Source organism: Aquipseudomonas guryensis, from assembly GCF_014164785.1.
In the GTDB taxonomy this organism is placed as follows: domain Bacteria; phylum Pseudomonadota; class Gammaproteobacteria; order Pseudomonadales; family Pseudomonadaceae; genus Aquipseudomonas; species Aquipseudomonas guryensis.
The window spans coordinates 733,693-790,855 of record NZ_JACJFN010000002.1 but is presented as its reverse complement, the minus strand read 5'-3'; the positions used below and the strand labels follow the sequence as shown (position 1 = coordinate 790,855).

Genomic DNA, 57,163 nt, shown 5'->3' with positions numbered 1-57,163 from the left:
ATCGAGTCGGAACATGGACAATCCTTGGCGAGCCTGGCTATACCGAAGCCGGCGACTTTAGCCAAAATGATAATCCCTTGCAAACGCAATTAGTTCCTGACGAGATGGCGCCGACTCAGCGCTTCTGCAGATCGCCCTGCATCTGTTTGATGGCAGCAGTCAGAGCCTGCTGGCGTTCCTCCAGCTCCTGTTTACGTCGCTCGTTGAGCGTGCCGATTTCCTTCGCCAGGTCGCGCAGCGGCCGTTCCTTGGCGATCACCCGGTTCAGTTCCGGCTCCGCCAGGACGGCGGCGTTTTGCGCCACCGCTTCCTGCGCAGCGGCGAAGCGCGGGCCCAGGAGGCGGGCGAAGGCCTGCAGCTCGTTGCTCAGGTGGTCGGCCACCTGGTCGTCCGGCTTGCCGCCGGCGCGATTGGCCTTGGCGCGCAGCTCCGGCAGGTCCGGCACCTTGAGCAGGGTGCCGGCACGCAGGCTGGTCATCTTCTCCAGCTGCGGGTTGGCCTGCAGCAGCGCGCCTTCGACCTTCTCGCGCTGGCGCGGAGTGAGGCGCAGGAACAGCTTGTCGGCCAGCTCGCCGAGGTTCTTTTCGCCGCGAAAGGTGGTGACGGCCATGTCCTGCTCTCCTAGAAGCCAATGATGTTGGTCAGCGCCATGTCGTTGGGGATGGGCGCGCCGCTGATGACCCGGATATTGCCGGTGCTGGTGTTGCCGATGACGATGGCCCGTTTGACCTGCGGGTCCGGGTGCAAGTGCAGCGTGTCGTGGTCGCCCTGGCCACGCAGACGGTTGTTGCTGGCGTTGAGGGTACGAGCCTGCAACTCGCCGGATTGCGCGCCGTCATTGGCGGCGCCCAGCGTCTCGCAATGGTTGCCGGCGAACAGGCAATGCTCGAGGCTGGCGCAAAGGTTGAGCGGCACACTGCTCAGGTGCGCGCGCAGGCGATTGTTCTGGATCGCCAGGTCGGCCGGATGGCGCGCGAGTGCATAGGCGCGGTTGGCGCTGAGCAGGTAGGCGCTTTCCGGCGCGGGCACCATGTAGGCGACGCTGAAATTGGCCGGGCCGCCGATCACTGCTGGAGCGATCTGAATCGCACGCCAGATGGCGTTGACCGGTTTCTGCTGCTCGTCGTCGCCGACCCGGTCGACATGGTTGCCTTCGACCACGCAGCGCTCGAAGGGTGGCAGAACCTGGATGGCGACCATCTCGCCGCTGCTGCGATCGGGGCCGATGCCGAGGAAGCGATTGCCCACCACCCGCAGCTGGCCGACCGCCGCCGCGCGCAGGCCGGCGATGGCCGGTGAGATCACGGCGTCGCGCGCCACCTCGGCGATCAGGTTGTCGCAGAAGTCGCCGCGCTGTACGCGGATCAGCTGCACCGCGGCAAAGGCGCTGCCATCGACATTGGCTGCCAGGCCCAACTGGCGGCAGCGATTGCCGGTCACGCCCAGGGTGGTGGCCGAGCCGCCTTCGCCCATCACCAGAGCGCCTATGCCGATGTTCTCGATCAGGTTGCCGGCGATGCTGGCGTTGTCCAGATGCTGGTGGATGAGGATGGCGTTGCCCTGCAGTTGGCTCAGACGATTGCCCTCGATACGCACGTCGCTCACGCCCTGCGGGTCGAGGCCTTCCTCCAGCACGATGCCGTCGCCGCTGCCTTCGCCCGCGCCGCTGATCTCGTTATCGCGGATGCGCAGGCCATCTACCCCGGCGCGGATGCCGTCGCCCTGGGTGTAGATGACGTTGTCGGCGATGGTGAACGGCGAGCCCGGCAGCACCGCGCCGGTCGCCACCAGCGCCGTTTGCCCACCGGTGATCATCAGGTTGCCGTCGATCCGCGTGTTGCCGTAGTGCAGGCTGATGCCGTCCAGATTGATGGCGCGCTGGCTGCAGAAGAACAGGTTGCGCGTCACCCGCAGTTCGGCGCTGAGCAGGTACTCGCCGGTGCGGACGATGCCACGCTCGGCCACCAGGGCGCAGTCGTCGATGCTCACGCCGAGCATGTTGCTGCCCAGGCTGATGGCTGCGCTGGTGCCTTCGCCCGTGGCCAGGCACAGCACGTTGATGTGCTCGGCGCGCAGGTCGACCGTGTTGCGCGCACGCAGCGCCGCCGTGGTGCTGGACGTGCTGGTCGAGGCGATCAGGCTGAGGTTCTCCAGGGCCACGCCATTGCTGGCACTGATGTCGATCACGCTGCCGGGCTGGCTGCCGACCAGCAGGCTGCCCCAGCCCTGGCCGCGAATGCGCAGGGAGTTGGCGTCGTCCACGGTCAGCGTTTCGCGCAGGTTGTAAGTGCCGATGCCGAGGCAGATGGTGCCGCCGACATCCTTGATCGCGTCGATGGCCTGCTGGATGGTGGCCACGCCGCTGTTGTGCCCCTCAGCGCTGACGCATACGGTGCAGTCGCAGCCTTCGCCCTCGGCAATTGGCGGCCACAGCACGCGGCAGTCGGTCTCGGTGTCGGGAAAGTTGACCATCGCCAGGCGCGCGTAATGGTGGTGGATGCCCAGCGGCGGGGCCAGGTTCAGCTCCTCGATGCTGGCATCCACGGTGCGCGCGGCGAATACCCAGTAGTCGCCCGTCGTGAACTGGCCACCAGCCGGGTCCAGGGCGAACTCGACCAGGATGCCGTGTTCGAGGAACAGGCGGGTGCCCACGGCGGGAATGACGATGTCGCCCGCGGCGCCCGGGGCGTTGAGGTCCAGTACCTGGGTGCCGTTTTCGCGGCGCACCAGGCCGGCCTGGTCCCAGCGGCGCACGCGGGTGTTGCGCGCGGCCTGGGTGGCTTGCTGGGCGTTGGTGGGGAACATGCCGGCGGGCAGCGCCAGGTCGAACTGCAGGGTCCGCGCGCTTTCGTCCACGCCGCCGGCGACCCGGATGCGCCGCAGTTCGCCGGGCAGGCCGTGCAGCTCGCGCCAGTCGTCAGTCACCTCGACCCAGTCGCCGTCATGGAAGCGCAGCACGTCATCGCGGCCGATGCTCTCGACGGTGATGCGGTCGCGCGCCGGGTTGATATGGCTGACCCGCGAGGCCACCGTGGCGTTGTCCCGCGACCATTTGAAGGTGGCCGTACCGAGTGTGCCGCCGCGGTGCACCTCGACCCGATACAGCTGGTTTTCCAGCCCGCGATAGCCGGCTGCCGGTGGCACCTGGCACGGGTCGGGCTCGAAATTCGGCACGCCGGTACGGGTCGACAGGCGCGCCGCCGAGGGCGCTATGAGGGCCTGCCAGCCCGGCACATCCTCATCCTCGGTGGCGCAGGTGCTGTTGCCGACATTGGCCAGCACCTTGACTTGCCACACCGTCTGCAGGCGCCCGGTGCTGTCCACACCGACCGCCTTCTCGATCAGATCGGGGGCCTCTACTGCGGTGACGTCGCGCTGCCAGACATCGACATACACCAGGTGCGGCCCGCCCTGGGGCAGTACCGGCGGATTGGGGTAGTAGGGCTGGTTGGCGTAACCCAGCGCGGCGCTGCCGGTCAGCTCGGCCAGGCGCGGCTCCCAGACGTTGGGCGCGGCGCCGTGGTTCTCTGCCAGCAGGCCGTCCACGTAGATGCGTCCGGCGCCGATGGTGAAGCTGCCGCCGCCGGCCTCGATACGGAAGCCTTCCGGGGTGATGCGTGGCACCACGTTGCCGCCGAAGGTATCCAGCGCGCCGGCCTGGATGCGCCGGGCCAGCTGCGCCACCCATTCATTCCAGTCCGCGTCCAGCTGGACCCGACCCTGTTGCATGACCACGCCGAGGAAGTCACGGCGGGCGTCGAAGCGGACTCGACTCAGATCGAAGCTCATGATGTTCCCTCAGGATTCGTGAAAGATGCCGGCACGCAGCCCGACTCGCAGGTATTCCGCGAGACGGATGCGCAGGTTGGTGACCCGCTGTGCGCCATACAGCTGGTGGAATACGCCCATCTCGCTCTCGTCGTCGGCGCCCAGGAGAATTTCTGCCGCCGTGGAAGTGGCGAGCTGGCCGTAGGCCGGGGTGCCATAGCGCAATGAGGTGAAGCGTGGTGCGATGTGTCGCGCGGCCGCACTGGAATCTGGCTGGCAGCGATGGCGGCGGGGCAGTATCGAGTTAAACGGCAGCCAGCTGAAACGCACACAACCGACCTGCTTGCGCTCGGCGCGTACCGGCACTGCCCAGCTGTCGGCTGGTGCCAGTGCGGCGAAAAGGATGCTGTTGGAGATCAGCCCAACCTCGCTGGTATGCAGCTTGCCGATCAACGTGCAGGCATCCAGCGACAGCGCGGCGCCCGGTGCTTCGCCATCCATGGCGGCAAAGGCCACGCCGTCGCGGGCGGTGGCGTCGATCAGGCTGTCGCTGGCCTGCACCACGGCGTGTTCATGCGCGCGAATGGCGCCGACCAGGCTGCGCGAGATACGCGTCTGCAGACTGGCGATCTCCAGCAGCAGGCTGGGACTGGTGGGCTGCAGCGGTTGGCCGCTGGCATCCAGCGCGATTCCGGGCACCAGGGTGCAGTGGTCCAGCTCCAGGCGGGCCAGTAGGTTGCCGGCACCGGCCGCTACCTGCAGTGGCGCGCCGCTGATCAGCAGACCGTTGAGCAGGCAGGCGCTGTCTGCCGCACCGCTGATGCTCAGCTGGCTGAGTGCCAGGATCGGACGGCGGCCGTTGCGCGCGCGGATTTCCACGGCTCCATCGGCCGCCACCTGGATATCCAGCGCTTCCTCATAGCGGCCGTTGTCGGTGATTTCCACCACACCGTCGCCGGCAATCTCGGTCAACGCCGCCACCAACGTCGGCTGATCATCCGGCACTCGCACCAGCAGACGATCAGCCGGCGGGGTGGGCAGGTCGGCGCCGCGCTCGTATTCGCCGCCGCCGATATCGGCTGAGAAGCCTTCGTGCCAGGTCAGCTGCACCTCGGCCGGGTCTGGGGCGTCGCCGGGCAGGGCGATGCGCCCCAGCAGCGGGTCGATGGAATAGGTGCCGTCCGCTGGTGGCGTGTGCGCCCAGCCAGCACCGTCGTCGCCGAGGTGGCAGATGCAGATCTGCTCGCGTTCGATCAGCGTGTCGTCGACCCACAGCTGCAGGCTCGGCGCCGGGTTATCCAGCGGCGCGCCCGCGTTGGCGCGCACCCCGTAATGGCGCGCCAGGTGCGCCTCCAGGCGCCGGCGCGACAGTGGCCAGGGCACGTTGTCCGGCTCGGCCAGATGGCCGATGTCGTCTTCCACCCGCGATTTGTTGTACAGCACCAGGTCGTGGCCCAGCGGGCTGGCCCGGTAGCGCCGCGGGCCGGCGCGCAGACAGGGCGCCTGGCTGCGCGAGTAGGCCTGGATGCGCCACAGGTGCAGGCCGACATTGGGGATATTGTGACGGCCGCGACCAGTCTCGATGCGGCGCACGTCCACGCTGCGGTTGGCCGTCTCGAAGGCTGTGCCCAGCCACTCCAGTGCCTGTTCCTGACGCAGGTCGGGGGCCTGTAACGCCTGCGGGCGCGGGTGGTTCATGTACTGGGTGGCGCACAGGCGCTGGAAGTACTCCACCGCGCGGGCGTCCCAGCCGGTGACGTCGCGGGCCAATTGCTCCAGCACGGTGGCGGTGCCTTTGCGTCGACGCAGGGCGATGGTGTGGGCGACTTCAGCGCGTGGGCTGGCGACCTTGGGCACCACCTGGTGCAGGCCCTGGTAGCCGATCAGGTCGCCGATGTAGGGCACTACCCAGTCGGCGCAGGTCTCGATGAACAGGTCGTCGTAGAGCTGTTCCAGGCCTTCCTCGGCGATGCCCAACTGTTCGGCCAGCAGGGCCACCAACTCTTCCAACGGGCCGCGCTCGAAGCCTTCGGCCTCCGCCAGTTCCGCGTCGCGGATGCGATGAATGGCCGGCAGCAAGGCGAACAATGATTGGGCGTCCAGGCTCATGGCAGCACCTCCAGTTCCAGCGGTGCAGCATCGAGGGTCAGCAGCTCTGCCGCCTGCGGCAGGCCGCTGAGCGAGGCCACCGGCAGCGCGGCATACAGGCGTGGAGCCAGGCCCGGCGGCTGGCCCTGGCGATACAGGCGGCTGACCTGCACCGCCTGCACACCGGCGACGGCGTGGGCCACGGCGGCCAGTTCGTCGACCGACACGGTCTGGCCGAAATCGCGCTTGGCGAAGCCGAAATGCTCGCGCAGCGCGGCCTCAACCTGGCCCAGGACCAGCTCGGCGTCGTATTCCGCCAGCACCTTGACCGCGAGGCGGCAACGGAAACGCGCATCGGCATAACCGACCATGCGCAGCGGCACCAGTGGGTCGCCATAGGCCAGCAGCGCGGCGCGCAGCGAGGCATACACCGCGTCGCCCTCGGCCACCGTCGCGCCTTGCGCGCCGGCCAGGCTGAGAAACACGCCGCGCGCCGGGCCACTGGGAATCCACAGGGCATGGGCCTTGTCGATGCCGGCAAAGGCGCGGGCGAAGTTGGCGTAGTCGGTAATGGACACCGCGCGGTCCAGGGTCAGTACCGTCAACGGTGCATTGTCGCGGGCCTGGGCCAGCGACTCGCCATCCTCGCCGCCACTGGCCGGCACCGGATTAACCACCTCGCCGACACCCAGCGGGCGCGAGAGCAGGGTGGTGAGTTTGCCGGCGGCCAGGTTGCCGGCACCGCCGAGGCCCTTGCGGTAGCGCACACGCACGTTGCTGTGGCCGCTGGGCAGACGCGCGCCTTCGTTGCCGTCGCCAAACTGCAGGGTGGTGTAGCCGGCCTCATCCTGGCTGGTCTCGTAGCTGCGCGCATTGGCCGCCACGCGGTACAGGGTCGGCGCCTCGCTCCACAGCACGTCGTTGATCCGCAGCTCCAGGGTCGAGGCGCGCCCGCTGGGCGTACTCGCGCTGAGGTAGGTCAGTGGCGCCTGGTTGAGCGCGAAGCGCTGGTTGGCCTGAGCTGCGTTGCCGTCGCCGAGAATCGCCTCAACCGTCTCGCCATGGCTGGCCGGAGCGACGTTGGCGTTGATGCGCAGGCTGGCGCGCTCGAACACATGCTGCAGCGACGTCTGCAGCTTGAGGCTGGTGCGGTCGCGGTCGTGACTGAGCGAGTCCTCGGTGTCGCCGATAAAGGCGATCTGGTGCACCAGCACATCGTCCTTGTGACCCACGGCCAGGCGAATCTGGCTGGCCTTGGCCTGTAAGCGGCCGCTGCGCCCGTCGCGGTCCAGCACCTGCAAGCGCAGGTTGACCGAAGTGCTGCCGAGCAGCCCGGCGAACTCCTCGGCGCCGAGTGCCACCGGGGTGCTGCCGAACAGGCGGTCGGCCGGGGCCAGCATGAACAGCTGGTCGTCCTGTTCCAACGCCACGCTACCGCCTTCATCGAGCTGCAGGGCCAGACCGCTGGCCAGCAGGGCGATGCGCTGGCGTCGGCCGGACAGCGCCAGGGCCTGACCCGGCTGCAGGCCGTCGACACGCAGATCCAGTTCGAGGAGATCGCCATACGCCGGGTGGAACAGCGGCGTGGCAAGCGTCTCCAGCGCCTCGCTCTGGGCCAGCACCAGGGTCTGGCGCAGCGGGAAAGTCGTGGCGCTGAGGTTTTCGTTGGTGTCCGGGGTGATGCGAGTGATCTTGCCGGACAGGGCAAAGGCGCTGCGGGTGCGATGGATCACTCGCGTGGCGCGGTACAGCTCGACATAGCCGGGCAGGTCGGCGCTGCCATAGGCCGGGTTGTTGGACACCAGGGCGAACCAGCTGCCGGCGACGATCTTGGCGTTGTCGGTGTCCAGATCGACGGCTGCCGGATCGACTGTGAAGTTAGCCCAGCGCCAGTTGTTGCTGGTGCTCTTGTCGATCTGATGGCCGATCTGCGGGTTGTCCGGGCCAAACAGATTCGGGTCCGGCGCGTTGTGGCCGAACAGCGCGGTGCGCTGGCGCAGGGCGAACACCCGGGCGCCGCTGCCGCTCGGGCTCATGGCCGGGAAACCGCTGCCCAGCGGGTGATTCCACAGCAGCCGGGTGCGGCCGTTCGCGCTGTCCGCCTCGACCTTGGCCAGTACGCGCACATCCCAGCGTTCGCTGCCAGGGTCGCTGAGACGCTCGTCACCGACGATGAGAATGGCGTCGCCCGCCTGCAACTGGTGAAGAACCCCGGCCAGCCACAGCTCGGTATCGCCCTTGCGCGGTCGCCAGGCGCGGCTGGCCTGGGCCGGGATGGCGTTCCAGGCGGCGCGGGCCGGCGCCGGGGCAATGGTCTCGAAGGTCTGTGCCTGCTCGTCCTGGCCGGGCACGCTCTGCACCTTGCTGCCGCGCGGAATGACGATTGGCTCGCTGGGCATGCCCGGCGCGCTCTGCAGGGTGAAGGCCAGGTGGGTGGAGGCGGCCACACCCGGCGCCGGCCGGTAGCCAATCAGGCGCGCCATTTGCCGCACCGAGAGCTGCTCGGTGGCGGTGCGCAGATAGTGCTCCTGGGCGTAGCGCTCGGTGTAGAAGCCGAGCACGTCCAGCGAGCAGGCCAGGGCGTCGGACAGCGCCAGGGTGAAGTCGCTGGTTTCGCGGCTGGTGAACGCGGCCAGGGCCGGATGTTCGGCGCTGGACAGGCGCGCCTGCAGGCTGTCCATGAAGTCGCCATGGCGGCCGATGCGATAGTCGATCGCTGGCAGCCCCGGTGGGTTGTCGATGCGCTGCGGGGTGTCGGCGTCCAAGCCGGTGCAGCAGTCACACTCGGGTTTGCTGACCATCACTTGCCTCCATGCAGGTTGAGCCGCAGCACGCCGTGCTCCGGAAAATTGGGATCGTTGTCGAGGCGCACGATTTCCAGGCGGCCGAGCGCCATGAAACCATCGGCCAGCGGTTTGGGATCGGCCTGGCCCTGGCGTTGGAAGCGCGTCACCTGCACCGCAGCCACGCCGGGCACGGTGCGCGCCGCTGCGTACAGCGGGCTGAGGAAGAAGGTCTGGCCGAAGCTGAAGTTGTCCGGGTGGAACAGACCGCGCGTGCCGTCGCTGCGCTGGCGACTACCTAGCACCTCGAGCAGGCCGTGGCGTACATCGCTGCGGAAGTAGCCGGCCTTGACGCAGACCAGCAGGTCGATCTCCAGCGACACATTCAACGGCTCGTTGACGCGCAGGTCATGGCCGGCCATGCGGTAGCGGTCGAGGTGCTCGACCACGTTCTCGGCGAACGGTGCATCGACCGGCTCGCCGCCCTTGCGATCGACCGTGACGAACACCGTGTGCCAGCTGCCGGTCCAGCGCAGCCCGGCGGCGGCGCGCTGTACACCGTCCAGGCGCTCGGTGACTTCGGCGTAGTCGGCCGGGGTGACTGCCCGTTCCTGGGTACGGAACGCCTGCGGTGCCGCACGGCGCAGCTCGGCCTGGTTCTCCGCGGCGATGCCGCCGTGGGCCGGCAGCGGGTTGCTCACCGCCTCGATGCGCGCCTCGGCGCTGACCACATGGGCGATGCTGGCCGCGCCGACATTACCGGCCGGGCCGTTGCCGACCCGGTAATAGGCACGAAAATCGATTCCACTGTCCGGACGCCGGCCGTGACGGTCGTCGCCAAAGCGCAGGTGAGTGTTGCCGTCGTTCTCGGCCTCGACGACGAAGTGGCGGTCCTCGGCCTTGCTGTCCAGCAGGTTGCGCTGCACGTTCCAGTGTTCAGGGCTGATCTCGAGGCCGCTTTCCAGGCGCAGGTCGGGGATGGCGTCGGCGGCGCGCCAGTGCAGGGCGCTGCTGGCCGAGGCCTGTGGGTCGAACAGCACCCACTCGCGGCGCAGCAGACCGCCATCCAGCACCCGCCGCACGACGCGGCCGCGGTGGGTCACCGGGCCCTCGGCCAGCAACGGGCGATAGCGTGGCGGCAGTGGTTCCGGCGCCACGCGCTGGCAGGCACCGCCGCTGGCCGGGTACTGCATCCGTGGCGCCGGTACGCTGCCCAATGCTTCGCCGATCACGCTGCGGCCGTGATCGACCAGGACGATATTGCCCAACGCCACGCTGACATCTTCCAGCTGCAGGCTGCCGTGGGCCTCGTCAATTTCGCTGGAGATGCACAGGGCAAAAGGCAGGGCGTCGTCGGCGTGCCAGGCGATCTCGGTAATTTCGCTGTCGTCCAGCGGGTCGAGCAGTGGGTCCGTGCCGTCGAAGGCTCGCACCTGGGTCAAACGCACCGCATGGCGCCGCGCGGGATCGGCGTCGGCCGCCTCGCCGGTGAGTGGGCCGAGCACTTCTTGCAACACCAGCACGTCGCCCACTGCCAGATCCGGTAGATGGCCACGCAGGGTGGCCCGGGTGGCGCCGCTCGCCAGGCAGCAGCGGGAGTCGCTCCAGGTGTGGAAGAACAGGCGGTTGTGCGCCTCGTTGAGGGTGCTTTGCTGCATCGGCTCGAACACCAGCGGCGTGCTCTGCAGCGCCTGGCGTTCCTCCGGCGAGTCGCTGAGGATGCGCGGCGGTACGCCTGGCACGCGGGTGTAAAAACGCAGCCCGTCCGGCATCGGGAAGGGCCCGCCGCTGACCTGCAGATGCAGCCAGGCGCGGGCGTTGCAGCCCTCGTGCAGTTGGTAGTCCACCAGCAGGGCATGGCGGCGCAGGCTGCTGCGTTTACGCGCGGTATGCAGGTAGGCCTCGGTGGTGACGGCGTCGAGCTGGTAGTGCTGCAGGTCGCCGACATAGGCGATCAGCTCGCCCAGGGTGGTAGCCAGGTCGGCCGGGCTGCGGTCGCGCCAGCCGGGCATCTGCCGGGCCAACCGATCCATGACCAGGCGGCGCAGGCTGGCATAGTCGCGGGCCAGATAGTTGATGTCCGGCGCTGGCGTGACGGGCTCGGCGCAGTCCTGTTGTGGGCGGCAGTCGAAATCGCTGGGGCACTCGACCTTGAAGGCGAAGTCCACGCTCGACAGGCGCGGGTCGAAATCCACCAGCGGCGTGTCGAGGGAGCCGGCCTGGCCTAGCTGCAGGTGGTAGGTGGAGTGATCGCCATCGGTGTCGGTGCGCAGCACCAGCACATGGTCGGGCTCCACCAGGGCGAGGAACAGCGCCTGCTCGGCGGCGTTGGCCTGGGCCGGTGGCGCGCTGGCGATGCCGAGCCACTCGATGCCCACCCGGCGCACACGCTCGCCGCCGCTGATGTGCAGGTTGTCTACGCTCAACCCGGCGGGCACCGGCTTGAGCAGACGGACCAGCAGGGTACGCTGGCGCGGGCTGCCGGGCGGCGCGTCGAGGTCGAGCACCTCCAGGTAGTCGATGCCGTTGAGGCTGGGGTGAGCATCCACCAGTGCCCGACGGTTCTCTTCGCAGCAGTGGTAGATCATGGCGTCGCTCCCTGGACGAAGTTGTCCTCACGCCGCTGGTTGGTACGGCGGATGCGGTACTGCACCTGCACCGCCAGGCGCGCCTCGACGGCGCTGACTTCCACCGATTCGACCTGGATCAGGTCGGCCAGCCATTGCTGCAGCGCGCCTTGCACGAGGAACTGCACGGTGGCGGCCAGCTCCGGGCTGTTGGGCGCAAACACCAGCTCGCGCAGGCCGCTGCCGAAGTCCGGGCGCATCACCCGTTCGCCGGGCGCGGTGAACAGCACCTGCTCGATCAGGCCACGGATCCAGTTGGCTTCATCGGCCTCGCGGCTGCGGCCGTGGCCATCGAAGGCGTAGGGAAAATGCAGACGCTGGGTCATGGTCAGCTCCCGATCACGCGTGTCTGTGCTGCCACCGGCAGCAGCGGTGTGCCGTTGGGTGCGCAGACCGCCTGGCTGTCCATCAGCACCAGCGGCTGGCCGTTGGAAAGCACGCGGGTCGCGGCCACTACCCATTGCCCGGTGACACAAGGCACCGGGCTGCCGGAGACGTTGAATGGGCAGCCGGCAATCACGTAGGGGCCGCTCATCAGCACGGTCGGCTGGCCGCTGACCAGCACGCGCGGGTTAGGTACGGTTGGATTGGCGGTGCCGCCATGGGCGCAGAGCACACTGGCGCCGACATGCAGGAGAGGGCCGGGCATCTCAGCAACCCTCCGGACGCCACAGGGCGCGTGGCCGAGCACTGCTCGGGCGGCGCTGCTGCGTTGCGTGTCTGTCCATACCTGCCTCCTTGTTCCGCATCCCACGGGAACTGCCTGCGACCGCCCGCGCGGGCGACCCTAGATCACCGTCAACGCGCCGTTATTGATGGTTACCGCCGGGCCCACCAGGGTGAGCATGGCGCCCTTGCCGTTCTGGATATAAATGCCGGTGTCGTTGACGATCAGGGTCGCCCCGGTGGCGCTCTTGAGCATGATTCCGCCGGTAGGGCCGGGCAGGTCGGAGATGGTCAGGCCGTTCTGCAAGGGCGTTTGCAGGGTGATGGCCTGCATGCCGGGCGGGGTGGCTAGGGCCAGCGCGGGGATCTCCGCCGCGCTGCCCCAGAAGCAGCCGACCCAGATCGGGTGGTCCGGGTTGCCCTGCTCGAACTCCACCCAGACCCCGGAGCCGATCATCGGCAGCGCCACCATGCCGTTCTGGATGCCGGCAATCGGCACGCAGGGCATGGCCCAGCTAGCCGGAATCAGCCCGGCCACGTCGGGCACCTGCACCTGCAGGCGGCCCTGCTGCATGGGGTCGATGTTGTTCAACACCATGCCGCGGTATTTACCGTAGTAGCGCTGGCTCATGCGGGCACCGTTGGCGTGATGGAGATCAACCCGTTGCGGCTGAGGTTGAAGCTCTGGGTGAACTTGCCGCGACCCAGGGTGCTGGTGACGCTGCTGACGTAGTAAAGGCCGTCGTAGGCGACGCCGGCGCCACGCACGCCGACCAGCTTGCGTGGGCGCAGGATGCGGCCATAACGCAGCACATCGAGGCTGCCGCTGGCGCTCACCGCGTCCTGGGATTTCTTCGCCTCGGCCAGGCCGGCGCAGATGGCCTGCATCGGGCTCATTTTGGCCGTCTCCTTCATCATCTTGAGGTTGGCCAGCGGCGTGGACAGCACGCCCAGCGGCGGCTGCAGCGGGTTGAGGTTGGGGATCGGAATGGGGATCGGCGCGCGGGTCATCTGGTTCTGGATGAACACGATCGGCAGCACGCCCTTGGTCGGATCGAAGCTGAAGTTCAGCGATTCGACATTGGTGTGTGCGTCCATGTCGATGTTCAGCGCCGGCTGCGGCGGGCCGACTTTGATCTCCGGGCCGAAGTAGGCGATGTTGGTCAGCGGCACCTCGCCCGGCTCGATGTAGAACACATGGCCGACTTCCTCGGCCAGTTGGCGGATATAGGCCAGGTCCGTGCCCTGCTGGGCGGGGATACGTTCGATGGGGATCGGTACATCCGGGAAGAACGACGGGATCGGCAGCGGGATGATGCCGAACGCCGCGTACTTGGCGCAGATCAGCGCCACGCGGGCCTCGACCGGCATGGCCGGGTAGGGCATGCCGGAGAAGTCGATCAGGTCCATCACCTTGGTCAGGTCTTCGCCGGTGATGGTGATGCTGCCGGGCTGGCGATTCTGCCCGGCCTGCACCTCGACATTGGTCAGCACGCCATCGAACAGCGGCTGGGCGCGCCCGCCGAGGGTGACGATCAGCACCACCCGCAGCGGCGGTGTGCCCAGGCTGGCGTTGTTGCCCACGGCAATCAGGAACAGGGTGTTCAGTTCGGACTTGCTGTTGACCTTGAAGCGCAGCTGGAAGCCGCTGGCGCCCTCGCTGGCACTGGTTACCGTGACCTCTTCGAGGGCGTCGATCAGCATCGCCGGCACCGGCAACGGAATGATCGGGCCGATCAGCAGACTGAGATGGACGGCATTGCTCATAAGTCGTCTCCCGGCACGCCTTCCGGCAGGGTGATGCGCAGACGCCGGCCTACCGTCTCGGTCAGCTCATCCGGGCGCAGTGCGCCGTTGCCGTCGCACAGCCGCCAATACTGCTGCGGGTCGCCCAGATGGCGCGCGGCCAGGTTGTCGAGGCGGTCACCGACTTCCACCCGGTGTTCGCCCAGGGTGGCGAAGTTCTCCGGCGGCGGCACGAAACGCCGGCGTACATAACTCAGTACTTCGCCATCGGCGCGCACCCACTGGGCGATGTCCAGGCCGTGGTAGCGGCTGTCCTGGGCGAAGGCCGGCGCGGTGATGGCGTTGGCCTGCAAAAAGGCCTTGAGCGGATCGGTCATGGCAGGCCTCCAATGCCCAGTGCGTCGAAGCCGAAGGTGGCGGCCTTGCCGGCCAGCTTCTCGCGTGATTGCAGGTAGGCCATGAACAGCCCGCCGCCCTTGTGATCAAAACCGAGGTCGTCCACCGAGAGCACGCGCAGGCCGAGGTTGCAGGTGGCGTTGATCGGGTTGAGCTGCGGGTCGAACGCCTCTTCGGCTATGGAGAAATCGGTTACCCGCACCGGCACGATGCGTTTGGCGCCCCAGACGAACAGCACCAGGGCCGACTCCATCGGCGCGATCTCCAGGGTGCCCGCCGCAGCCAGCGCCTTGCCGGCCAGCAGATCGGCTGCCGCCGGGTTGATCAGCGACTCCAGCACCGCCAGCTGCGGGGCGATGCCGGCATCCACCACGGCCTGATGTTGTTCCGGATACTGCAACTGGTCGGCGGCATCGATCTCCACCTCCAGTTGGAAGGTCTCCACGGCCGGCCCCTTCAAGCGCAGCGCCTCGGAACGTTCGGCACCATCGCCGGAGCCCTGTACCTGCAGGCTGCGGGTGAGTTTTTCCGGGTTGTACTGCAGCGCAATCACCCGGCGCACCTGGGCCGACTGCGGGTCGATCATGACCAGGCCGGCTTTGATCAGGCGGGGGGAATTACTGATGGTCATGTCAGGCTCCGCTCAGTTGTTCACGGGGGTGATGGTTGTCGCCATGTCAGCGATAGGCTGTGTCTCGACGTATTGCCCGGACTGGTTGTACCAGCGCGTCGGATGGATGGTTGCGGTCCATACGCCGGTGTCTTGTCGTGCTATCGGGGTGAAAGACACGAAGCCGCCTACCAGGTAACGACCGTACATGCGGGCGACGAAGACACTCATCCGTGTTCCCGCAACGATGTCGGCGGTGCGGATAAGCGTCTGCGCACTGGCTGTCGCGCCCTGCAAGCGCGCCGCCACGCGCGCACCCTCATCGGACGTCGGTGTCGCGGTGGGGGCTGTGGTTTCTGTGGGGGGCGCCGCAGGTGTGCTCGGCGGGGCAGTAGGACTCACCTCGGCAACAGGCGCTGAGCCTTCGCCGCGTAGGGTGCCGACCGCGCCTTGCAGGCTGGCGAGGATTTCATCGACCGTTTGCGCGGCGACCGCCTGGAGATTTGTGATGAGACGGATGCTCTCATCCCGATTGAGGTCTGCCGGCACTATCGCCAGGAAACGCTCCACCACTTCTTCGGTGACGGCCGGTCCATCGCCTTGGCCGGTCATGGCATCAAACAGCCGACGTATCTCGGGATTGCTCGATAGCCGCTGGTTGAGCTCATCGGATATGCCTGGTAGGGGTTCGGCAGCTGTCTCACCTGCGTCTGTCCCAGGCTCTGTCTCCGTACCGCCATCGGTCTCGGCAGCCGCACCGCCACCGGTGCCTGTGCCGGAACCACCGACGATGTCGTCGATCGACTCGCCCCGGCGCCTGGCGTCTATCGCTGCACGCAATGTCTCTACCGTTGGTTGCACGGCCGCATCGCCAGCGCTGGCGGCTTCGGTGGCGGCGGCCAGGATGCGCAGGTCTTCTTCGCTGAAGTCATCCGGGTTGTCGGCGATAACCTGCATCATCTGCGAGGTGATCTGCTGCTGCGCCGCAGACAGGTCGCCGGTCTGTGCGGCTTGCTCCAGCGTCGCACGCAAGGCCGGATCGTTTTCGATGCGCTCGCGCAGCTCCGGGGGTATCTCGATGCCATCGTTGCGCATTGCCTCGAACAGCGTTTCCAATGGCGACTCGCCAGGGCCGACGCGCGCCTCAACCCGACTGGAATAGAGCACGATCAAGGCCACCGCGGCGACGGCTTGGACATAGCCCAGGGCGCGGTTGGCGGCCGCTCGTGGCGCATTGCGCAGTGCAGTGCGGGCCATCAGCGCCGTGGCAGTCAGTGCGGCGCCAAGCAGCGAAATGCGTGCGGCAGCGGGAATCCATTCCGGCTCGCCTTCCGGTGCGGCCTCCGGGCTTTCCTCGGTGCCCGGCCGTGGTCGCCCGGGAAACGGAATCACATTGTCAGGATTCGGCTCTGTTTCAGGAAAGATTTCCGGCGAACCCTCTGGAGTCGGCGCAGTGACAGGTGGGCTATGTGGCTCCCGGCCGCCTACAGGTGGCGACTCGGGTACGCCAACACCTTGCGGCGGGGCGTTTGGCACCCTGACCGGCGGCGAGACCGGTACCGGAACGGGAACATCCAGAGGCTCACGCCTCGGTTCGGGTGGGCGACAGGAGCAGAGTCGTCGGGCTTCGGAAAACGGCGGGTCGCAAAAGTAGCCATATAACCCGGGACGCATCATCACCACGCCCAGACGCTGCACGACACAGCCAGCGAGTGTGGCGATTGGATCCGGCATGGGCAGGCCCCGACCAACCGGAATGCTGGTGACCAGACGTTCAACCTCTACATCAGGGTTCTGCAGGGAGAAGAACTCACGGACCGCCGTTTCATAAAAGTCCAGATCGTCCATTCCCTGTTGTTCGCCATGGGGCGTTGCAGGTTTTATTTCGCCGATCTGCACGCGGGTCGGTAGGCCGTTCTCTTGGGTGACTATCGCTAGGTCGAGTCGTCCGTTGTCATCGCCGGGACTGCTGAATGGCAGCTCCACTCGCCCGCGCGGCAGGTGGGCAAGGAAGGCCAGCTGAACAATGGCGTGGGCTGCGTTGCCGGCTTCGGCCGGGCCAAGGCCGCCATAAACAGCGCCATAACAGACGCCACAACCACCGGCAGCTTCCTCCGTGACGGAGAAACGCTGGAGACGCTGGCGCTGCACAACGCCCGCGACCCCAGCCGGCTGTCCCGACAGCACCCGATTAGCCGCGCCATGTGCGTCACGCTCAAAGCCGTCGCCACTGGCGCCTACTTCGAGCGTTTCCTCTGGCTGATACTCGGGGGCCTGGCGCTGCTGCACCACATGCGCCAATTCGTGCGCCAGCAGCGCGCGGCCGCCAGCGCTGGACGGCTCATAACGGCCGTGGGCGAAGACCAGATGCCGGCCGACCGTATAGGCATGGGCAGCAACCTCCTGGGCAGAGGCTGCCGCCGTACTGTCACGATGCACACGCACTCGGCCAAAGTCGTGGCCGAAGCGCGGCTCGAAGAAGGCCCTCGTCTCGGCGGAAAGCGGTTCACCGCTGCTGTTCAACGTCTGTGTCACGCTGTCTGGTGCAGATTGAGCGGATGCCGATCCTGTCGAGAGGCGACTCAGGTGTGGAGCCGAACATGATCTGAGGTGCCCCGAGTCGCTGGCCGTACTCAGCACTTGCGCCGCGGCGCGGTCAGCTTCTACTTCAAGTGGATCGTCGCTGGCGCCTATCGCAAGCTGTGGCTGCAACCCCAATGCCTGGGCACGCTGGCAATCCTCACAGTCGTCACTCAATGCTGAGGTTCCCTTGCCGCAGGCGCACTTGCGCTGCAGCAATGAGGCTGCTGGCAGTGCCGTGGCCACAGGCGCCTGACTGGTACGAGCATTCATGGCGCGCTGCTCTCGCTGACGCTAGTACGCAACAGACTCATGCCGACTCTCCTTGCGTATCCACCCGGTGCATGAGTACGGCTGTTGCGTGTGGTCGCGCGGCTTGACCGAGGTTCGCGGCAATCCACTCGTGATTGAGCAAGCGGCCCTCGAAGTCACTCCAGATTCGCTGGTCCTTGGCGCAGCTGTAGCGCCGGCAGACGCCGGGGCGGTGGTCGTAGTCTGATGAACGCAGCATCCATCGGGTTGCTTGCGAATGTGATAGGGCTGCCCTAGGTCCCAGCGCGCGTGGCCGTCTTCTATTTCCGCGACGCTGAGGGCGAAGTTGAGACGGCAGCACACGGCCTTGCAGATGTGCAGGCGACTCTCGCAGTCGACCGTGGCCGTTGGCGGCTGGTCCTCGATGGTTTCGACTCGGATCAAGGTGCCGGGGCCAAGTTGTTCGCCGCGCTGGCGCAACTCTTCATCCACCCGTTGCATGGCCTGGCCCAGCTCGCTGCTGTCTACAACGCCCTTGGCAATCAGCAGATCTGCCAAGCCATGCACCACCGCCTGCAGCTGGTTCAGGCGCAGGGCGTTCTCGCCCAAAGCGGTATGGGCGAACAGCGTGCCGCGTTCTAGCTGGTTGTTGAGCTCCGCAACCTGGTTAATGCGCTTGCGCTCAGTCATGGCCATGCTCCTTGAGCCAGCCCCGCCAGGCTTCGACCGCCAAGTTGCGCCGGGCCTGGCTGGCGTCATGGGCGTAGCCACCTTGAGTGGCCCAGAGTTCGCGAAAGCGGTTCTCATCGTCACGGTTGACAAAGCCACGGCCACGGACAAAACCGCAGTCGTGCATGAGAATGCCCTCGAAGGCGCGCTGGGCATGCAGGCGCGTATCCGCCGACGCGGCCAGCATGTGATCGAGCAGGGCAGGGGCAGCCACCCAGCCCAGGTCGGCCAGCGCCAAGACTGCTGGCGTGATATCGCCATGCAGCTCATCCGGCGCGTTATCAAGCGCGGCGAGTAGTTCGGCCAGGCGAGCATCGGCAGACATTGGGCGTCTGCTCCTACTTGGTCGGCGCGCTGGAAGCGCCGGGGTTTTTGTAGAACTCGTTGAATGCCTTGAGCGCGGAGTTAAATGTGGCGGACTGCACGTAGTGCGCCGCTGCGTGTTCGGTCGTGACCGTTCCTTTGGCTGGATCGCTGATGGTGAAGCCCCAGGTCAGGGTGGCGTAGACGTAGCCGGTGTCTGCTGCCTTGGCGGCCGTCTCGAAGCTGAAGCGACATTTCTGGCTCCATCCTGGATAGTCCCACAGCGATGCATCGGTGACAGTCTTACCTGCCTTGCTACCGTCCTGGCTGCTACTCGCATTGGGCCAATAGTCCCGATAATAGGGCGATACGGCCGAGTCTGCTTTGGCCGTACGTGGCGATGCTGCTGCCGCTGAGTGGTCAACAAAGAATCCAGCTTCGGCACCGGTTCCGCTATCGGCGGTGCTCTGTACCTTGTTGCGATCGGCCTCAGCCCCGGACCAAACGTAGTCTTTCCCTGTACTGAGATCTTCCAGCCTGACGACCTGTAGCAAACGTATGTTTGTCGAGTCGGGAGCGGTATCGCTGGCCGTGAACTTGATCGTGCCGCTCATGCCATTCTTGGCCCCAGCATGACTCTCAGTCTTGAGGTTGGTCTTGAAGGTGCCGTCGGTAGATTTGTATTCCTTTTTCAAGTCGCGCTGCACATGGGGCGCCACATTGCGCTGCACCCTACGCAGCACCTGGTCGCGTGCCGCCAGAGACGGCGAGGGTATGTGACCGATCAGGTCAGCCAATTCATGGGCCTCGTGTTCGGCCGAGTCGCTCGGATGGCTCACGGCTAGATGCTCGCCAGGAGCGACTGCGCGCCCACCCTGTTGCACCGTATGAATGGCTTCATGTGCCAACAGGTGCTGGCGCTCGCTGGCGGTAAGTCGGAAGGCCTCGCTGCCCAGGTGAATATCCCGACCCAGGGTGTAGGCCCGCGCGTCCAGTTGATCTGCTGCGGCCATGGATGCGCGCCCGCTATGGACGCGAACCTGGCTAAAGTCGTGCTCCAGGTGAGCGCCGAGTTGCTGCATCAACGGCTGTGGGAGTGGCGTTGCCGATTCCTGGGCGGCTTGAGACAGGGTATCTGCCGGAGAATGTCGGCCAGCACTGTCCAGTGTCGTACTCGCAGGCTTGCCGCTGGTTATCGCTGGACTACTTTCTCTTCTGATCTGTTTCACTGTGCTGCTCCCTGTATCAAAAGAAACAACCGGTGCTGTGTTAAAAGTCCCCATGACAGCTGGGGCTAGATGGCATGCCCCGGGTACAGTCCGCTCGCAATACTTTGGGCAACTGCTTGCCCCAGTCCTTCGTGACCTGATTTGGCGCTACGCACTTCGCCAACCTTGATTCGAGCTGGCTGACCGATGCCGCGTAACATCTCTGCCATGCCAGTCATTGCCAGCTGGCGCTGCAACTCAGCTTGCAAGGCTGTGGAGAAGGCGTCGGTATCATCGGGCTCGATGCCACGCAGCACCAAACGGTCGATATGCAGCACGATGCGGCTCATACCCACCCCCGTGTTTCTGCATCGGAAATTGGCTTGTCGCGTTTGCCGGCCTCGATGTGCGCGGCTCGCAGCAAATGCGCCATACCTACTGCGGTGCCGGCCTCGGCGGCCAGGAAAGCAGCGGCCAGGGCGATATTGCTGATGGTGCCGCCAGGCACACTCAGGTTCGCCAGCTTGCGATAATCCAAGTGCTGCAGCGGCGTTGCCGGTGGGAACACGCCATGCCAAAGCGCCTCGCGCTGGGCCTGGTCGGGGAACGGGAAATGCACCACGAAGCGCAGGCGACGGGCGAAGGCAGCGTCCAGCGCAGCCTTGTGGTTGGTGGTGAGGATCGCCAGGCCGCGATAGGCCTCCATGCGCTGCAACAGGTAGCTGACTTCGATATTGGCGTAGCGGTCGTGGCTGTCCTTGACCTCGCTACGCTTGCCGAACAGCGCATCGGCTTCGTCGAACAGCAGGATGGCGCCGAGCTCTTCGGCGCAGTCGAAGACTTTGCGCAGGTTCTTCTCGGTTTCACCGATGTATTTGCTGACCACCGCCGACAGGTCGATGCGATAAAGCGGCAGGCCCAGGGTGTTGGCCAATACCTCGGCGGCCAGGGTCTTGCCGGTGCCGGAGTCGCCCCAGAATAGAGTGGAGATGCCCAGGCCGCGTGAGCTCTTGTCAGCAAAGCCCCAGTCGTGATGCACGGTAAGGCGGTGGCGGGTATGCACGGCGATTTGCTGCAGAACCCGGCGCTGCGCCTCGGGCAGCACCAGGTCGTCCCATTCGGCACGCGGTGCTATGAGTTGTGCCAGCTCGCTCATGCCGGGGGCATCGGCTCTGCAGGCACGGTGCAGTGCGGCCAGGTCAATCTGCGTACCGAGTCGCTTAGCGATACTGGCGATACGTCTGGCGCCGAGTCGGTACTGCCCGGCTAGGCTATCAATGATCGGCGCCAGCTCCGCGCACCGGGGGCCCATGGCCTCATGCCAGAGTCGACGCTGCTCGGGCACATCGGGACGCTCCACAGTGAGGTTTTCCCCATCCAGTGGGGTGGGTGCACGCGAGGCGATTATCAGTAGCCCGCCGAGCCGCTCGGTAAAGCGTTCGAGCGTCTTGCCGTCATCATCGCGCAGTTCTATCAGCAGGCCGCTGCCCAGTAGTGCGGCTTCGCGCTGCCAGAGTGTGGCCAGCGCGGCTTGTTCATGGGCGGTCGTGGGAATGTCCGCAGCACGCAGGCAATACAGGGCAACGCCCAGACGCCGGGCAATGTCGGCAGCGACATCCAACTGGCCCTGGGCGTCATCGCCACTCAGCAGGATGACGCGTGGCTTGGCACCATCGCCCTGCAAACTGGCGCTGGCGGCCTCGCTGATTGCTGCATGCGCACGACACATGAGGCCCGCAGGCGGAAGGGGTTGCAGAAATGGTTGCAGGCGTTGATCCAGATAATTGAGGCCGGCCAGGTAGTGCAGCACTCGCTCGTCCATACGCAGACGGCCGACCGTCAAACCGGCGCTTTCGTCGATTTCCAGCAGGCGCCAGCGGCGCAGCGGTTCCGACGGGACCATGGCATCCCAGTGGGCGGAGGGCAGCAGGCTCATGGCCAGACCGAAGGTCGCCCAGGGGCGGCCTGCCTGGCCATTGGCCTGGGCGCAGAGCGGGCCCAGCCGGGCGTCCATCTCGACGCCGGCGACGAGCAGCAGGAGATCGCGTTCGAAGTCGCTCAGTTCGAACATCCGTGCCAGGGTATCGATGGCCGGCGGCGCACTCATTGCCACACGCAGCTCAGCGCCTCGCGTCCGCTCATCCAAGGCATCGCTGCCGTCGAGCAAGGCACGCAGACGGGCGAACTCGGCCGCCAGCAGTTGCTGGTTGGCGCTCGACCAGTCCATGGCTGCCGGGGCGTTCATGTGATGGTCAACCGCAGATTGAGGAAGGTCGGTGGCGTGGTGGCGTGATCGACGATGGGGCTGTCGACCCCATCGATGCGCAGGCGCACCAGGTGCTCGCCAACTTCGGCTTGCTCGATCAGGAAATCCAGCGTGTCGGTCGGCGCCGCGAAGCTTTGCGGCGGCACCTCGCGCTGGCCGACCAGCAGGGTGGCGCGCTGACCGGTGCGCAATTCGGGGGTGAACTCGATGGTTACCAGGGCATCGCCGTCGCCGTCACGTGCCACGTTCTGCGGCAAGTTGGTGATGTCCGGGGCAAGGGTGAATGCCAGGCGATTGCTCTCTCTGGCGAGGCTTTCGCCGGGACGGATCAGCCGCGCATTCGCCTCATAAACCCCCACGGGGAAGTCATCTGCTCGGGCTACCGGGATCAGCAGCTCCATCTGCCCGGCCTGATCCGCCCCACTGGCTGCCAGGATCTCGCTTACCTCGTAGCGGGGGTTGCCGATGCGTATTTCACGGTCGCTGCCATTCAGATGGTGGCCGCGCAGCACGATGCTCTGGCCGAGTCGGGCCACCGGCTGGGCTCCGCTGGGCAGGATGGCTTCCAGGGTCGGCAGGGCCGGTATCAGGCTTGGCGAAACCACCACGCCGCGCTCGCGTCCCGAGAGTGGATCGACCTCTCCGCGCGTCAGCACCGGCAAGGGGGCGAGGGCAGGGCGGGTAGCCTCGATCAGCACCACGGATATCTGGTAAGCCGCGGTGGGCCGCAGGCTGGACTGGGTGGCCGACCACAGCTTGGAGCTTTCCTCGGTGTTGAGCGTCTGCGGCGTTATGCGTAGCAACTCGAACTGGTCGGCAAGGCCGCATTCGGCCAGCGCCCGCAGGGCCGGCGGCAACACCACGCCGAGGTCGGGTGAGGGGGTGAGGGCGGTGCGGATCATTTCGCGGGTGATGATGGGAAACTCATGCATCAACTGCATGGCATAGCCGAGCAGGATTTCGGCATGCAGGTCGCCGCCGCTGTAGGCGGAAATCAGGTAGTAAAGGTCCAGGGCCAGCGGCTGGTTGGTCAGGCGCTGGCGGCCAGCAGAGTCGTGGGAGGGCAACGCCTGATTGCGCCAGCTGGCGTTGGGGATTGCCTGATAAAGGAATAGGTTGAGCTGGCTGGATTCGGTGCCATCGGCCGGCACGACGCGGTCTGGCGGCAGCACGCTGACGGTCACTGTACTGCCAAGGATGCCGGCGACATTGTGGTTGACCAGACCATCGTTGAGCCGGTCGCGCAGCACGGCGGTGACGCCGGCCAGGGCCAGGGCGGTGCTCATCGGATGTCTCCCTTGCGCTTGGCCAGGTAGTCATCCAGCGACAGTGGTGCCGTACCTTTGCGTGAGGCGCGTTTGCTCGGCGCGCTTTCCTGGATGGCGGTGACCTCGATGCGGCCGATATGGATGTGTACTTCGTCCGGCTGCGGACTGGGTGTGGGGGATGCCGATGTGGGCGGGACGGCAGCAACCGCCTGCTTTGGCGCAACCGGGCGCGGCGAGAGCAGGGCGGCCGGTAGGGGCAGGGGGCCGCTGTCATCGCGCGAGAAAGGCTCGGTCACTGCTGAATCTTTACGTGCCGGGCCAGACAGCGCGCTTGGCGCATGCCCTTCAGTTGTTTGCCTCGGGTTCTGCGGGGAAGTGGCATCCGCTTGCTGCGCAGAGAAGCTCACCGTTGTCGTTCTCATCGGCTGCGTTATCAAACCGGGTGGCACAGCCAGCGCGAAGGGAGCATGCGTATCCGTTGGCTCCCGGTTGGGCAGGGGTGACGCCGTCGCTGGTTCGTCATGTGCCTGAAAAGCACGGGGGGCGACGGCGGGCGTCTGCTGTTCAGGCACCTGCGGACTAGACGGCCCATGCCGCTGGCGGGCGGGCAGCCTCGCTGCGGTTTCGCGCCCTGGGGTAATGACTGGCTGCTCTGTCGCACTAGCGCTCTCCATCGGTAAATCCGGCCGGTCCGCAGCCGACTCAAGCGGCTCCACGCGCTGCTGAACAGCCTGATAGGGCAATGCAGCAGGCGAACGCAGGGTTGCGCCGCGCAGGCCGCTGGCCTGTGCGGCCAGCCGCAGGAACAGGCCACTCATGGGGCCACCCTGGTCAGATAGGCGCTGCGCCGCATGGCGCTAAGTTCCAGGATCTGTTGCTCGCTCCACCCGTAAGTCTGGGCGAGCAGGTGAATTTCGTTCAGTAACTGGCGGGCGCTGACATCGACTTCCTCCCACAGATAGCCCGCCACATCGAAACAGGCCTCGCCACCCTGACCACAGGCCGGGCACTGGAAGGCCAGCGCTAGATCAGCCCAGGGGTCGGCATCCTCCAGCGCGGCCTCAACCAGCTCGCGGCGGATGTCCGAAGCACATGCATCTTCGGCGCAGCCCCGTAGCAGTTGTTGCGCGGCCGTCTCCCGGTCGGTGAGGTTGGCAACAGCTGCCAGATCGCGACTGGTGGGGCAACGAAAGCGCTGGCCGGCCACTTCAATGGAGTCGGGAGGTGGCTGCATGGGCGGCAGCTGATCCGGCAGCAGCTCGAACTCCATACGCTCGCCACAGGCGGGACAATCCAACCACAACGGCATGCAGCTGCCGAAGCTGCGCCAGCGCAAGCGCATCAGGGCTGCGTGGCACTCGCCCAGCGGCCGGTCCGCCAGACTCTCGGCTGGCAACTCCGGAGCGGCCTGGGCGAAGAGCAGCATCGCGCGGTCGAGCGGATGCCGCGCCGCGCCATGCTCCCAGAGCGCCAGCAGCTGTGCTGAAGTCAGCGGCAACATGCTGCTCAGGCCGGCTCGGTGTAGCTGGGTTCGCTGGGTTCGCTAACGTCGTAATCGCGCTCCCAACCTTCGTTTTCCAGCTTGATGGTCTGGATAGCCACCGCATTGGCATTGGCGTCCAGGTCTGGCAGCGCCTGGAACTCCGACACCCAGCAGCGGAACAGCTTGTAGGCGAGGGCGAGCTGACCGGCCTCGTTGTACACCTCGATGATCAGGTCCTTGCGGAAGTCCTTGAGCGATACCTCGGCGCCCAGCCCGGCACCGAAATTCCATACTTTGTTGGCCCACTTTTCGAACTCGGTGTCATGGGTGACGCCGCGCTCCAGGGTGATGGCTTCGAACTTGGTGCGCCCAGGCGATTTGCGCGAGGTGGACGGATCGCCCCCTTCGCGGTGCTCGACCAGCTCGGTGCTGCGCTTGAGGGCGCCGACCTTGCTGATGCCGGCGACATAGCGGCCATCCCACTTCACCCGGAATTTGAAGTTCTTGTACGGATCGAAACGCTGTGCGTTGACGCTGAACTGAGCCATGGTCTGGTTCTCCTAGACGTCGATCTGGCCGGCCATCTGCTGCAGCTTGATGACCACGAACTCGGCGGGTTTGAGCGGGGCGAAGCCAACGAGAATGTTCACCACACCTCGATTGATATCGCTCTGCGTGGTGGTTTCGCGGTCGCATTTGACGAAGTAGGCATCGCGCGGACTGGAGCCCTGGAATGCGCCCTGGCGGAACAGGTCCTGCATGAAGGCGCCGATGTTCAGGCGGATCTGCGCCCACAGCGGCTCGTCATTGGGTTCGAACACGACCCACTGGGTGCCGCGGAACAGGCTTTCCTCGAGGAACAGTGCCAGGCGGCGGATCGGTACGTACTTCCACTCGGATGCCAGCAAGTCAGCACCCGCCAGCGTGCGCGCGCCCCAGACCAGATGCCCAGCTACGGGGAAGCTGCGCAGGCAGTTCAGACCAACCGGGTTGAGCACACCGTTCTGCCGGTCGGTCATGGTGTAGCTGAAGCCCTGCACCCCGGAAAACGAGGCAGCCAGACCGGCCGGGGCCTTCCATACGCCGCGCTGTACATCGGTGCGCGCCATGATCCCGGCTACCGCACCGCAGGGCGCGAACTCGGCCAGGCGATTCTCCGACAGCGGATCGGCCATGCGCAGACGCGGGTAGTACACCGCGGCGTTGATCGCATCATCGTTGCCGATCGTGGCACGCAGTGTGTTAACCCCATCCTCGGCGTCGGCTATGGCTGTGCTCGGGCTGGCAGTCCAGGCCGCTGGGGCATCGATGATGAGTAAGGCGCGGCGTGTCTGGCAGTAGCTCGCGGCAGCCGCCAGGGTGGCGGGATCGAGGTCGGCGTCGCGGGTGAGGGGAGGGATGCACAGCAGATTGAACAGGTCGGCGGCATCCAGCGCGAAGATGCCGGTACGCTGGTCTTCGTCACCAGTGATTTCGGCATCTTCGATGGGGTCGCCATCCTCGCCGAGAACGCCTGCTGCCGTAGCTGTGCCGTCGTCATTGGCTACGGCTAAGGTGCCGTCGGTGGGACTTTCGTCAACCGGCGCCGAGGCCTGGACGTTGACCAGCGCGGATTGCTCGTTGAGTACCGTGTCAACAAAACGCGGGCTGAGCGGATCGACCGAGAGGTTGCGAAACACCTCGGAGGCAACAGTCACAGTGCCTCCAGGCCGGTCGAGTTCTTCGATCAACAGATTGAACAGCAGCGGATCTGCAGTATCGCGCGTCAGGTGATCGACCGTGGCCTGCAGGCGGCTGCCCCAAACACCGGGACTGGAGGCTTCAAGCAGCAGCGAGCCGCTGGCGGTCGGTAGTTCCAGCGTCGCGCTAACAGCCGCGTTGGCTACCCGAACTATCAAGGCGTCGCTGCCGCCATGCTGGAAGAACTGCAGCACCGCATAACTCAGGGTACTCGGCTGCCAGAGACCGCCAAACAGCCTGGAATACTCTGCGAAACTCTGAACTCGCACAGGATCGTTGACCGGCCCGCGTAGCGCGCGACCGATGAAAGCCGTGATCGAGGTAGCGACGCCGGTGATGCTGCGCACGCCGCTGGGTACTTCTTCGATATAGACGCCGGGATAACTCAGGTTGGAAGGCATGAGCTGAACTCCTCAGAGGTAATCTGATGCCCGGCCTAATGCATAGATGGCGCGCAGACCGGGCATGGAACTACTCGGTGCACAATTGGATCGATGCGGACAATGCGATGCGCACAATCAGGAAAGACGAGCGTCCAGGCCCAAATGCTGCGGAGAGGAAAAGATGCTTCCGTCCATGAAAACTAGGCGTCAAACGCGGACTACAAGAGCCCGATTGGCCATACGGCCGATAAATCTATAAAAGACCATAGGTCAGCGAAGCCGAGCCGCAATGCTGTCACTTTGCCAGACTGACGAGAGGTAGCTGTGCTGGCCTATATCATGCTTCGCATAATGTATATTATGTTAAATTAGATATATGGAGCAGAATCAGGATAAAGTCTCTGCCATGCCCTCTGCTCAATCCTGAGCCTTGCCGTTGTGCAACTCGGCGCTGTCGTCCTCCTCATTCTCCATATCGGTGTTGTCCCAGATCAGCCGAGGATCGAACGTTACTGCAGCCAGCATGGTCAGGATCACCACGCTACAGAATGCGATCGCACCGCTATCAGCCTGGATGCTAGCGATGTTGCCGAAATTGACCAGCGCAACCAGGATCGCAATAACGAAGATGTCGAGCATTGACCAACGTCCGATCCACTCGATGAAACGGTACATCAAGATGCGCTGCCGTGCCGACATAGGCTGATGACGCTGTACTGAGTACAGCAGCAAGGCGATACCCACCAGTTTGAAGGTCGGCACCAAGATGCTGGCGACGAACACTACCAAGGCGATTGGCAGCATGTCGGCATGGATCAGCTCCAGTACGCCACCCATGATGGTCGAGGGCGCACCATTGCCGAAGAAGTTGATGGTCATGATCGGCAGCATATTCGCCGGGATATAGAGCACTGCTGCCGTGATCAGCAAAGCCCAGGTGCGAGCAATGCTATTCGGCCGGCGCATATGCAGCCGGGAACCGCAACGCGAACAGTGCTGGACTTCGCCTTCGCACAGGTATTCCAGTCGATGGCATTCGCCGCAGACCAGAATTCCGGCATCAAGTGCGCGCATGGTTATCTTCCTCTTCACTGAGTGCATCCCACACCTGGTGCGGAGACATGGTCACCTCGAGCCACACCTGAGCCAGCATCAAGGCGATGAAACAGGCCATGCCGACGCCAAGATGCAGGTCGGCCAGGTCAATCAATTTGACGATCGAGACCAGGATGCCGAACAGATAGACCTCCAGCATGCCCCACTCACGCAGGTGGTGATAAGTCCGGTATAGCTGCGTGCCCAGCGGGCGCCAACTGGGAAATGGCAGGCTCAGTAGCACCAGAAGCTGGCACAGCAGCTTGACCAATGGAATCAGCATGCTGCAGAGAAAGACCACCACTGCCACGATTTCCATGTTGGAGTGATACAGCCCCACTACCCCGCTCCACACCGTGTCGACGGCGTTTTGGCCCAGCAGGTTAAGGCTCATGATCGGCAGGAAGTTGGCCGGGATAAACAGCAGCAATGCCGTCAGCACCAGGGCCAGGGCGCGGCGCTGCATCTGCGCACGGTGTACCACCAGCTCGTAGCCACAACGCGGGCAGCTGGCTTTCTGCTCTTCACCAACATGCGGATGATGCATCAGTAGATCGCACTCATGACAGGCAATCAGATCCTTCAGCGGCGGTAGCGCTTGCCGGGTATGCACGGGTTGCCCCGAATCCTGAATCATTGAATTGCTCCGTACTCATCGCAGGCCGGCTTGGCTGATGCTGGCTTGCAGATAATACCTGCACAGCTGCAGGTTTAACCCGCTTGAACATCCGTATTCTGAATAATCTGTGCTGCTTTGCCACAGCCTATGGCGGCTGGCTTCATGCTAGGGTTGGCCAACTGACAATCAGGAGACACTTCCACGATGCGCCTGAAACTGGCCGCCCTTGCCATGCTGACCCTGTTCGGTAACTCCGCGCAGGCTCATGAGTTCACCGTAGGCGATCTGCATATCGAGCACCCTTGGTCGCGCGCCCTGCCCCCCAATGCCCCTAACGGCGGCGCCTATTTCATCGTGCATAATCAAGCGCAAAGTGCAGATCGGCTGCTTGCCGTCAGTACGCTGCGGGCAGCCAAAGCCGAGCTGCATACCCATCTGATGCTAGGCGATGTGATGAAGATGCAGAAGGTCGACTCAGTGAGCATCCCGGCTGGTGGCGAAGTACGCTTCGCCCCAGGCGGCAATCACGTGATGCTGTTCGGCCTGACTCAACCACTGGTGGCCGGCGAGCGTTTTGCACTGACCCTGGAATTCGAGAAGGCTGGCAAGGTCGATGTAGAGGTGGCTATCGAAGCCGAAGCGCCTGCCGATGCCCACGCCCACCACTGAGCAAGGCGGCGCCTGGGCTCAGTCGCGATCCAGCAAATGGAACTGCGGCAGGCCCAGGTGCCACTGGATGGCCGCCAGGCGCACACCCAGCACAGTTAGCATGGCTATCCCGGTGTCCAGCCAATGCGGCGTCTGCAGCTCACGCAGGGCAATGAACACCAGCGAACCGAGAATGCAGGCGGTGGCGTAGATCTCTTTCTTGAAGATCAGCGGAATCTCGTTGCAGATCACATCGCGCATGACACCACCGGCCACGCCGGTCATCACGCCCATGATCACCGCAGTGCTGTAGGGCACATTGTGCTGCAGGGCGACTTCTGTGCCGATCACGGTGAACACCGCCAGACCAAAGGCATCCGCAATCAGCAGGCCGCGCTCATGGATCGGCCGGGTCAGGCGTACCCACAGCACGGTGCCGATGGCTGCCAGCGAGGCAACCAGGATGTAGGTATCGTTGCGGATCCAGCTGACCGGATGGTTATCCAGGATCACATCTCGCAGGGTCCCACCGCCTAGCGCGGTGACGATGGCGATCACCAGCACACCGAACAGATCCATGGATTTGCGTCCGGCCATCAGCGCGCCGGTAATGGCAAATACGGCGACGCCAAACAGGTCGGCCAGGTAGAAAAGCTGTTGCATGGGAACTCAGGCGCTTACAGGGGTGCGCATGGTAACAAACTCCTCGGCGGCTGTTGGATGGATGCCCAGCGTCTCGTCGAAGATCTGCTTGGTCGCGCCAGCCTTGAGTGCCACGGCCAGACCCTGAATGATCTCACCCGAGTCCGGGCCGACCATGTGGCAGCCAAGCACGCGATCATTCTCGGCATCCACCACCAGCTTCATCAAGGTTCGCTCCTGGCATTCGGTTAGGCTCAGCTGCATCGGCCGGAAGCGACTCTCGAACACCTTGACCACATGCCCTGCCGCCCTCGCCTGCTCTTCGCTCAGGCCTACGGTGGCAATATTCGGCAAGCTGAATACGGCGGTCGGGATCAGGTTGTAATCCACTTTGCGGTACTCCTGCGGACGGAACAACCGACGGGCTACGGCCATGCCTTCAGCCAGAGCCACCGGCGTCAGCTGCACACGACCGATCACATCACCGAGGGCGAGAATCGAAGGTTCGCTACTCACGTAATGCTCGTCGACCTTGATGAAGCCTCGCTCATCCAGCTCGACGGCGGTATTTTCCAGGCCGAGATTGTCCAGCATCGGCCTACGCCCAGTGGCGTAGAACACGCAATCGGCCGGCAACTGGCGACCATTCTGCAGCGTGGCAAGCAGGCTGCCGTCCTCTTGTCGCTCAATCCGGGTGATATCACAGTTGAATTGCAGGTCCAGTCCCTTGCGGGTCAGCTCGTCTTTCAGGTGCTGGCGTACCGCACTATCGAAACCGCGCAGGAACAACTCACCGCGGTACAGCAGCGAGGTCTGCGCACCGAGGCCATGGAAGATCGAGGCGAACTCGACGGCGATATAGCCGCCCCCGACCACCAGCACACGCTTGGGCAGTGTCTTGAGAAAGAACGCCTCGTTGGAGGTGATAGCCAGTTCCTTGCCGGGAATGTCCGGCACTTGCGGCCAGCCACCGGTGGCGATGAGGATATTGGCCGCGCTGTAACGCTGGCCGTTGACCTCGACGCTGTGCTTGTCGAGCAGGCGAGCGTGTCCCTCCAGCAGCTCTACACCGCTGTTGACCAGCAGATTGCGGTAGATGCCATTGAGACGCTGAATCTCGCGATTCTTGTTGTTGATCAGGGTCGGCCAGTCGAAGCTAGGCTGTTCACTGCTCCAGCCGAAGCCCTGCGCCTGCTCGAAGGTCTCGGCCAAATGGGCGCCGTAGACCAGCAGTTTCTTCGGCACGCAGCCTACATTGACGCAGGTGCCGCCCAGGTAACGGCTTTCCGCTACCGCCACCTTGGCGCCATAGCCCGCTGCGAAACGTGCGGCACGTACACCGCCGGAACCGGCACCAATGACGAAAAGATCGAAGTCGTAGGGCATGGGTTGTGATCTCCTTAACAGGCTGCCAGCATACCCCAACGTCCTCGTCGAGCGTTCGCCAGGAGTGCCTGAGATGCGCCCTAGCCTGACCCATATCGCCCTGCATGTTCCCGACTTGCAGGCCTGCATCGACTTCTACGAGCAATTCTGCGGCATGCGCATCATCCATGAGCGGGCCGGCAAGGGTTCGAAAATCGTGTGGATGGCCGAGCCAGGCAAAGAGCACCAGTTCATTTTCGTGATCATGCCCGGTGGGGCTGAACGCTACCTCGCCGCGGACGATTACAGCCATTTCGGCTTCGCCCTGGACAGTCGTCAGCAGGTCGACACAGTCGCCCAGCAAGCAGAACTGGCAGGCTGCCTGATCTGGGCACCGCGTGAGGAGCCCTACCCTGTCGGCTACTACTGCGGATTACGCGACCCCGCGGGCAACTATGTCGAGTTCAGCTATGGCCAACCGCTCGGGCCTGGCTCCGAGCACCTGCCAATCCCCTGAAATGCAAAAGCCACCCGCAGGTGGCTTTGCTGGCATGGCGCCTGGAATCAGTAGGCCCGGCCGGTCTTGTACAGGTGTTCGAAGCAGAAGTTGGTCGCGTCAATGTAGCCCTCCGCGCCACCACAGTCGAAACGCTTACCTTTGAACTTGTAGGCGATCACGCAACCATCCTGAGCCTGTTTCATCAGCGCATCGGTGATCTGGATCTCGCCACCCTTGCCCGGTTCGGTCTTCTCGATCAGTTCGAAAATATCCGGGGTAAGGATGTAACGGCCGATGATCGCCAGATTGGACGGTGCGTCTTCCGGCTTCGGCTTCTCGACCATGGTGTTCACCCGGTAGATGTCATCGCGGATCATCTCGCCGGAAATCACGCCATATTTCGAAGTTTCTTCCGGCGGCACTTCCTGGATCGCCACGATGGAGCAGCGGAACTGGTTGTACAGCTTGACCATCTGCTGCAGCACGCCATCGCCTTCGAGGTTCAAACACAGGTCGTCGGCCAGGACTACCGCGAACGGCTCGTCACCAATCAGCGGGCGGCCACTGAGAATCGCATGCCCCAGGCCCTTCATTTCGACCTGACGGGTGTAGGCAAAGCTGCACTCATCGATCAGGCGACGGATGCCGACCAGGTACTTCTCCTTGTCGGTGCCCTGGATCTGATGTTCCAGCTCGTAGCTGATGTCGAAGTGGTCTTCCAGAGCGCGCTTGCCGCGCCCGGTGACCATGGCAATTTCGGTCAGTCCTGCTTCCAGAGCCTCCTCAACGCCGTACTGGATCAGTGGTTTGTTGACCACTGGCAGCATTTCCTTGGGCATGGCCTTGGTTGCGGGAAGAAAGCGGGTGCCATAACCGGCAGCCGGGAAGAGACATTTCTTGATCATGGGAGTCCTGGATACAACTATGAATAAACTGTCGCGCAGTCTAATCAGGCGGCGCGGGCCTTACAATGGCGCGGATGAGGACACTATCGGGGCCAGCTAAATAAGATTATGTTGGGTACAAAAAACCCGGCCGAGGCCGGGTTTTTTGTGAAGCTACAGGGGCAATTACTTGGCCTGAGCTTCTACTTCAGCTTCTACGCGACGGTTAACAGCGCGGCCAGCTTCGCTAGCGTTGTCTGCAACCGGGCGGGACTCGCCGTAACCGACCGAGTTAACGCGCTCGGCGCCGACGCTGTACTGGTTGACCAGAACATCACGAACGGCGTTGGCACGACGCTCGGACAGCTTCTGGTTGTAAGCGTCGGTACCCACGGAGTCAGTGTGACCTTCCACGGTGGTAGCGGTTTGCGGGTACTGGTTCATGAAGTCAGCCAGGTTCTTGATGTCACCGTAGCTTTCTTCTTTGACCTGGGCCTTGTCGAAGTCGAACTTCACGTCCAGCTCAACACGAACCACTTCAGCAACAGCCGGGCAGCCATCGGCGTCAACGGTGGTATTGGCCGGGGTGTCCGGGCACTTGTCGACGTTGTCGCAAACGCCGTCGTTGTCGCTGTCGCTGCACACGTCAGCAACCGGCTCAGCGGCCGGGGCAGCAGGCTTGGAGCCGCCACCGAAGTTCAGGCCGATACCAACGCTCGGGGCCCACTCAGTGTCGCCCTGGTCGATGTTGTACTGAGCTTCAACGCCAGCGCGGGCATAGAAGTTCTCGGTGAAGTACATCTTGGCACCGCCGCCCAGGTTGGCGAAGGTGGAGCCGTTACGGCCGCCGTTGCCATTCTGGCCGATGCTCTGGTCAGAGAAGCCAGCGGATACGTACGGACGCAGGGTGTCGCCCGGGGCGTTGAAGTGGTACAGGGCATCCAGAGCGGTGTTGGAGCCTTTGATGTTACGGCCGTCGTCGCTACGGGCGTTGTGTACTTCGTCGTAACCCAGACGCAGTTCCACGTCGTCGGTCAGGAAGTAGCCAACGGAGGCACCGAACAGGTTGCCGTTGTTGTCAAAGTCGCGGGCGCTATCAAAGAACTCTTTCTTGGCGAAGCCTTCGATTTCAACAGCGCCTTGGCCTTGTGCCAGTGCATTCAGCGAAGAAGCAGCGATCAGCGAGCCGATGACTACGCCCAAGGTGTTTTTCAGTTTCATCCGTAAATCCCCATCATGATATTGCAGTGAGTTGCCCCAACGGTCATGCGGAGCAACTTGGTGGCGGAGTCTACCAGAATGACCGGGCAGCGTGCTTGAGATAATTTGCCGCAGATTAAGTTTCGTCGACGCCGGCAAATTTTTCGCGCAAACGGTCAAGTGCCCGTTTGTAGCGCATTTTCGTAGCACTGAGACCCATGTGCATGATGTCGGCAATTTCCTGGAATTCCAGCTCAGCGACAAAACGCAAAACCAGGATTTCCCGGTCTATTGGATTGACATGCACCAGCCAGCGATCAAGACCTCCACGCTCTTCAGCTTTGGGGGTCTTTTCTTCGGACGCTTCTTCCAGCGGATCGAGACTTAGTGCATCAAGCAAACGACGTTTGCGGCGCTCTTTGCGATATTGGGTAATGCATTCGTTATAAGTGATGCTATATAGCCATGTTTTAAACTTGGACTTGCCTTCAAAGTTCTTCAGGCCATACAAGACCTTGAGCATGACTTCCTGACAAACATCATCCGCATCACGTTCATTACCCAAATAACGGGCACATACATTGAACAGGGTGCGCTGGTAGCGCCGCATGAGTTCTTCATATGCGCGAGTGACGTGAAACAGTTCGACATGCGCCCGCTGCACCAACTCCTCATCCGAGAGTTCGCGCGGATCGTAACGCATGGATAGCGATTGGCCTGTATTCAAAACGGGTCGTGCCGACAAAGAGGTCAGGTGGCAGCCAACGCCCACAGGTGTGGGCACTGGCGGCATACATTAGCAGGGATTGATTGTCAGCGACTGCTGACGTGCTGCTCGAGCAAAGTGCGATTGGCCAGCGAAACCAGCTCGCCCTCCTCGGTCAGGAGTACGGTTTTTACCGTCCCGATCTCCTCGATCTGCCCTTCGACCTCACCCACCTTCACTTGTTGCCCGACTTCATACAGTTCGCGCACATAAATACCAGCGAGGATCTGCCCGGCAATATCGCGACTGCCCAACCCCAGAGCCAAGGCAATCGCCAGACCAATGGAGATCAGCACGATGGCGATCACGTTGTTGAGCAGTTCGGTTTTTACTTCCAACTGACCGATGGCTACCGAGATGCTGATGATGATCACCAGCCCCTGGGCAACACGCCCCAGGCCGGCGGCATAGTCCAGACCGACACCTTCCGCAGCGCCGCGGACAATGCCGCTGAGCAGCTGGGCCAACAACACACCAGCCAGCATGATTGCTGCCGCGCCCAGCACTTTCGGCAGGTACAGCGCGAGTACGTCGAGGGTGGCGGATACGCGATCCAGGCCTAGGGACTCGGCGGCGGAAACCAGGAAGATCAACAGGATGAACCAGTAGACGATCTTGCCAATCAAGGTGGAAACCGGCACCTGAATGCCTACGCGGGAGAGCATTTTGGTCAGCCCGGTACCCGACATCAGGCGATCCAGGCCAACCTTGGCCAGGAGTTTGGAGAGCAAAGTATCCAGCAGCTTCGCCACCACGAAACCGAGCAGCACGACCACCAGCGCACCGAACAGACGCGGGATGAAGCCGGCGATAGGAGCCCACACCGAGCTCATGGCGTTAACGAGACTTTGAGTCCAGGGGTCGAATTCCATATTCAATCAGCCTTGTCTGCGGAGCGCGGGGATGAGGTGCGGGAAACCGGGGTTACATGGGCCGAGCCGTTGTTCAGCGCAATCATCAGGGCCTCGATACAGTGCCCCATGAGACTGAACAGATCGCCCACGCCAACCTGACGGTTGGCCGTTTTCAGGACGCGACCGAGTGTGGCGTCGTCGTCGTGTGTGGTCGTGTGCGACTTGAGCAAGTCGCGCAAGGATTCTTCGAACGGATCGTGCATGCGCACCTCGCGTGGATATGTTGCCTAGACGTGCCCCTGTCCGGCGGGGTCACATCTACAGCCAGCGTAATCGGCGAAACAGCCACCATTGGAATGTGGCCATCGCGCCGATCAGCACACAGGCAATCAGGAAACCATACGTACTGTCCGCACCAGGGATGCCGCCGACATTGATCCCGAGCAGGCCGGTGATGCAGCTGATCGGCAGGAAGAAACCGGTAATGATGCCGAGCCAGTACATGGTGCGCCCCATGTGCTCGCTCATGCGCCGGTGTTCGGACTCCAGCACCAGCCCTACCCGCTCACGGACCAGCTCCAGCTCTTCCAGATAGCGAGTCAAGCGATTGTGCAGCTCGTTCCAGTAGCTGGTGTCGCTGGCAGCAAACCAGCTGAAACCATTGCGCAGCAACTGCGCATAGATATCGCGCTGCGGTGCGAGAAAGCGTCGTAACCCGGCGGCGCGCCGGCGAATCTGCAGCATCAGGCTGTGATCAGGTAGATAGCGTTCGTTGCTGTCCAGGCGCTCTTCCTGCTCGTCAAGCTGCTCGGATAGATCGCTGACCAGGGTGTCGACACGATCCGTGAGGTTTTCCGCAAGGAACAGGATCAGCTCGGCCGAGCTCTTCGGGCCCTGGCCTTTCGCCAATTGCGCGATCAGCTCTTCGGTTGCGCGCAGAGGGCGCAAGCGCAGGGAAAGCACTCGCTGCGCATCGGCAAAGATGCGCACGGAGACCATGTCTTCCGGTTCTGCGCCGGGGTTGAGGTTGACCCCGCGCAGGAACAGCAACAACTCATCGGCAGGCAACGCAAGCACCCGTGGGCGGGTGTTTTCTTCCAGCAGCAGATTGCAACTGAACTCGTCGAGCCCACTCTGGCTTCGCAGCCAGGCCTGCGCCTGCGGATGACTGCGATCCCAATGCAACCACAGGCTTTCCTCAGCCTTGAGCTGCAAGCCATCCAGTTCTGCACGGGCAATGCCACGCGCCCCGCCTCGCCCATCGAGAACGAAGGCATGCACCAGGCCCCACTGCAGGTTGTCCTGCTCAATCATCCGTAATCACTCTGTCTGGTGGCGAGCAAGCCCGCAGCTGGCCGGGCTTGGCAGCTCTTACTCAGGCATCTTCAGGGCTTGCGGGGAAACGATGATGCCGTTGTTGTCGGCATACACGAACTCGCCCGGGCGGAAAGTCACGCCGCCGAAGGTGACGACTACGTTGAGATCACCGATGCCGCGCTTATCGGTCTTCATCGGGTGGCTGGCCAGGGCCTGCACACCGAGATTGGTTTGCGCCAGGACATCGACGTCGCGCACGCAACCGTAGATGACCATGCCTTCCCAGCCGTTTTTCGCGGCTTTCTCGGCAATCATGTCACCCAGCAGGGCACGGCGCAGCGAGCCGCCGCCATCAACCACCAGGACTTTGCCCGCACCTGGCAGGTCAGCCTGGGACTTGACCAGGGAATTGTCTTCGAAGCACTTCACCGTGACGATCTCGCCACCGAAGGAGTCGCGCCCGCCGAAGTTGGCGAACATCGGCTCAACCACTTGCACCAGTTCCGGGTAGGCGTCGCACAGGTCGGGAGTGATGTATTGCATGGGAAAGCTCCTTTTAGTGAAGAACAGCGTCAGAGGTCGATGCCTATGTGATCACCCGCATAGGCCAGTTTCAAGCAATACAGGGCGGCGCAAGCGGTATTCAAGTGCAGAGCGATCAGGCGCTTAGTACGAATCATACCTGTCTTCAAACCACCATCTTAGTCGCAAGCTTGAGCGCTCGGCAGCTCAGTCGTGGGCCTGCTCGGCCGGCAATTGACCTTCGCGCAACCAGTGTTCAACCAGCGGCCAGACCTCCTGTTGCGCCTCCTTGCTGACCAGCATTTCAACGTGACCATAGTCGCTGTTGAAACCCTTCTTTTGGGCCAGTTCGAGGAACGCCCGTGGGGCCGAAACGAATTGCTCATACAGCTTGCGGCACGCCCAGGTCGGATCCTGCATATCACCGGCGGCGCTCACCGCCAGCAGCGGCATGCGCACATCGGCCATGCCGGCCCACCAGTCGCGCTGCCTATCACCAAAGCGGCCGAATAAACGGTGCCAGCGCAGGCTCTCGCGCACCAGACCAATCGGCTCGTCTTCAGGGCCGCGTTTCAGGCGCGAACCGGAGACATGGCGGAAGCCCTTGAGCAGCAGACGACTGCCCCACTCCACCGGCGGCACTTTGAGCGGCCAGTAGATGCGACTGATCTGGCTACCAAACAGTGCTGCGGAAGCGACATCCTCCTCGCCCAGATAATGCCCGCCCAAGGCCGCCGCCAGGGTAATGCCGCCCAACGAGTGACCGACCCAGTGTGGCGCCTGGCCATTCTGCTCACGGACAAAGGCGGCAATGGCCGGCAGATCGTAACGGGCATAGTCGGCCACGGTGTTGCGGCTGTAAGCCTGATTACGCGGCGACAGGCCGTGACCACGCATTTCCGCGATCCACACATCGAAACCGGCACGCGCCAGATAAGGGCCCAGGCCGATGCATTTGGGCGAATACCAGAAACGTCGATTGGAGAAGCTACCGTGCAGCAGAATCACCGGCACGCCGCGATTTTCCTGGTTGGCATGACCGAGCCGAGTCAGCGCCAGTTCGACGGAATAGTCGGGGCTGTTACCCGGCTTGAGACGGTAGACATCCTCGCTCAGATCGCCGCGCAACTCGGCGCTGATCAGGGCGACGGGGAATAACTCGCTACTGCTTTGCATAGTCGTTCTTGCACAAAAAAAGTTGCCGGGAGCAATTGCTGGCGTTGCCCGCGGGGCCGGCCCAGACGGTGTCCGCCCTGGATGGCAGGACACAAAAAAGGGCGGAATTGCTCCCGCCCTTCAGTTTTGGAGACATGAACTCAGACAGGCTGGCTTTCCGCGAGGAAGAACCAGGTATCCAGCACCGAGTCAGGGTTCAGCGACACGCTCTCGATGCCCTGTTCCATCAGCCACTTGGCCAAGTCTGGGTGGTCCGAGGGGCCCTGACCGCAGATGCCGATGTACTTGCCAGCCTTGTTGCAGGCCTGGATGGCATTGGCCAGAAGTTTTTTGACGGCCGGATTACGCTCGTCGAACAGGTGCGCGACGATGCCGGAGTCACGATCCAGGCCCAGGGTCAGCTGGGTCAGGTCGTTGGAGCCGATGGAGAAACCGTCGAAGAACTCGAGGAATTCTTCGGCCAGGATGGCGTTGGACGGCAGCTCGCACATCATGATGACCTTCAGGCCATTCTGCCCGCGGGCCAGGCCATTGGCGGCCAGCAGGTCAACCACTTGGCTGGCTTCGCCGAGGGTACGCACGAACGGCACCATGATCTCGACGTTGGTCAGGCCCATCTCGTTGCGCACCTTCTTCAGGGCGCGGCACTCCAGCTCGAAGCAGTCGCGGAACGACTCGCTGATGTAGCGCGAGGCGCCACGGAAGCCGAGCATCGGGTTCTCTTCTTCCGGCTCGTACAGCTTGCCGCCGATCAGGTTGGCGTATTCGTTGGACTTGAAATCCGACAGGCGCACGATGACCTTTTTCGGCCAGAACGCTGCAGCCAGGGTACTGATGCCCTCGACCAGTTTCTCGACGTAAAAGCCTACCGGGTCGTTGTAGCCGGCGATGCGCTTCTCGACGCTTTCCTTGATCTCCGCCGGCAGGCTGGCGAAGTTCAGCAGGGCTTTCGGGTGCACGCCGATCATGCGGTTGATGATGAATTCCAGGCGGGCCAGGCCCACACCTTCGTTCGGCAGTTGAGCGAAGTCGAAGGCACGGTCCGGGTTGCCGACGTTCATCATGATCTTGAACGGCAGATCCGGCATGGCGTCTACGGAGTTCTTGCGGATATCGAAGCCCAGTTCGCCTTCGAAGATGAAGCCGGTGTCGCCTTCGGCGCAGGATACGGTCACGCCCATGCCGTCTTGCAGCACCTGGGTGGCGTTGCCGCAGCCGACTACCGCCGGGATGCCCAGCTCACGGGCGATGATCGCCGCGTGGCAGGTACGCCCGCCGCGGTTGGTGACGATGGCGCTGGCGCGCTTCATCACCGGCTCCCAGTCCGGGTCAGTCATGTCGGAGACCAGTACGTCGCCCGGCTGAACCTTGTCCATCTCGGAAACGTCGTGGATTACCTTGACCTTGCCAGCACCGATGCGCTGGCCGATGGCACGGCCTTCGACCAAGACGGTGCCCTTCTCTTTCAGCAGGTAACGCTCCATGACATTGGCGCTGCTGCGGCTCTTCACGGTTTCCGGACGGGCCTGGACGATATACAGCTGCTGGTCGTCGCCATCTTTGGCCCATTCGATGTCCATCGGACGGCCGTAGTGTTTCTCGATAATCAGCGCCTGCTTGGCCAGCTCGGTGACTTCGGCATCGCTGAGGGCGAAACGGGCGCGCTCGGCACGGTCGACTTCGACGGTTTTCACCGACTTGCCGGCCTTGGCCTCGTCGCCGTAGACCATCTTGATCGCCTTGCTGCCCAGGTTGCGGCGCAGGATGGCCGGACGACCAGCCTCCAGGGTCGGTTTGTGTACGTAGAACTCGTCAGGGTTCACCGCGCCCTGCACCACAGTTTCGCCGAGGCCATAGGCACCAGTGATGAACACTACGTCGCGGAAACCGGATTCGGTGTCCAGAGTGAACATCACCCCGGCAGTACCGGTTTCCGAGCGCACCATGCGTTGCACGCCGGCAGACAGGGCGACCAGCTTGTGGTCGAAGCCCTGGTGTACGCGGTAGGCAATGGCGCGGTCGTTGAACAGGGAAGCGAACACTTCCTTGGCCGCGCGGATCACGTTGTCCACGCCACGAATGTTGAGAAAGGTTTCCTGCTGGCCGGCGAAGGAGGCATCCGGCAGGTCTTCGGCGGTCGCCGAGGAGCGCACGGCAACCGCCATGTTGGCGTTGTCACCAGCCATGGCGGCGAAGGCAGTACGGATTTCGCTGTCGAGACGCTCGGGGAACGGCGCGTCCATCACCCACTGACGAATCTGCGCACCAGTCTTGGCCAGGGCGTTGACGTCGTCCACGTCCAGCGCATCAAGGGCGGCATGGATGCGGTCGTTCAGGCCACTTTGATCGAGGAAGTCACGGTAGGCCTGGGCTGTGGTGGCAAAGCCGCCGGGGACCGAGACACCAGCACCGGCCAGGTTGCTGATCATTTCGCCCAGGGATGCGTTTTTGCCCCCTACGTGCTCCACATCGTGGACGCCGAGCTTATCGAGGGAAACTACGTACTCAACCAAGGTGAACTCTCCACTGTGTTCGGCCCAGCCGTGCAGCAGCGCTGCATCCTGGCTTTGCCTCAAGGAAATAAGTCACAATGCCGGCCAGTACGGGCCCGACAAAGGGGGCCTATGATAGCCAAGAATCGCTCCTGACTTAAGGCCTTTGGCGCAAATGAAACGAACCGCTTTCTTTATCTCCGACGGCACCGGCATCACTGCCGAAACCCTGGGCCAGAGCTTGCTGGCGCAGTTCGAAACCATCAGTTTCACCAAGCTCACGCGCCCCTATATCGACAGCGTGGACAAGGCGCGAGCGATGGTACAGCAAATCAATAATGCTGCCGAGAAAGACGGCGCCCGGCCGATCATCTTCGATACCGTGGTCAACCAGGATATTCGCGACATTCTGGCCCAGTCCAACGGCTTCATGATCGACATTTTCTCCACCTTCCTCTCCCCGCTAGAACAGGAGCTGACTTCGCACTCCTCCTACTCGGTCGGTAAGTCGCACTCCATCGCCAGCAGCAGCAACTACATGGAGCGCATCGAGGCGGTCAACTTCGCCCTCGACAACGACGATGGCGCCCGCACCCACTACTACGACAAGGCCGACCTGATCTTGGTCGGCGTGTCACGCTGCGGCAAGACCCCGACCTGCCTGTACATGGCCATGCAGTTCGGCATCCGCGCCGCCAACTACCCGCTGACCGAAGAAGACATGGAACGCCTGCAACTGCCGGCCGCCCTCAAGCCTTACAAGCACAAGCTGTTCGGTCTGACCATCGACCCGGACCGGCTCACCGCCATCCGTCACGAGCGCAAGCCCAACAGCCGCTACGCCAGCTTCGCCCAGTGCGAGTTCGAAGTCCGCGAGGTGGAAAACCTGTTCCGCCGCGAGAACATCGCCTTCATCAACTCCACGCATTTCTCGGTGGAAGAGATTTCCGCCAAGATCCTGGTGGAAAAAGGTGTCGAGCGACGCCTTAAATAAACACAGCAACTAGCTGATATGAAAAGAAAGGGCTCGCCAACTTCGAGCCCTTTCTAGTTTTCGGCAATCAGAACGAATCGCCCGGCACCCGCACCCAGCCTTCCATCAGGATCCGCGCGCTGCGGCTCATGATGGCCTTCTTCACCACCCATTCGCCGTCAACCTGACTGGCTTCGGCACCGACCCGCAAAGTGCCGGACGGGTGACCGAAGCGCACCGCTTCGCGCTCGCCGCCACCGGCCGCCAGATTGACCAGGGTACCGGGAACCGCAGCCGCCGTACCGATGGCCACCGCGCAGGTGCCCATCATGGCGTGGTGCAGCTTGCCCATGGACAACGCGCGCACCAGCAGATCGACCTCGCGAGCCTCGACCGTTTTGCCGCTGGAAGCCTTGTAGCTCTTGGGCTTGCTGACGAAAGCGATCTTCGGTGTGTGCTGGCGAGTAGCAGCCTCTTCCGCGGTCTTGATCAGGCCCATGCGCAGGGCGCCGGCCACGCGAATCTGCTCGAAACGCGCCAGTTGCTGTGGATCACCGTTGATGGTTTCGCGCAGCTCGGTGCCCTGGTAGCCGATGTCCTCGGCATTGACGAACACCGTGGGGATGCCGGCGCTGATCATGGTCGCCTTGAAAGTGCCGACGCCGGGCACTTCCAGGTCATCGACCAGGTTGCCGGTAGGGAACATCGAGCCACCCTCTTCGCCATCATCGGATGGATCGAGGAACTCCAGCACGATCTCGGCGGCCGGGAAGGTCACGCCGTCCAGCTCGAAATCGCCGGTTTCCTGCACCTGGCCATGGCTGACCGGCACATGGGCGATGATGGTTTTCTGGATATTGGCCTGCCAGATACGCACCACGCACATACCATTCTCGGGAATGCGCGCCGGATCGACCAGCCCGGCCTGCAGGGCAAATGCCCCGGCAGCGGTGGACAGGTTGCCGCAGTTGCCGCTCCAGTCTACGAAAGCCTTGTCGATGGAGACCTGGCCGTAGAGGTAGTCGACGTCGTGGTCCGGCTGGCTGCTCTTGGACAGGATCACGCACTTGGAAGTCGAGGAAGTGGCGCCGCCCATGCCGTCGATGTGCGCAGAGTACGGATCAGGGCTGCCGATTACGCGCATGAACAGCTTATCGCGCGCCGCGCCCGGCACCTGGCAGCGCTCGGGCAGGTCCTGCAGGCGGAAGAACACGCCCTTGCTGGTGCCGCCACGCATGTAGGTGGCGGGAATCTTGATCTGGGCTGCATGAGCCATAAAGCACTCTCCTGAAAGAAGACCGGGGCGTTGCCGCCCCGGTGGTACATCAGCCCTTGGACGACTCGAGGAAGTCCTGGGCGAAGCGCTGCAGCACGCCGCCCGCCTTGTACACATGGACTTCAGCGGCGGTATCCAGGCGGCAGATCACCGGCACCTTGACCACTTCACCGTTACGGCGATTGATCACCAGGGTCAGCTCGCAGCGCGGCGACACATCGCCCTGGATGTCGTAGGTTTCGGTGCCGTCGAGGCCGAGAGTCAGGCGGGTGGTGCCCGGCTTGAACTCCACCGGCAGCACGCCCATGCCCACCAGGTTGGTGCGGTGGATGCGCTCGAAGCCTTCGGCCACGATCACTTCCACGCCAGCCAGGCGCACGCCCTTGGCTGCCCAGTCACGGGACGAGCCCTGGCCGTAGTCGGCACCGGCGACGATGATCAGGTTCTGCTTGCGTTCCATGTAGGTTTCAATCGCTTCCCACATGCGCATCACCTTGCCTTCCGGCTCGACGCGGGCCAGCGAACCCTTCTTCACTGCACCATCGACCACGGCCATCTCGTTGACCAGCTGCGGGTTGGCGAAAGTGGCGCGCTGTGCGGTCAGGTGATCGCCGCGGTGGGTGGCGTAGGAGTTGAAGTCCTCTTCCGGCAGGCCCATTTTCGCCAGGTATTCGCCGGCAGCCGAGTCCAGCAGGATGGCGTTGGACGGCGACAGATGATCGGTGGTGATGTTGTCCGGCAGGATCGCCAGCGGCAGCATGCCCTTGAGCGTGCGCTCGCCTGCCAGGGCACCCTCCCAGTATGGCGGACGGCGGATGTAGGTGGACTGCGGACGCCAGTCGTACAGCGGGCTTTCCGCTTCCTTGACCGTACCCAGATCGAACATCGGGATGTAGATCTGCTTGAACTGCTCCGGCTTGACCGAGGCGGCGACGATGGCGTCGATCTCCTCGTCGCTCGGCCACAAGTCCTTCAGGGTGATCGGATTGCCCTGGGCATCATGACCCAGTACATCCTGCTCGATATCGAAGCGCACGGTACCGGCGATGGCGTAGGCCACCACCAGCGGCGGCGAGGCCAGGAAGGCCTGCTTGGCGTAGGGGTGAATACGCCCGTCGAAGTTGCGGTTGCCGGACAGTACGGCGGTGGCATACAGGTCGCGGTCGATGATTTCCTGCTGGATCACCGGGTCCAGCGCGCCGGACATGCCATTACAGGTGGTGCAGGCATAGGCGACGATGCCGAAGCCGAGCTGTTCCAGCTCACTCAGCAGGCCGGCGTCCTCCAGATACAGCTTGGCGACTTTCGAGCCGGGCGCGAACGAGGTCTTGACCCAGGGCTTGCGCAGCAGGCCGAGGGCGTTGGCCTTCTTCGCCAGCAGGCCGGCGGCGACCACGTTGCGCGGGTTGGAGGTGTTGGTGCAGCTGGTGATGGCGGCGATGATCACCGCGCCATCCGGCAGCAGGCCTTCGGCCTCTTCTACCTTGCCGGCAGCCAGCTTGGCTTCGTCGGCAATGCCGCGCTCATGCAACGCCGAAGTCGGCAGTCGCTTGTGCGGGTTGGATGGGCCGGCCATGTTGCGTACCACGGTCGACAAGTCGAAGCTCAGTACCCGCTCGTACTCGGCGGTCACCAGCGCATCGGCCCACAGGCCGGAGGTCTTGGCGTAGTGCTCGACCAGAGCCACCTGCTCCGGCTCACGACCGGTGAGTTTGAGGTAATCAATGGTCTGCTGGTCGATGTAGAACATCGAAGCGGTGGCGCCGTATTCCGGGCACATGTTGGAAATGGTCGCACGGTCGCCGATCGACAGGCTGTCCGCACCCGCACCGAAGAACTCGACCCAGGCGCCGACCACGCGCTCCTTGCGCAGGAACTCGGTGATGGCCAGAACGATATCGGTGGCGGTGATGCCGGGCTGGCGCTTGCCGGTCAGCTCGACGCCGACTATGTCGGGCAGGCGCATCATCGACGGCAGGCCCAACATTACGGTCTCGGCTTCCAGGCCACCGACGCCGATGGCGATCACGCCCAGTGCATCGACGTGCGGGGTGTGCGAATCGGTGCCCACACAGGTATCCGGGAACGCAATGCCGCCACGCGCCTGGATCACCGGACTCATTTTCTCCAGGTTGATCTGGTGCATGATGCCGTTGCCGGCCGGGATCACGTCGACGTTCTTGAACGCGGTCTTGGTCCACTCGATAAAGTGGAAACGGTCCTCGTTGCGACGCTCTTCGACTGCGCGGTTCTTCTCGAACGCATCCGGATCGAAGCCGGCGAACTCCACGGCCAGCGAGTGGTCGACGATCAGCTGGGTTGGCACCACCGGATTGACCTTGGCCGGCTCGCCGCCCTTCTCGGCGATGGCATCGCGCAGGCCGGCCAGGTCGACCAGTGCGGTCTGGCCGAGAATGTCGTGACACACCACACGAGCCGGATACCAGGGGAAGTCGAGGTCGCGTTTGCGCTCGATCAGCTGCTTGAGCGAATCGGTCAGCGCCTCCGGCTCGCAGCGACGCACCAACTGCTCGGCCAGTACGCGGGAGGTATAGGGCAGTTTGGCGTAGGCGCCAGCTTCGATGGCATCGACCGCTTCGCGGGTGTCGAAGTAGTCCAATGCTGTACCGGGCAAGTGCTTGCGGTACTGAGTGTTCAGCAGGCTGTTCATGATTATTTGCGATCCTTGAGCGGCACGAACTTGAGGTCTTCGGGGCCTGTGTAGTTGGCGCTCGGGCGAATGATCTTGCCGTCGATGCGTTGTTCGATGACGTGGCTGGACCAGCCGGAAGTGCGGGCGATGACGAACAGCGGGGTGAACATGGCTGTGGGCACGCCCATCATGTGGTAGCTGACGGCGCTGAACCAGTCGAGGTTGGGGAACATCTTCTTGATCTCCCACATGATGGTTTCCAGGCGCTCGGCGATGTCGAACATTTTCGTGTTGCCCTGCTCGGCGGACAGCTCGCGCGCCACTTCCTTGATCACCTTGTTGCGCGGATCACTCACGGTGTAGACCGGGTGGCCGAAGCCGATCACCACTTCCTTCTTCTCGACGCGGGCGCGGATGTCGGCCTCGGCCTCGTCCGGGTTGTCGTAGCGCTTCTGGATCTCGAAGGCCACTTCGTTGGCACCGCCATGCTTCGGCCCGCGCAGCGCGCCAATGGCGCCGGCGATGCAGGAATGCATGTCGGAGCCGGTGCCAGCGATCACCCGCGAAGTGAAGGTGGAGGCATTGAATTCGTGCTCGGCGTACAGGTTGAGCGAGGTGTGCATGGCGCGCACCCAGGACTCGCGCGGCTTCTCACCATGCAGCAGATGCAGGAAATGGCCGCCGATGGAGTCGTCGTCGGTCTCCACATCGATGCGCTTGCCGTTGTGGCTGAAGTGGTACCAGTACAGCAGCGCCGAACCCAGCGAAGCCATCAGTTTGTCGGCGATGTCACGGGCACCCGGGTGGTTGTGGTCATCCTTCTCCGGCGACACGCAACCGAGCACGGACACCGCAGTGCGCATCACGTCCATCGGGTGGGCCGACGGCGGCAGCTGCTCCAGGGACGTCTTGAGCGCCGCCGGAATGCCGCGCAGGGCCTTGAGCTTGGTCTTGTAGGCGGTCAGCTCGGCAACATTCGGCAGCTTGCCGTGCACCAGCAGGTGGGCGATTTCCTCGAACTCGCAGCGGTTGGCGAAGTCGAGCACGTCATAGCCACGGTAGTGCAGGTCGTTACCGGTACGGCCGACGGTGCACAGGGCGGTGTTGCCGGCGGCGGTGCCGCTCAGGGCTACAGACTTTTTCGGCTTGAAGCCGGGAGTGGTGGTTTCGGCGCTCATCGCGGGTATCTCCTCAATCTAATCCGGTTGTTTCTTGTTCTGCGCAGGCCGTCAGGCGGCCTGCTGCCGGTCATTTCTTGGCGGCGAACAGCGCGTCGAGGCTCTGCTCGAAGGCGTGGTAGTTGATGCGCTCATACAGCTCCATGCGGGTCTGCATGGTGTCGACCACGTTTTTCTGCGTGCCGTCGCGGCGCACGGCCATGTAGACGTTCTCGGCCGCCTTGTTCATGGCGCGGAAGGCCGACAGCGGGTAGAGCACCAGGGATACATCGACGCTGGCTAGCTCTTCGGTGGTGTACAGCGGCGTGGCGCCGAATTCGGTGATATTGGCCAGGATCGGCGCTTTCACCCGGTCGGCGAAGGTCTTGTACATCGCCAGCTCGGTGATCGCTTCCGGGAAGATCATGTCGGCGCCGGCTTCGATGCAGGCGGCGGCACGGTCCAGTGCCGAGTTCAGGCCTTCCACGGCCAGGGCATCGGTGCGCGCCATGATCACGAAGCTGTCGTCGGTACGCGCATCCACCGCCGCCTTGATGCGGTCGACCATCTCCTGCTGGGACACGATCTCTTTATTCGGGCGATGGCCGCAGCGCTTGGCGCCGACCTGGTCTTCGATATGGATGGCGGCGGCGCCGAATTTGATCATCGACTTGACGGTGCGTGCCACGTTGAAGGCCGAGGCACCGAAGCCGGTGTCGACATCCACCAGCAGCGGCAGGTCGCACACATCGGTGATGCGGCGCACGTCGGTGAGCACGTCATCCAGGCCGGTAATGCCCAGATCCGGCAGCCCCAGGGAGCCGGCAGCCACCCCGCCACCGGACAGGTAGATGGCCTTGAAGCCAGCGCGCTTGGCCAGCAGGGCATGATTGGCGTTTATCGCGCCGATCACTTGCAGGGGATGTTCGCTGGCAACGGCATCGCGAAAGCGTTGGCCGGGGCTGCTCTTGATGGTGGAGGACAAGCTCATGATTCACCTCGTGCGGTTGAAGGAGCGGCGCCCTGCCCCGTCTGGGCAGTGAAATGGCGCTCGATATTGCGTTTGGACGCGGCGATATGGCGGCGCATCAGCAGCTCGGCCAGTTCGCCATCGCGATCGGAAATCGCATCGAGGATGCGATGGTGTTCATTGAAGGCATGCCGTGGGCGATTGGGCGTGGCGGAAAACTGCAGCCGGTACATGCGCACCAGTTGGTACAGCTCGCCGCAGAGCATCTGCACCAGGGTCTGGTTGCCGCTGCCCTGGATGATCCGGTAGTGGAAGTCGAAGTCGCCTTCCTGCTGGTAGTAGCCGACACCGGCCTTGAAGGCGGCATCCTGCTCATGCAGGTCGAGTACCCGGCGCAGCTCGTCGATCTCCGCCTGGGTCATGCGTTCGGCGGCCAGACGACAGGCCATGCCTTCGAGGGATTCGCGAATCTCATACAGCTCGATCAGCTCGGCATGACTGAGTGACACCACCCGCGCCCCCACATGGGGGACGCGCACCAGCAGGCGCTGACCTTCCAGGCGGTGGATCGCCTCACGCAGCGGGCCACGGCTGATGCCGTAGGTGCGCGCCAGCTCCGGCTCGGAGATCTTGCTGCCCGGGGCAATCTCACCTTTGACGATGGCCGCCTGGATACGGCGGAAGACATGCTCGGAAAGCGTGCCTGTGTCCTCGCCAGAAGCAGCACCAAGCCCAGAAGCGTCCAGCATCATTGTCGACACCTTTGTTTTAAGGTGTGGAAAAACTAGGGCATTGCTCGCTATAGGTCAAACGAAAAAGTCAGATTGTCGACAATTCACCGAGAGGGCAAAGACTTCAAATCTGTGCACTTCACCTCTAGAAACGCATGTAAGCGTCTGTCGCAGCTGAAAAAGCCCATGCTAGAATGCGCCCGCCAGCGCCGTCCTATGCCTGCAGCGCCTGCTAGACTGCAGGGGCCGACCGCCCCACCCTTTTGCCGATCACTCGAACCGACAAAACAAACATCACAGGACTTATGAGACTCGAGCCCTTAGCCTTCTTTCTTTGCTGCACGATGTTCTCCGGCCTGAGTCTCGCGGCGGAAAAGACGGTCTATGGCCTGAATGAATACATCCAGCTCTCCGATCTCAAGCTGGAAGTTGCCGCCAAGCTGGACACTGGCGCCAAGACAGCCTCGCTAAGTGCGCGTGACATCAAACGCTTCAAACGTGACGGCGAGACCTGGGTGCGCTTCTACCTGGCTATCGATGATGCTCACGAGCACCCCATCGAACGCCCCCTGGCGCGGATCAGCAAGATCAAGCGCCGCGCCGGCGACTATGATCCAGAAGAAGGCAAGACCTACACTGCACGTCCTGTCATTGAACTGAACGTATGTATGGGTAAAGCCCAACGCACCATCGAAGTAAACCTGACCGACCGTAGCGCCTTCCAGTATCCCTTGCTGATTGGCTCCGAAGCGCTCAAGCGCCTGGATGCCATGGTCGATCCAAGCCTTAAATATGCTGCCGGCAAGCCCGGTTGCTCCCTTACTACCGCTGCCGAGTAATTGCTCATGCGATCCTTGACCCTGCATCTGAAAGTCCTCATCACCCTTCTGGTGACGGTGGGCATTCTGGTTACGGCCTACCAGATCTTCATTCTCGGCATCCCGGTGACCGAGGACGAGACCGATGACCTATGGAACATCGACGCCAAAGTCGAGTTCCAGGCCAGCGGCCGCGAGCCGGTGAAGGTGCAGATGTTTGTACCGCCGCTCAACCAGGACTATGTCAGCCTCAATGAGAGCTTCATCTCGAACAACTACGGGGTGAGCATCAATCGCGTTGATGGCAATCGCAAGGTGACCTGGTCGGCACGGCGCGCCAGCGGCAATCAGACCCTGTACTACCGCCTGGTGCTGACCAAGCGCTACAGCGGCGAACAGCCGAAAGCCAAGGGCCCGATCTACCGTGACAGCATTCCGGTCGAAGGCGCCGAGAAGATCGCCGCCGAGGCCCTGCTGGCGCCGATTCGCCAGCACTCGGCCGACGTCGAAACCTTCATCAGCGAGACCATCAAACGGGTCAACAACAGCGGTGACGACAACGTCAAGCTGTTGCTCGGCGGCGATGCCTCGACCCAGAACAAGGCCAAAGTCATCGAGTTGCTGCTGTCCATCGCCCACGTACCGATGGAGCGCGTGCACACCATTCGCCTGGCGGCCGACATTCAGCAGACTCCTGAGCTGTGGCTGCGTAGCTTCAACGGCGAGAACTGGCTGTATTTCAACCCGGACAGTGGCGAGCAAGGCCTGCCGCAAGATCGCCTGGTCTGGTGGACTGGCGACGGCCAACTGGTTGGCATCGAAGGTGGCAAGAAAGCCCTGGTCAGCTTTACCCTGAACAACAGCGAGATGAACGCCATTCGCCTGGCCAAGCTGACGGACGAGAACACCGACGTCGACTTCCTCGAGTACTCCCTGTACGGCCTGCCGCTGCAGACCCAGCAGACCTATCAGATCATGATCATGATCCCGATTGGCGTGCTGGTGATCCTGATCCTGCGCAACCTGGGCGGCCTGCAGACCCTCGGCACCTTTACTCCGGTACTGATCGCCCTGGCCTTCCGCGAAACCCAGCTGGGCTTCGGCATCATGCTGTTCACCATCATCACCGCCCTCGGCCTGTCGCTGCGCTCCTACCTTGAGCACTTGAAGCTGCAGATGTTGCCGCGCCTGTCGGTGGTACTGACTTTCGTCGTGGTCCTGATCGCCGTGATCAGCCTGTTCAGCCACAAGCTGGGCCTGGAGCGTGGTCTGTCGGTGGCGCTGTTCCCGATGGTGATCCTGACCATGACCATCGAACGCCTGTCGATCACCTGGGAAGAACGCGGCGCCTCGCACGCCTTCAAGGTCGCGGTCGGCACCCTGTTCGCCGCTACCCTGGCTCACCTGCTGATGACCGTGCCGGAGCTGACCTACTTCATCTTCACCTTCCCGGCTGTGCTGTTGATCATGGTGGGCTTCATGCTGGCGATGGGTCGCTACCGCGGCTACCGCCTGACCGAGCTGTTCCGCTTCAAAGCCTTCCTGAAGGATTGAGCCATGATCGGTCTCTGGAAAAGATGGAAGGCCCTGGAAGCCAAAGGCATCATGGGCATCAACCGACGCAATGCGGACTACGTGCTGAAGTACAACCAACGGCACCTGTACCCGATCGTCGATGACAAGATCATCACCAAGGAGCGCGCGATCCAGGCCGGCATCCATGTGCCGGAGCTGTACGGGATCATCTCCACCGAGAAGGAAATCGAGAAGTTCGACGAGATCATCGCCGGACGCAGCGATTTCGTGATCAAACCGGCGCAAGGCGCCGGCGGTGACGGCATCCTGGTGATCGCCGACAAGTTCGAAGGTCGCTACAAGACGGTTTCCGGCAAGATCGTCAGCCAAGAGGACATCGAGCACCAGCTGTCGAGCATCCTTACCGGCCTGTATTCCCTGGGCGGTCACCGCGACCGCGCGCTGATCGAGTACCGGGTCACCCCGGACCCGATCTTCAAGAGCATCAGCTACGAAGGCGTGCCGGACATCCGCATCATCGTCCTGATGGGTTACCCGGTGATGGCCATGCTGCGCCTGCCAACCCGCCAGTCCAACGGCAAGGCCAACCTGCACCAGGGCGCCATCGGCGTCGGTGTGGACCTGGCGACCGGCCTGACCCTGCGCGGCACCTGGCTGAACAACAAGATCACCAAGCACCCAGACACCACCAACGCAGTGGATGGCGTGCAGCTGCCCAACTGGGACGGTTTCATGAAGCTGGCGGCCGGTTGCTACGAGCTGTGCGGCCTTGGCTACATCGGCGTGGACATGGTGCTGGACGAAGAGAAAGGCCCGTTGATCCTCGAGCTCAACGCCCGCCCCGGCCTGAACATCCAGATCGCCAACGACTGCGGCCTGACCCATCGTGCCCACGCGGTGGAAGCACGGATTGCCGAGCTGGCGAAGAACGATGTGAAGGAAAGCGTGGAAGATCGCGTGCGTTTCTCCCAGCAGCTGTTCGGCCACGTCAAACCAGCAGAGATCTGATTCGGCTCCGCCAGAAAAAGCCCGGCTCCGGCCGGGCTTTTTCATTGCTGCGCCCTAGGCTCTAGCAGGGTACGCAGCCTACAATCGGCTTTCGCGTTCGCCTGACCAATCCGCATGCACAGCTGCCTCGTTCACGCCCTGCCCTATCTGGCCGATCCGGCCGACTACTTTGCCTTCGTGCGCCAGGCGCCCGGCGCCGTGCTGCTGGATGCCGGTCGCCCACAGGCCTTGCGCGGGCGCTTCGACCTGCTCAGCGCCTGGCCCTTGCAGACATTCGTGCCAAAGCCCAATGAATCCGCCGCCGACTTCTTCCAGCAACTGCGCAAGGGCCTGGCTCAGCTGGGGCGCGCCGAAGCTCCGACGGATATCGAGCTGCCCTTCACCGGCGGCCTGATCGGCTATCTGGCTTACGACTTCGGCCGCCGCATCGAGCAACTGCCGGAACAGGCAGAAAATGATCTGCAGTTGCCGGATGCTCGCTTTGGCCTGTATGGCTGGGCCCTGATCAGCGACCACCAGAAGCGTACCAGCCAGCTGGTGTTTCACCCGCAACTGGATGCGACCGAGCGAGCACGCCTGATCGCACTGTTCAGCCAGCCGACGCCTGGCGCGGCCGCCAACTTCAAGCTCCTGCAAGCCTTTCGCGGCGACCTCGACGCCGAGCAATACCGTCAGGCGATCGAGCGCATCCAGGCTTATATCCAGGCCGGCGACTGCTACCAGGTAAACTTCGCTCAGCGCTTCCAGGCGCCTTGTGCCGGTGATCCCTGGACGGCCTACCAGGCCCTGCGCGCAGCCTGCCCTACTCCATTCGCCGGTTTCCAGAGCCTGCCCGATGGCGGCGCCATTCTCAGCCTGTCGCCGGAGCGTTACCTGCAGGTCAGCCAGGGCCGAGTGGAAACCCGACCGATCAAGGGCACCCGTCCACGCGGGGCTACGCCAGCCGCCGATGCCGCCGAAGCGCAGCTGCTGCTGGATAGCCTCAAGGATCGCGCCGAAAACCTGATGATCGTCGATCTGCTGCGCAACGACCTGGGGCGCAGCTGCCGCATCGGCTCGGTGCGGGTGCCCGAGCTGTTCGCCCTGGAGAGCTACCCCAACGTGCATCACCTGGTCAGCGCGGTGACCGGTGAGCTGGCCGCAGGCAAAGACGCACTGGACCTGATTGCCGGCAGCTTCCCCGGCGGTTCGATCACCGGCGCACCGAAGATTCGCGCCATGCAGATCATCGACGAACTGGAGCCGACCCGTCGCACGCTGTATTGCGGCTCCCTGCTCTATCTGGACGTGCGTGGCGAGCTGGACAGCTCCATCGCCATTCGCAGCCTGCTTATCAAGGATGGCCAGATCAGTTGCTGGGGCGGCGGTGGCATAGTCGCCGACTCGCAGTGGCAGGCCGAGTACCAGGAGTCGATCACCAAGGTCAAAGTGCTGCTGCAGACCCTGGAACAACTTTCCGGCTTTTAGCCTGCATCCAGAAACGACAAGGCCCGCAGATAGCGGGCCTTGTTTTATGCGAGAGAGCTTTACAGGCTCAGATCACGCACTGATGCGTTGAGGAACTCGCGCTTGAGATCTTCATAGGTGTGCACCGCCGGGAACTGCGGGAACTCGCGGATCACGTTGTCCGGGGCATGGAACAGGATGCCGGCGTGGGCCTCGCTGAGCATGGTGGTGTCATTGTACGAGTCGCCAGCGGCAATCACGTGGTAGTACAGGCTCTTGAAGGCAATGACCGACTGACGCTTGGGGTCCTTCTGGCGCAGCTGGTAACCCACTACTCGATTGGTTTCGTCAGTGATCAGCTTGTGGCACAGCAGCGCCGGAAAGCCCAGCTGGCGCATCAGCGGCTGGGAGAACTCGTAGAAGGTGTCGGACAGAATCACCACCTGGAAGCGCTCGCGCAGCCAGTCGACGAACTCCACGGCACCTTCCAGCGGTTTGAGCGTGGCGATCACGTCCTGGATATCGGCGAGCTTCAGCCCATGCTCGTCGAGGATGCGCAGGCGCTGCTTCATCAGCACGTCGTAGTCAGGAATATCCCGGGTGGTCGCCTTGAGGGCGTCAATGCCGGTTTTTTCAGCGAAAGCGATCCAGATTTCCGGAACCAGAACGCCTTCGAGGTCGAGACAGGCAATTTCCACGGGACACTCCTAGCTAGCAATTTGACAGAAGGCGGCACTCTAGCGATTCACCCGTTGCGACGCAACGCAGCACTTATATCCATAGTAGTTAGTCGTGCAGGCATATGGTTATTTAGACGCATATGTCCTTTTTGCTAACATCCTCGGCACAGAGCGTTCAGCGCCACCTACTCCAGGAAACCAGCCCGATGAGCCAAGCCTTCAACGTTGCCGAACTGGCAGCGGCCTATACCAACAAATCACCCCAGGACATTCTCAAGCTGGCCTTTGAGCACTTCGGTGACGAGCTGTGGATCTCCTTCAGCGGCGCCGAGGATGTGGTGCTGGTCGACATGGCCTGGAAGCTCAACAAGCAGGTCAAGGTCTTCAGCCTGGATACCGGTCGCCTGCACCCGGAAACCTATCGCTTCATCGAGCATGTACGCGAGCACTATGGCATCGCCATCGAAGTACTGAGCCCTGACGCCCAGAAACTGGAAACCCTGGTGCGCGAGAAAGGCCTGTTCAGCTTCTACAAGGACGGTCACGGCGAATGCTGTGGCATCCGCAAGATCGAACCGCTCAAGCGCAAGCTGGCCAACGTCAAGGCCTGGGCCACCGGCCAGCGCCGCGACCAGAGCCCCGGCACCCGCAGCCAGGTAGCCGCCCTGGAACTGGATGGCGCCTTCTCCACAGCCGACAAACCGCTGTACAAGTTCAATCCGCTGGCGCAGATGAGCAGCGAGGAAGTCTGGGCCTATATCCGCATGCTCGAGTTGCCCTATAACAGCCTGCATGAGCGCGGCTACACCAGCATCGGCTGCGAGCCTTGTACCCGCCCGGTCCTGCCCAACCAGCACGAGCGCGAAGGCCGCTGGTGGTGGGAGGAGGAAACCCAGAAAGAATGCGGCTTGCACGCTGGCAATGTGATAGCCAGAGCCTGAATGAAAAAGCCCGGCGAATGCCGGGCTTTTTCCTATCTGGATGGTGCTCAGTAAGTCGGCAGCTCGACTCCGTCGAACAACTCATCCAGCTCGGCCTTGGTATGGCATTGCACCGCCTTGGCCATCACCTCACGGGTCAGGTGCGGAGCGAACTTCTCGATGAAGTCGCACATGAAGCCGCGCAGGAAAGTGCCGCGGCGGAAGCCGATCTTGGTCACGCTGGATTCGAACAGGTCGCTGGCGTCCAGCACCACCAGATCGCTGTCGAGCTTGGCGTCGACCGCCATGCGCGCCACGATGCCCACTCCCAACCCCAAACGCACGTAAGTCTTGATCACGTCGGCGTCGGCCGCAGTGAACACCACCTTGGGCGTCAGGCCGCGGTGGCTGAATGCCTCGTCCAGCTTGGAGCGACCGGTGAAACCGAATACGTAGGTGACGATCGGGTACTCGGCCAGGGCTTCCAGCGACAGCTTCGGCAGTTTGGTTAGCGGATGGCCCTGGGGCACCACCACACAGCGATTCCAGCGATAGCAAGGCATCATCACCAGGTCACCGAACAGCTCCAGCGCTTCGGTAGCGATAGCGAAGTCGACGGTGCCATCGGCGGCCATCTCGGCAATCTGCATCGGTGTGCCCTGATGCATGTGCAGGGCGACATCAGGGTACTGCTTAATGAAGCTGCTGATCACCGGCGGCAATGCATAGCGCGCCTGGGTATGAGTAGTGGCGATGGACAGCGTGCCCTTCTTCTCGTTGGAGAACTCCTGGGCGATCTGTTTGATGCTCTCGACCTTGCGCAGAATCTCTCCCGCCGTGGTGATGATTCGCTCGCCAGCCGGGGTCACCCGGGTCAGGTGCTTGCCACTGCGGGCGAAGACTTCCACACCCAGCTCATCCTCCAGCAGGCGGATCTGCTTGCTGATGCCGGGTTGTGAGGTGTAGAGGCTCTGCGCAGTAGCGGAGACGTTGAGGTCGTGGTGCGCCACTTCCCAGATGTAGCGCAGTTGCTGGAGCTTCATAAATATCCCTCTAAAGCAGATAGACGCTGCTCGAATGTGCCAGCTGCGTTATATAACCATATTAATGGTTTAAGGAATAAAACTAGACGATTTTCTGAGTTATGCATGCCGTTCGTCTAACGAATGTGCATAACCCGCCTCAACCACGATGCTGCAGCATTGGCACCAGGTAGACAGGTATCTCGGAGAGCTGCAGGACACGTGCCGCTGTGCGCCCCAACGGGGTTTCCTGAGTCGCGCCATGGCTGTGACTACCTACGACCAGCAGATCAACGGCAAGTTTGCGCGCCTCCTCGAGAATTACCTGTGAGGAATCGCCTTGAGCCACCCGTACGTTGCGGATCAACTCGATGTCATGCTGTGCATCGCCCAACTCATCGCGAAATCCTTCGAGCACTCTCTGCTCGATACTCGCCATGACATTGCCCAAACCTTTACTACGCAGCTCCTGCAGAGTTTTCTCATCCAGGTAGGTCTGCAGCACAGACTCGGCGAACAGCCCCATGGGCTCGACCGCATGCACCACATAGAGCTCGGCCTTGAGGGCACGGGACAGGTTCAGTGCATGCTGCAGCACATAAGGAGCGTACAGACCGAGATCGGTGGCATATAGGATGGATCTGATCATGCGGCCTCCCCACTTCCTGCTGCGGCCCTGTTTTGAGCTTAGCAGCGTGTCACCGCGCGCAAGGCAGCAGACCAGGGAGCAGACGGGCGGCCCTCAGAGCTGTATTTCGTTACTCACGCCATGCGGTACATGACCGGTGGCCACCACTTCACGGGCTTTTTCACAGTGCCCGGCCTGATCATCGAAAAACACGTCAGCAGCGAAGGCTTCAAGAAACGCCGCTTTTTCCAGGCCACCGAGAAACAGCGACTCGTCCAGTCGAATATCCCACTCGCGCAGGGTGCGGATGACCCGCTCATGGGCGGGTGCCGAGCGCGCGGTAACGAGTGCGGTACGAATCGGGCACTGC

The 57,163-nt window shown here is 63.2% G+C and carries 53 protein-coding genes (2 of these 53 running past the window's edge); 8 read left to right on the top strand and 45 right to left on the bottom strand.

Annotated features, from left to right (window positions below; all coding sequences use genetic code 11):
* From H3H45_RS11430 to H3H45_RS11310, 25 genes are all read right to left on the bottom strand, one after another.
* Positions 1–15 carry the 5' end (the start) of an ATP-binding cassette domain-containing protein gene (locus tag H3H45_RS11430; protein WP_182833837.1) on the bottom strand. The gene continues 753 nt to the left of window position 1, outside the view, so 15 of the gene's 768 nt are visible here — the first part of the coding sequence; its start codon is at positions 13–15; its stop codon lies off the left edge, out of view.
* A gap of 100 nt (positions 16–115) precedes the next feature.
* On the bottom strand, positions 116–610 hold the full coding sequence (locus H3H45_RS11425; protein WP_182833836.1) for a type IV pilus assembly protein FimV: 495 nt from the start codon (positions 608–610) through the stop codon (positions 116–118).
* A gap of 11 nt (positions 611–621) precedes the next feature.
* Positions 622–3,789 (bottom strand): DUF6519 domain-containing protein, encoded by a 3,168-nt coding sequence (locus H3H45_RS11420; protein WP_182833835.1) that lies wholly within the window; start codon positions 3,787–3,789, stop codon positions 622–624.
* Between the two features lie 9 nt (positions 3,790–3,798).
* Entirely contained in the window at positions 3,799–5,877 is a 2,079-nt protein-coding gene (locus tag H3H45_RS11415; RefSeq protein WP_182833834.1) for a hypothetical protein, read from the bottom strand.
* Positions 5,874–8,657, bottom strand: a complete 2,784-nt coding sequence (locus H3H45_RS11410; protein ID WP_182833833.1) for a putative baseplate assembly protein — start codon at positions 8,655–8,657, stop codon at positions 5,874–5,876. Before H3H45_RS11410 ends, H3H45_RS11415 begins: the two co-directional genes overlap by 4 nt.
* Positions 8,657–11,227, bottom strand: coding sequence for a putative baseplate assembly protein (locus H3H45_RS11405; protein ID WP_182833832.1), 2,571 nt, complete (start codon positions 11,225–11,227; stop codon positions 8,657–8,659). Before H3H45_RS11405 ends, H3H45_RS11410 begins: the two co-directional genes overlap by 1 nt.
* A complete protein-coding gene (locus H3H45_RS11400; protein ID WP_182833831.1) occupies positions 11,224–11,592 on the bottom strand; it encodes a GPW/gp25 family protein in 369 nt (122 codons plus the stop codon). Before H3H45_RS11400 ends, H3H45_RS11405 begins: the two co-directional genes overlap by 4 nt.
* Positions 11,593–11,594: 2 nt before the next feature.
* The gene (locus H3H45_RS11395) at positions 11,595–11,915 is read right to left on the bottom strand and encodes a hypothetical protein (protein WP_182833830.1); all 321 of its coding nucleotides are present in this window, start codon (positions 11,913–11,915) and stop codon (positions 11,595–11,597) included.
* A 138-nt stretch (positions 11,916–12,053) separates the two neighbouring features.
* Positions 12,054–12,563, bottom strand: coding sequence for a phage baseplate assembly protein V (locus H3H45_RS11390; RefSeq protein ID WP_173206478.1), 510 nt, complete (start codon positions 12,561–12,563; stop codon positions 12,054–12,056).
* Positions 12,560–13,699 carry a hypothetical protein gene (locus H3H45_RS11385; RefSeq protein WP_182833829.1) on the bottom strand — a complete coding sequence of 380 codons (1,140 nt, stop codon included), beginning with the start codon at positions 13,697–13,699 and terminating at the stop codon, positions 12,560–12,562. The genes H3H45_RS11390 and H3H45_RS11385 overlap by 4 nt, the downstream gene beginning before the upstream one ends.
* Entirely contained in the window at positions 13,696–14,055 is a 360-nt protein-coding gene (locus tag H3H45_RS11380; RefSeq protein ID WP_182833828.1) for a LysM domain-containing protein, read from the bottom strand. The genes H3H45_RS11385 and H3H45_RS11380 overlap by 4 nt, the downstream gene beginning before the upstream one ends.
* Positions 14,052–14,705 carry a hypothetical protein gene (locus H3H45_RS11375; protein ID WP_182833827.1) on the bottom strand — a complete coding sequence of 218 codons (654 nt, stop codon included), beginning with the start codon at positions 14,703–14,705 and terminating at the stop codon, positions 14,052–14,054. Before H3H45_RS11375 ends, H3H45_RS11380 begins: the two co-directional genes overlap by 4 nt.
* Before the next feature lie 12 nt (positions 14,706–14,717).
* Positions 14,718–17,537, bottom strand: coding sequence for an eCIS core domain-containing protein (locus tag H3H45_RS20010; RefSeq protein WP_220494232.1), 2,820 nt, complete (start codon positions 17,535–17,537; stop codon positions 14,718–14,720).
* Between the two features lie 21 nt (positions 17,538–17,558).
* Positions 17,559–18,206: a hypothetical protein gene (locus H3H45_RS11365; protein ID WP_182833825.1), complete on the bottom strand. Its 648-nt coding sequence runs from the start codon at positions 18,204–18,206 to the stop codon at positions 17,559–17,561.
* Positions 18,199–18,570 carry a hypothetical protein gene (locus tag H3H45_RS11360; RefSeq protein WP_182833823.1) on the bottom strand — a complete coding sequence of 124 codons (372 nt, stop codon included), beginning with the start codon at positions 18,568–18,570 and terminating at the stop codon, positions 18,199–18,201. The genes H3H45_RS11365 and H3H45_RS11360 overlap by 8 nt, the downstream gene beginning before the upstream one ends.
* A 13-nt stretch (positions 18,571–18,583) precedes the next feature.
* Positions 18,584–19,831, bottom strand: a complete 1,248-nt coding sequence (locus H3H45_RS11355; protein WP_268939318.1) for an eCIS core domain-containing protein — start codon at positions 19,829–19,831, stop codon at positions 18,584–18,586.
* Between the two features lie 11 nt (positions 19,832–19,842).
* The gene (locus H3H45_RS11350; RefSeq protein WP_182833820.1) at positions 19,843–20,106 is read right to left on the bottom strand and encodes a hypothetical protein; all 264 of its coding nucleotides are present in this window, start codon (positions 20,104–20,106) and stop codon (positions 19,843–19,845) included.
* On the bottom strand, positions 20,103–22,001 hold the full coding sequence (locus tag H3H45_RS11345) for an ATP-binding protein (protein WP_182833819.1): 1,899 nt from the start codon (positions 21,999–22,001) through the stop codon (positions 20,103–20,105). The genes H3H45_RS11350 and H3H45_RS11345 overlap by 4 nt, the downstream gene beginning before the upstream one ends.
* Positions 21,998–23,308, bottom strand: coding sequence for a DUF4255 domain-containing protein (locus H3H45_RS11340; protein WP_182833817.1), 1,311 nt, complete (start codon positions 23,306–23,308; stop codon positions 21,998–22,000). Before H3H45_RS11340 ends, H3H45_RS11345 begins: the two co-directional genes overlap by 4 nt.
* Positions 23,305–23,586, bottom strand: a complete 282-nt coding sequence (locus H3H45_RS11335; RefSeq protein WP_182833816.1) for a hypothetical protein — start codon at positions 23,584–23,586, stop codon at positions 23,305–23,307. Before H3H45_RS11335 ends, H3H45_RS11340 begins: the two co-directional genes overlap by 4 nt.
* A 518-nt stretch (positions 23,587–24,104) precedes the next feature.
* Positions 24,105–24,791, bottom strand: a complete 687-nt coding sequence (locus H3H45_RS11330) for a hypothetical protein (protein WP_182833814.1) — start codon at positions 24,789–24,791, stop codon at positions 24,105–24,107.
* A 5-nt stretch (positions 24,792–24,796) separates the two neighbouring features.
* Entirely contained in the window at positions 24,797–25,321 is a 525-nt protein-coding gene (locus H3H45_RS11325; protein WP_182833813.1) for a phage tail protein, read from the bottom strand.
* A 12-nt stretch (positions 25,322–25,333) separates the two neighbouring features.
* Complete coding sequence (locus tag H3H45_RS11320; RefSeq protein WP_182833812.1) at positions 25,334–26,914, bottom strand: phage tail sheath family protein; 1,581 nt, start codon at positions 26,912–26,914, stop codon at positions 25,334–25,336.
* Positions 26,915–27,313: 399 nt separating this feature from the next.
* Positions 27,314–27,970 carry a paraquat-inducible protein A gene (locus tag H3H45_RS11315; protein WP_182833811.1) on the bottom strand — a complete coding sequence of 219 codons (657 nt, stop codon included), beginning with the start codon at positions 27,968–27,970 and terminating at the stop codon, positions 27,314–27,316.
* Positions 27,957–28,628: a paraquat-inducible protein A gene (locus H3H45_RS11310; protein ID WP_182833810.1), complete on the bottom strand. Its 672-nt coding sequence runs from the start codon at positions 28,626–28,628 to the stop codon at positions 27,957–27,959. Before H3H45_RS11310 ends, H3H45_RS11315 begins: the two co-directional genes overlap by 14 nt.
* Positions 28,629–28,814: 186 nt before the next feature.
* Here H3H45_RS11310 and H3H45_RS11305 point away from each other — a divergent pair, with 186 nt between their 5' ends.
* Entirely contained in the window at positions 28,815–29,279 is a 465-nt protein-coding gene (locus H3H45_RS11305) for a copper chaperone PCu(A)C (RefSeq protein WP_182833809.1), read from the top strand.
* Positions 29,280–29,297: 18 nt separating this feature from the next.
* Here H3H45_RS11305 and H3H45_RS11300 read toward each other — a convergent pair whose 3' ends face one another.
* On the bottom strand, positions 29,298–29,921 hold the full coding sequence (locus H3H45_RS11300; protein ID WP_173206432.1) for a trimeric intracellular cation channel family protein: 624 nt from the start codon (positions 29,919–29,921) through the stop codon (positions 29,298–29,300).
* Positions 29,922–29,927: 6 nt separating this feature from the next.
* Positions 29,928–31,286: a glutathione-disulfide reductase gene (gene gorA, locus H3H45_RS11295; protein ID WP_182833808.1), complete on the bottom strand. Its 1,359-nt coding sequence runs from the start codon at positions 31,284–31,286 to the stop codon at positions 29,928–29,930.
* Positions 31,287–31,359: 73 nt separating this feature from the next.
* Between gorA and H3H45_RS11290 the strand changes: the two genes are divergently transcribed.
* Positions 31,360–31,782, top strand: a complete 423-nt coding sequence (locus H3H45_RS11290; RefSeq protein ID WP_182833807.1) for a VOC family protein — start codon at positions 31,360–31,362, stop codon at positions 31,780–31,782.
* Between the two features lie 47 nt (positions 31,783–31,829).
* On the opposite strand, the gene galU is transcribed toward H3H45_RS11290, so the two are convergent.
* From galU to ppsA, 9 genes are all read right to left on the bottom strand, one after another.
* Positions 31,830–32,669: a UTP--glucose-1-phosphate uridylyltransferase GalU gene (gene galU / locus H3H45_RS11285; protein WP_173206387.1), complete on the bottom strand. Its 840-nt coding sequence runs from the start codon at positions 32,667–32,669 to the stop codon at positions 31,830–31,832.
* 165 nt (positions 32,670–32,834) lie between these two features.
* The gene (locus H3H45_RS11280; RefSeq protein ID WP_182833806.1) at positions 32,835–33,869 is read right to left on the bottom strand and encodes an OmpA family protein; all 1,035 of its coding nucleotides are present in this window, start codon (positions 33,867–33,869) and stop codon (positions 32,835–32,837) included.
* Between the two features lie 115 nt (positions 33,870–33,984).
* Positions 33,985–34,575 carry an RNA polymerase sigma factor SigX gene (gene sigX / locus H3H45_RS11275; protein WP_182833914.1) on the bottom strand — a complete coding sequence of 197 codons (591 nt, stop codon included), beginning with the start codon at positions 34,573–34,575 and terminating at the stop codon, positions 33,985–33,987.
* Between the two features lie 86 nt (positions 34,576–34,661).
* A complete protein-coding gene (locus tag H3H45_RS11270) occupies positions 34,662–35,486 on the bottom strand; it encodes a mechanosensitive ion channel family protein (protein ID WP_182833805.1) in 825 nt (274 codons plus the stop codon).
* 2 nt (positions 35,487–35,488) lie between these two features.
* Positions 35,489–35,731: a CrfX protein gene (locus tag H3H45_RS11265; RefSeq protein ID WP_182833804.1), complete on the bottom strand. Its 243-nt coding sequence runs from the start codon at positions 35,729–35,731 to the stop codon at positions 35,489–35,491.
* 55 nt (positions 35,732–35,786) lie between these two features.
* Positions 35,787–36,782 carry a zinc transporter ZntB gene (locus H3H45_RS11260; protein ID WP_182833803.1) on the bottom strand — a complete coding sequence of 332 codons (996 nt, stop codon included), beginning with the start codon at positions 36,780–36,782 and terminating at the stop codon, positions 35,787–35,789.
* A gap of 57 nt (positions 36,783–36,839) precedes the next feature.
* Positions 36,840–37,328: a ribonuclease E activity regulator RraA gene (rraA, locus tag H3H45_RS11255; protein ID WP_182833802.1), complete on the bottom strand. Its 489-nt coding sequence runs from the start codon at positions 37,326–37,328 to the stop codon at positions 36,840–36,842.
* 186 nt (positions 37,329–37,514) lie between these two features.
* Positions 37,515–38,483 carry an alpha/beta fold hydrolase gene (locus H3H45_RS11250; RefSeq protein WP_182833801.1) on the bottom strand — a complete coding sequence of 323 codons (969 nt, stop codon included), beginning with the start codon at positions 38,481–38,483 and terminating at the stop codon, positions 37,515–37,517.
* 140 nt (positions 38,484–38,623) lie between these two features.
* Positions 38,624–40,996, bottom strand: a complete 2,373-nt coding sequence (gene ppsA / locus H3H45_RS11245; protein ID WP_182833800.1) for a phosphoenolpyruvate synthase — start codon at positions 40,994–40,996, stop codon at positions 38,624–38,626.
* 154 nt (positions 40,997–41,150) lie between these two features.
* Here ppsA and ppsR point away from each other — a divergent pair, with 154 nt between their 5' ends.
* The gene (ppsR, locus tag H3H45_RS11240; RefSeq protein ID WP_182833799.1) at positions 41,151–41,969 is read left to right on the top strand and encodes a posphoenolpyruvate synthetase regulatory kinase/phosphorylase PpsR; all 819 of its coding nucleotides are present in this window, start codon (positions 41,151–41,153) and stop codon (positions 41,967–41,969) included.
* A 67-nt stretch (positions 41,970–42,036) separates the two neighbouring features.
* On the opposite strand, the gene prpF is transcribed toward ppsR, so the two are convergent.
* From prpF to H3H45_RS11215, 5 genes are all read right to left on the bottom strand, one after another.
* Positions 42,037–43,224: a 2-methylaconitate cis-trans isomerase PrpF gene (gene prpF, locus H3H45_RS11235; protein WP_182833798.1), complete on the bottom strand. Its 1,188-nt coding sequence runs from the start codon at positions 43,222–43,224 to the stop codon at positions 42,037–42,039.
* A gap of 49 nt (positions 43,225–43,273) precedes the next feature.
* A complete protein-coding gene (gene acnD, locus H3H45_RS11230) occupies positions 43,274–45,883 on the bottom strand; it encodes a Fe/S-dependent 2-methylisocitrate dehydratase AcnD (RefSeq protein ID WP_182833913.1) in 2,610 nt (869 codons plus the stop codon).
* A 14-nt stretch (positions 45,884–45,897) separates the two neighbouring features.
* Positions 45,898–47,055, bottom strand: coding sequence for a bifunctional 2-methylcitrate synthase/citrate synthase (prpC, locus tag H3H45_RS11225; protein WP_182833797.1), 1,158 nt, complete (start codon positions 47,053–47,055; stop codon positions 45,898–45,900).
* 70 nt (positions 47,056–47,125) lie between these two features.
* Positions 47,126–48,025, bottom strand: coding sequence for a methylisocitrate lyase (gene prpB / locus H3H45_RS11220; RefSeq protein ID WP_182833796.1), 900 nt, complete (start codon positions 48,023–48,025; stop codon positions 47,126–47,128).
* On the bottom strand, positions 48,022–48,753 hold the full coding sequence (locus H3H45_RS11215) for a GntR family transcriptional regulator (RefSeq protein ID WP_182833912.1): 732 nt from the start codon (positions 48,751–48,753) through the stop codon (positions 48,022–48,024). Before H3H45_RS11215 ends, prpB begins: the two co-directional genes overlap by 4 nt.
* Positions 48,754–49,040: 287 nt before the next feature.
* On the opposite strand from H3H45_RS11215, the gene rloA reads away from it, so the two are divergent.
* The 4 genes from rloA (at position 49,041) to pabB (ending at position 53,564) form a co-directional block, all read left to right on the top strand.
* Positions 49,041–49,574, top strand: coding sequence for a retropepsin-like aspartic peptidase RloA (rloA, locus tag H3H45_RS11210; RefSeq protein WP_182833795.1), 534 nt, complete (start codon positions 49,041–49,043; stop codon positions 49,572–49,574).
* 6 nt (positions 49,575–49,580) lie between these two features.
* Positions 49,581–51,107: an osmotic stress tolerance membrane protein RloB gene (gene rloB, locus H3H45_RS11205; protein WP_182833794.1), complete on the top strand. Its 1,527-nt coding sequence runs from the start codon at positions 49,581–49,583 to the stop codon at positions 51,105–51,107.
* Positions 51,108–51,110: 3 nt separating this feature from the next.
* Complete coding sequence (locus H3H45_RS11200) at positions 51,111–52,097, top strand: alpha-L-glutamate ligase-like protein (RefSeq protein ID WP_220494231.1); 987 nt, start codon at positions 51,111–51,113, stop codon at positions 52,095–52,097.
* Positions 52,098–52,211: 114 nt separating this feature from the next.
* Complete coding sequence (gene pabB, locus H3H45_RS11195; protein WP_182833793.1) at positions 52,212–53,564, top strand: aminodeoxychorismate synthase component I; 1,353 nt, start codon at positions 52,212–52,214, stop codon at positions 53,562–53,564.
* Between the two features lie 59 nt (positions 53,565–53,623).
* Here pabB and thrH read toward each other — a convergent pair whose 3' ends face one another.
* Positions 53,624–54,241, bottom strand: coding sequence for a bifunctional phosphoserine phosphatase/homoserine phosphotransferase ThrH (gene thrH, locus H3H45_RS11190; RefSeq protein ID WP_182833792.1), 618 nt, complete (start codon positions 54,239–54,241; stop codon positions 53,624–53,626).
* Between the two features lie 122 nt (positions 54,242–54,363).
* Here thrH and H3H45_RS11185 point away from each other — a divergent pair, with 122 nt between their 5' ends.
* The gene (locus tag H3H45_RS11185) at positions 54,364–55,164 is read left to right on the top strand and encodes a phosphoadenylyl-sulfate reductase (RefSeq protein WP_182833791.1); all 801 of its coding nucleotides are present in this window, start codon (positions 54,364–54,366) and stop codon (positions 55,162–55,164) included.
* 47 nt (positions 55,165–55,211) lie between these two features.
* Here H3H45_RS11185 and cysB read toward each other — a convergent pair whose 3' ends face one another.
* From cysB to H3H45_RS11170, 3 genes are all read right to left on the bottom strand, one after another.
* On the bottom strand, positions 55,212–56,186 hold the full coding sequence (gene cysB, locus H3H45_RS11180; RefSeq protein WP_182833790.1) for an HTH-type transcriptional regulator CysB: 975 nt from the start codon (positions 56,184–56,186) through the stop codon (positions 55,212–55,214).
* 139 nt (positions 56,187–56,325) lie between these two features.
* On the bottom strand, positions 56,326–56,814 hold the full coding sequence (locus H3H45_RS11175; protein ID WP_173206325.1) for a universal stress protein: 489 nt from the start codon (positions 56,812–56,814) through the stop codon (positions 56,326–56,328).
* A gap of 93 nt (positions 56,815–56,907) precedes the next feature.
* On the bottom strand, positions 56,908–57,163 hold the final stretch of the coding sequence (locus H3H45_RS11170; protein WP_182833789.1) for a 5'-nucleotidase. 650 nt of this gene lie beyond the right edge of the window; 256 of the gene's 906 nt are visible here — the last part of the coding sequence; its start codon lies beyond the right edge, outside the window; its stop codon occupies positions 56,908–56,910.

Bases quoted from the DNA above. Each gene is read 5' to 3' on its own strand.
- H3H45_RS11425 (WP_182833836.1), bottom strand. From the start codon at position 610: ATGGCCGTCACCACCTTTCGCGGCGAAAAGAACCTCGGCGAGCTGGCC.
- H3H45_RS11420 (WP_182833835.1), bottom strand. From the start codon at position 3,789: ATGAGCTTCGATCTGAGTCGAGTCCGCTTCGACGCCCGCCGTGACTTC.
- H3H45_RS11415 (WP_182833834.1), bottom strand. From the start codon at position 5,877: ATGAGCCTGGACGCCCAATCATTGTTCGCCTTGCTGCCGGCCATTCAT.
- H3H45_RS11410 (WP_182833833.1), bottom strand. From the start codon at position 8,657: ATGGTCAGCAAACCCGAGTGTGACTGCTGCACCGGCTTGGACGCCGAC.
- H3H45_RS11405 (WP_182833832.1), bottom strand. From the start codon at position 11,227: ATGATCTACCACTGCTGCGAAGAGAACCGTCGGGCACTGGTGGATGCT.
- H3H45_RS11400 (WP_182833831.1), bottom strand. From the start codon at position 11,592: ATGACCCAGCGTCTGCATTTTCCCTACGCCTTCGATGGCCACGGCCGC.
- H3H45_RS11395 (WP_182833830.1), bottom strand. From the start codon at position 11,915: ATGCCCGGCCCTCTCCTGCATGTCGGCGCCAGTGTGCTCTGCGCCCAT.
- H3H45_RS11390 (WP_173206478.1), bottom strand. From the start codon at position 12,563: ATGAGCCAGCGCTACTACGGTAAATACCGCGGCATGGTGTTGAACAAC.
- H3H45_RS11385 (WP_182833829.1), bottom strand. From the start codon at position 13,699: ATGAGCAATGCCGTCCATCTCAGTCTGCTGATCGGCCCGATCATTCCG.
- H3H45_RS11380 (WP_182833828.1), bottom strand. From the start codon at position 14,055: ATGACCGATCCGCTCAAGGCCTTTTTGCAGGCCAACGCCATCACCGCG.
- H3H45_RS11375 (WP_182833827.1), bottom strand. From the start codon at position 14,705: ATGACCATCAGTAATTCCCCCCGCCTGATCAAAGCCGGCCTGGTCATG.
- H3H45_RS20010 (WP_220494232.1), bottom strand. From the start codon at position 17,537: ATGAATGCTCGTACCAGTCAGGCGCCTGTGGCCACGGCACTGCCAGCA.
- H3H45_RS11365 (WP_182833825.1), bottom strand. From the start codon at position 18,206: ATGACTGAGCGCAAGCGCATTAACCAGGTTGCGGAGCTCAACAACCAG.
- H3H45_RS11360 (WP_182833823.1), bottom strand. From the start codon at position 18,570: ATGTCTGCCGATGCTCGCCTGGCCGAACTACTCGCCGCGCTTGATAAC.
- H3H45_RS11355 (WP_268939318.1), bottom strand. From the start codon at position 19,831: ATGGGGACTTTTAACACAGCACCGGTTGTTTCTTTTGATACAGGGAGC.
- H3H45_RS11350 (WP_182833820.1), bottom strand. From the start codon at position 20,106: ATGAGCCGCATCGTGCTGCATATCGACCGTTTGGTGCTGCGTGGCATC.
- H3H45_RS11345 (WP_182833819.1), bottom strand. From the start codon at position 22,001: ATGAACGCCCCGGCAGCCATGGACTGGTCGAGCGCCAACCAGCAACTG.
- H3H45_RS11340 (WP_182833817.1), bottom strand. From the start codon at position 23,308: ATGAGCACCGCCCTGGCCCTGGCCGGCGTCACCGCCGTGCTGCGCGAC.
- H3H45_RS11330 (WP_182833814.1), bottom strand. From the start codon at position 24,791: ATGTTGCCGCTGACTTCAGCACAGCTGCTGGCGCTCTGGGAGCATGGC.
- H3H45_RS11325 (WP_182833813.1), bottom strand. From the start codon at position 25,321: ATGGCTCAGTTCAGCGTCAACGCACAGCGTTTCGATCCGTACAAGAAC.
- H3H45_RS11320 (WP_182833812.1), bottom strand. From the start codon at position 26,914: ATGCCTTCCAACCTGAGTTATCCCGGCGTCTATATCGAAGAAGTACCC.
- H3H45_RS11315 (WP_182833811.1), bottom strand. From the start codon at position 27,970: ATGCGCGCACTTGATGCCGGAATTCTGGTCTGCGGCGAATGCCATCGA.
- H3H45_RS11310 (WP_182833810.1), bottom strand. From the start codon at position 28,628: ATGATTCAGGATTCGGGGCAACCCGTGCATACCCGGCAAGCGCTACCG.
- H3H45_RS11305 (WP_182833809.1), top strand. From the start codon at position 28,815: ATGCGCCTGAAACTGGCCGCCCTTGCCATGCTGACCCTGTTCGGTAAC.
- H3H45_RS11300 (WP_173206432.1), bottom strand. From the start codon at position 29,921: ATGCAACAGCTTTTCTACCTGGCCGACCTGTTTGGCGTCGCCGTATTT.
- gorA (WP_182833808.1), bottom strand. From the start codon at position 31,286: ATGCCCTACGACTTCGATCTTTTCGTCATTGGTGCCGGTTCCGGCGGT.
- H3H45_RS11290 (WP_182833807.1), top strand. From the start codon at position 31,360: ATGCGCCCTAGCCTGACCCATATCGCCCTGCATGTTCCCGACTTGCAG.
- galU (WP_173206387.1), bottom strand. From the start codon at position 32,669: ATGATCAAGAAATGTCTCTTCCCGGCTGCCGGTTATGGCACCCGCTTT.
- H3H45_RS11280 (WP_182833806.1), bottom strand. From the start codon at position 33,869: ATGAAACTGAAAAACACCTTGGGCGTAGTCATCGGCTCGCTGATCGCT.
- H3H45_RS11270 (WP_182833805.1), bottom strand. From the start codon at position 35,486: ATGGAATTCGACCCCTGGACTCAAAGTCTCGTTAACGCCATGAGCTCG.
- H3H45_RS11265 (WP_182833804.1), bottom strand. From the start codon at position 35,731: ATGCACGATCCGTTCGAAGAATCCTTGCGCGACTTGCTCAAGTCGCAC.
- H3H45_RS11260 (WP_182833803.1), bottom strand. From the start codon at position 36,782: ATGATTGAGCAGGACAACCTGCAGTGGGGCCTGGTGCATGCCTTCGTT.
- rraA (WP_182833802.1), bottom strand. From the start codon at position 37,328: ATGCAATACATCACTCCCGACCTGTGCGACGCCTACCCGGAACTGGTG.
- H3H45_RS11250 (WP_182833801.1), bottom strand. From the start codon at position 38,483: ATGCAAAGCAGTAGCGAGTTATTCCCCGTCGCCCTGATCAGCGCCGAG.
- ppsR (WP_182833799.1), top strand. From the start codon at position 41,151: ATGAAACGAACCGCTTTCTTTATCTCCGACGGCACCGGCATCACTGCC.
- prpF (WP_182833798.1), bottom strand. From the start codon at position 43,224: ATGGCTCATGCAGCCCAGATCAAGATTCCCGCCACCTACATGCGTGGC.
- prpC (WP_182833797.1), bottom strand. From the start codon at position 47,055: ATGAGCGCCGAAACCACCACTCCCGGCTTCAAGCCGAAAAAGTCTGTA.
- prpB (WP_182833796.1), bottom strand. From the start codon at position 48,025: ATGAGCTTGTCCTCCACCATCAAGAGCAGCCCCGGCCAACGCTTTCGC.
- H3H45_RS11215 (WP_182833912.1), bottom strand. From the start codon at position 48,753: ATGCTGGACGCTTCTGGGCTTGGTGCTGCTTCTGGCGAGGACACAGGC.
- rloA (WP_182833795.1), top strand. From the start codon at position 49,041: ATGAGACTCGAGCCCTTAGCCTTCTTTCTTTGCTGCACGATGTTCTCC.
- rloB (WP_182833794.1), top strand. From the start codon at position 49,581: ATGCGATCCTTGACCCTGCATCTGAAAGTCCTCATCACCCTTCTGGTG.
- H3H45_RS11200 (WP_220494231.1), top strand. From the start codon at position 51,111: ATGATCGGTCTCTGGAAAAGATGGAAGGCCCTGGAAGCCAAAGGCATC.
- pabB (WP_182833793.1), top strand. From the start codon at position 52,212: ATGCACAGCTGCCTCGTTCACGCCCTGCCCTATCTGGCCGATCCGGCC.
- H3H45_RS11185 (WP_182833791.1), top strand. From the start codon at position 54,364: ATGTCCTTTTTGCTAACATCCTCGGCACAGAGCGTTCAGCGCCACCTA.
- cysB (WP_182833790.1), bottom strand. From the start codon at position 56,186: ATGAAGCTCCAGCAACTGCGCTACATCTGGGAAGTGGCGCACCACGAC.
- H3H45_RS11175 (WP_173206325.1), bottom strand. From the start codon at position 56,814: ATGATCAGATCCATCCTATATGCCACCGATCTCGGTCTGTACGCTCCT.